Source organism: Alphaproteobacteria bacterium (assembly GCA_016124955.1).
Classification (GTDB): domain Bacteria; phylum Pseudomonadota; class Alphaproteobacteria; order UBA9219; family RFNS01; genus RI-461.
Map to the genome: position 1 here is coordinate 1 of WGMR01000005.1, position 56,477 is coordinate 56,477.

54 protein-coding genes, 1 tRNA gene and 1 pseudogene (1 of these 56 running past the window's edge) are annotated in these 56,477 nt (G+C 60.2%); 35 read left to right on the forward strand and 21 right to left on the reverse strand.

Translation table 11 applies throughout. The features are described from left to right. Positions 1-200, reverse strand: a 200-nt coding sequence (locus GC131_02980; GenBank protein ID MBI1273033.1) for a hypothetical protein, incomplete at its 3' end; no start/stop codon positions are given. 22 nt (positions 201-222) lie between these two features. Here GC131_02980 and rpoB point away from each other — a divergent pair. The 3 genes and pseudogenes from rpoB (at position 223) to GC131_02995 (ending at position 7,404) form a co-directional block, all read left to right on the forward strand. Beyond that, positions 223-2,247, forward strand: a pseudogene (gene rpoB, locus GC131_02985) (DNA-directed RNA polymerase subunit beta). A gap of 48 nt (positions 2,248-2,295) precedes the next feature. Further along, complete coding sequence (rpoC, locus tag GC131_02990) at positions 2,296-6,462, forward strand: DNA-directed RNA polymerase subunit beta' (protein MBI1273034.1); 4,167 nt, start codon at positions 2,296-2,298, stop codon at positions 6,460-6,462. 57 nt (positions 6,463-6,519) lie between these two features. After that, positions 6,520-7,404 (forward strand): 4-hydroxybenzoate octaprenyltransferase, encoded by an 885-nt coding sequence (locus GC131_02995; GenBank protein MBI1273035.1) that lies wholly within the window; start codon positions 6,520-6,522, stop codon positions 7,402-7,404. Between the two features lie 117 nt (positions 7,405-7,521). On the opposite strand, the gene GC131_03000 is transcribed toward GC131_02995, so the two are convergent. Beyond that, positions 7,522-7,824, reverse strand: a complete 303-nt coding sequence (locus tag GC131_03000) for a DUF1153 domain-containing protein (GenBank protein ID MBI1273036.1) — start codon at positions 7,822-7,824, stop codon at positions 7,522-7,524. Positions 7,825-8,114: 290 nt separating this feature from the next. On the opposite strand from GC131_03000, the gene GC131_03005 reads away from it, so the two are divergent. Beyond that, the gene (locus GC131_03005; protein MBI1273037.1) at positions 8,115-8,657 is read left to right on the forward strand and encodes a hypothetical protein; all 543 of its coding nucleotides are present in this window, start codon (positions 8,115-8,117) and stop codon (positions 8,655-8,657) included. Here the strand turns inward: GC131_03005 and GC131_03010 are convergent. Beyond that, the gene (locus GC131_03010) at positions 8,654-9,346 is read right to left on the reverse strand and encodes a CPBP family intramembrane metalloprotease (GenBank protein ID MBI1273038.1); all 693 of its coding nucleotides are present in this window, start codon (positions 9,344-9,346) and stop codon (positions 8,654-8,656) included. The genes GC131_03005 and GC131_03010 overlap by 4 nt on opposite strands. 283 nt (positions 9,347-9,629) lie before the next feature. Here GC131_03010 and GC131_03015 point away from each other — a divergent pair, with 283 nt between their 5' ends. The 4 genes from GC131_03015 to GC131_03030 all read left to right on the forward strand — a co-directional run bounded on the left by GC131_03015 (position 9,630) and on the right by GC131_03030 (position 13,130). Next, positions 9,630-9,842 carry a cold-shock protein gene (locus GC131_03015; GenBank protein ID MBI1273039.1) on the forward strand — a complete coding sequence of 71 codons (213 nt, stop codon included), beginning with the start codon at positions 9,630-9,632 and terminating at the stop codon, positions 9,840-9,842. Between the two features lie 65 nt (positions 9,843-9,907). Further along, positions 9,908-11,140 carry a DEAD/DEAH box helicase gene (locus GC131_03020; protein MBI1273040.1) on the forward strand — a complete coding sequence of 411 codons (1,233 nt, stop codon included), beginning with the start codon at positions 9,908-9,910 and terminating at the stop codon, positions 11,138-11,140. 185 nt (positions 11,141-11,325) lie between these two features. Then, the gene (locus GC131_03025; protein MBI1273041.1) at positions 11,326-12,312 is read left to right on the forward strand and encodes a flagellar motor protein MotA; all 987 of its coding nucleotides are present in this window, start codon (positions 11,326-11,328) and stop codon (positions 12,310-12,312) included. Then, the gene (locus tag GC131_03030; protein MBI1273042.1) at positions 12,309-13,130 is read left to right on the forward strand and encodes an OmpA family protein; all 822 of its coding nucleotides are present in this window, start codon (positions 12,309-12,311) and stop codon (positions 13,128-13,130) included. Before GC131_03025 ends, GC131_03030 begins: the two co-directional genes overlap by 4 nt. Before the next feature lies 1 nt (position 13,131). Here GC131_03030 and GC131_03035 read toward each other — a convergent pair whose 3' ends face one another. After that, positions 13,132-15,027 carry an ATP-binding cassette domain-containing protein gene (locus GC131_03035; protein ID MBI1273043.1) on the reverse strand — a complete coding sequence of 632 codons (1,896 nt, stop codon included), beginning with the start codon at positions 15,025-15,027 and terminating at the stop codon, positions 13,132-13,134. A gap of 119 nt (positions 15,028-15,146) precedes the next feature. Continuing rightward, a tRNA-Gln gene (locus GC131_03040) sits at positions 15,147-15,221 on the reverse strand. Between the two features lie 205 nt (positions 15,222-15,426). Between GC131_03040 and GC131_03045 the strand changes: the two genes are divergently transcribed. After that, positions 15,427-15,885 carry a DUF1465 family protein gene (locus GC131_03045; GenBank protein MBI1273044.1) on the forward strand — a complete coding sequence of 153 codons (459 nt, stop codon included), beginning with the start codon at positions 15,427-15,429 and terminating at the stop codon, positions 15,883-15,885. Here GC131_03045 and GC131_03050 read toward each other — a convergent pair. Together GC131_03050 and GC131_03055 are read right to left on the reverse strand one after the other, a co-directional pair. Beyond that, the gene (locus tag GC131_03050; GenBank protein ID MBI1273045.1) at positions 15,882-16,286 is read right to left on the reverse strand and encodes a hypothetical protein; all 405 of its coding nucleotides are present in this window, start codon (positions 16,284-16,286) and stop codon (positions 15,882-15,884) included. The genes GC131_03045 and GC131_03050 overlap by 4 nt on opposite strands. Before the next feature lie 102 nt (positions 16,287-16,388). Beyond that, positions 16,389-16,697: a 50S ribosomal protein L31 gene (locus GC131_03055; protein MBI1273046.1), complete on the reverse strand. Its 309-nt coding sequence runs from the start codon at positions 16,695-16,697 to the stop codon at positions 16,389-16,391. Positions 16,698-16,993: 296 nt separating this feature from the next. Here GC131_03055 and GC131_03060 point away from each other — a divergent pair, with 296 nt between their 5' ends. The 12 genes from GC131_03060 to GC131_03115 are packed head-to-tail and all read left to right on the forward strand — an operon-like array spanning position 16,994 to position 26,938. Beyond that, complete coding sequence (locus GC131_03060; protein ID MBI1273047.1) at positions 16,994-18,370, forward strand: signal recognition particle protein; 1,377 nt, start codon at positions 16,994-16,996, stop codon at positions 18,368-18,370. Between the two features lie 16 nt (positions 18,371-18,386). Further along, entirely contained in the window at positions 18,387-18,896 is a 510-nt protein-coding gene (rpsP, locus tag GC131_03065; protein ID MBI1273048.1) for a 30S ribosomal protein S16, read from the forward strand. Positions 18,897-18,918: 22 nt separating this feature from the next. Then, the gene (gene rimM, locus GC131_03070; GenBank protein ID MBI1273049.1) at positions 18,919-19,509 is read left to right on the forward strand and encodes a 16S rRNA processing protein RimM; all 591 of its coding nucleotides are present in this window, start codon (positions 18,919-18,921) and stop codon (positions 19,507-19,509) included. After that, positions 19,506-20,258 (forward strand): tRNA (guanosine(37)-N1)-methyltransferase TrmD, encoded by a 753-nt coding sequence (gene trmD, locus GC131_03075; protein ID MBI1273050.1) that lies wholly within the window; start codon positions 19,506-19,508, stop codon positions 20,256-20,258. The genes rimM and trmD overlap by 4 nt, the downstream gene beginning before the upstream one ends. Continuing rightward, entirely contained in the window at positions 20,255-20,737 is a 483-nt protein-coding gene (locus GC131_03080) for a 50S ribosomal protein L19 (GenBank protein MBI1273051.1), read from the forward strand. The genes trmD and GC131_03080 overlap by 4 nt, the downstream gene beginning before the upstream one ends. Before the next feature lie 14 nt (positions 20,738-20,751). Further along, entirely contained in the window at positions 20,752-22,173 is a 1,422-nt protein-coding gene (leuC, locus tag GC131_03085) for a 3-isopropylmalate dehydratase large subunit (protein ID MBI1273052.1), read from the forward strand. After that, on the forward strand, positions 22,170-22,382 hold the full coding sequence (locus tag GC131_03090; GenBank protein ID MBI1273053.1) for a DUF4177 domain-containing protein: 213 nt from the start codon (positions 22,170-22,172) through the stop codon (positions 22,380-22,382). Before leuC ends, GC131_03090 begins: the two co-directional genes overlap by 4 nt. 12 nt (positions 22,383-22,394) lie before the next feature. Continuing rightward, on the forward strand, positions 22,395-22,613 hold the full coding sequence (locus tag GC131_03095) for a hypothetical protein (protein MBI1273054.1): 219 nt from the start codon (positions 22,395-22,397) through the stop codon (positions 22,611-22,613). Next, a complete protein-coding gene (leuD, locus tag GC131_03100) occupies positions 22,613-23,236 on the forward strand; it encodes a 3-isopropylmalate dehydratase small subunit (protein MBI1273055.1) in 624 nt (207 codons plus the stop codon). The genes GC131_03095 and leuD overlap by 1 nt, the downstream gene beginning before the upstream one ends. Positions 23,237-23,249: 13 nt before the next feature. Further along, positions 23,250-24,356: a 3-isopropylmalate dehydrogenase gene (leuB, locus tag GC131_03105; protein ID MBI1273056.1), complete on the forward strand. Its 1,107-nt coding sequence runs from the start codon at positions 23,250-23,252 to the stop codon at positions 24,354-24,356. Between the two features lie 5 nt (positions 24,357-24,361). Next, positions 24,362-26,167 carry an elongation factor 4 gene (lepA, locus tag GC131_03110; GenBank protein ID MBI1273057.1) on the forward strand — a complete coding sequence of 602 codons (1,806 nt, stop codon included), beginning with the start codon at positions 24,362-24,364 and terminating at the stop codon, positions 26,165-26,167. 9 nt (positions 26,168-26,176) lie between these two features. Continuing rightward, complete coding sequence (locus tag GC131_03115; protein MBI1273058.1) at positions 26,177-26,938, forward strand: methyltransferase domain-containing protein; 762 nt, start codon at positions 26,177-26,179, stop codon at positions 26,936-26,938. Positions 26,939-26,943: 5 nt separating this feature from the next. On the opposite strand, the gene GC131_03120 is transcribed toward GC131_03115, so the two are convergent. Then, positions 26,944-27,588 (reverse strand): rhamnosyl O-methyltransferase, encoded by a 645-nt coding sequence (locus tag GC131_03120; protein ID MBI1273059.1) that lies wholly within the window; start codon positions 27,586-27,588, stop codon positions 26,944-26,946. Further along, positions 27,585-28,463 (reverse strand): SDR family NAD(P)-dependent oxidoreductase, encoded by an 879-nt coding sequence (locus tag GC131_03125; protein MBI1273060.1) that lies wholly within the window; start codon positions 28,461-28,463, stop codon positions 27,585-27,587. Before GC131_03125 ends, GC131_03120 begins: the two co-directional genes overlap by 4 nt. Before the next feature lie 18 nt (positions 28,464-28,481). Between GC131_03125 and GC131_03130 the strand changes: the two genes are divergently transcribed. Continuing rightward, positions 28,482-29,150, forward strand: a complete 669-nt coding sequence (locus GC131_03130; protein MBI1273061.1) for a hypothetical protein — start codon at positions 28,482-28,484, stop codon at positions 29,148-29,150. Then, positions 29,147-30,004 carry a tRNA glutamyl-Q(34) synthetase GluQRS gene (locus GC131_03135; protein MBI1273062.1) on the forward strand — a complete coding sequence of 286 codons (858 nt, stop codon included), beginning with the start codon at positions 29,147-29,149 and terminating at the stop codon, positions 30,002-30,004. The genes GC131_03130 and GC131_03135 overlap by 4 nt, the downstream gene beginning before the upstream one ends. Here GC131_03135 and GC131_03140 read toward each other — a convergent pair. From GC131_03140 to sdhC, 5 genes are read right to left on the reverse strand one after another with little or no spacing between them, the layout of a single operon-like run. Continuing rightward, a complete protein-coding gene (locus GC131_03140; GenBank protein MBI1273063.1) occupies positions 29,959-30,852 on the reverse strand; it encodes a DUF4743 domain-containing protein in 894 nt (297 codons plus the stop codon). The genes GC131_03135 and GC131_03140 overlap by 46 nt on opposite strands. 4 nt (positions 30,853-30,856) lie before the next feature. Further along, positions 30,857-31,639: a succinate dehydrogenase iron-sulfur subunit gene (gene sdhB / locus GC131_03145; GenBank protein ID MBI1273064.1), complete on the reverse strand. Its 783-nt coding sequence runs from the start codon at positions 31,637-31,639 to the stop codon at positions 30,857-30,859. 10 nt (positions 31,640-31,649) lie between these two features. After that, a complete protein-coding gene (locus tag GC131_03150; protein MBI1273065.1) occupies positions 31,650-33,443 on the reverse strand; it encodes a succinate dehydrogenase flavoprotein subunit in 1,794 nt (597 codons plus the stop codon). Positions 33,444-33,446: 3 nt separating this feature from the next. Further along, positions 33,447-33,848 (reverse strand): succinate dehydrogenase, hydrophobic membrane anchor protein, encoded by a 402-nt coding sequence (gene sdhD, locus GC131_03155; protein ID MBI1273066.1) that lies wholly within the window; start codon positions 33,846-33,848, stop codon positions 33,447-33,449. Beyond that, positions 33,845-34,249, reverse strand: a complete 405-nt coding sequence (gene sdhC, locus GC131_03160; GenBank protein MBI1273067.1) for a succinate dehydrogenase, cytochrome b556 subunit — start codon at positions 34,247-34,249, stop codon at positions 33,845-33,847. The genes sdhD and sdhC overlap by 4 nt, the downstream gene beginning before the upstream one ends. A 168-nt stretch (positions 34,250-34,417) precedes the next feature. Between sdhC and GC131_03165 the strand changes: the two genes are divergently transcribed. The 4 genes from GC131_03165 (at position 34,418) to GC131_03180 (ending at position 37,501) form a co-directional block, all read left to right on the forward strand. Beyond that, positions 34,418-34,999 carry a methyltransferase gene (locus tag GC131_03165; GenBank protein ID MBI1273068.1) on the forward strand — a complete coding sequence of 194 codons (582 nt, stop codon included), beginning with the start codon at positions 34,418-34,420 and terminating at the stop codon, positions 34,997-34,999. Between the two features lie 9 nt (positions 35,000-35,008). Beyond that, complete coding sequence (dapD, locus tag GC131_03170) at positions 35,009-35,851, forward strand: 2,3,4,5-tetrahydropyridine-2,6-dicarboxylate N-succinyltransferase (GenBank protein MBI1273069.1); 843 nt, start codon at positions 35,009-35,011, stop codon at positions 35,849-35,851. A gap of 24 nt (positions 35,852-35,875) precedes the next feature. Beyond that, positions 35,876-36,493: a hypothetical protein gene (locus tag GC131_03175; GenBank protein MBI1273070.1), complete on the forward strand. Its 618-nt coding sequence runs from the start codon at positions 35,876-35,878 to the stop codon at positions 36,491-36,493. 84 nt (positions 36,494-36,577) lie between these two features. Continuing rightward, a complete protein-coding gene (locus GC131_03180; protein MBI1273071.1) occupies positions 36,578-37,501 on the forward strand; it encodes a 4-hydroxy-tetrahydrodipicolinate synthase in 924 nt (307 codons plus the stop codon). A gap of 15 nt (positions 37,502-37,516) precedes the next feature. On the opposite strand, the gene GC131_03185 is transcribed toward GC131_03180, so the two are convergent. Further along, on the reverse strand, positions 37,517-38,536 hold the full coding sequence (locus GC131_03185; GenBank protein ID MBI1273072.1) for an aspartate-semialdehyde dehydrogenase: 1,020 nt from the start codon (positions 38,534-38,536) through the stop codon (positions 37,517-37,519). A gap of 114 nt (positions 38,537-38,650) precedes the next feature. Here GC131_03185 and GC131_03190 point away from each other — a divergent pair, with 114 nt between their 5' ends. The 5 genes from GC131_03190 (at position 38,651) to GC131_03210 (ending at position 46,042) form a co-directional block, all read left to right on the forward strand. Next, positions 38,651-38,980: a DUF962 domain-containing protein gene (locus tag GC131_03190; GenBank protein ID MBI1273073.1), complete on the forward strand. Its 330-nt coding sequence runs from the start codon at positions 38,651-38,653 to the stop codon at positions 38,978-38,980. 114 nt (positions 38,981-39,094) lie between these two features. Continuing rightward, entirely contained in the window at positions 39,095-40,234 is a 1,140-nt protein-coding gene (locus GC131_03195; protein ID MBI1273074.1) for an acetyl-CoA C-acyltransferase, read from the forward strand. Between the two features lie 9 nt (positions 40,235-40,243). After that, a complete protein-coding gene (locus tag GC131_03200; GenBank protein MBI1273075.1) occupies positions 40,244-42,580 on the forward strand; it encodes a 3-hydroxyacyl-CoA dehydrogenase in 2,337 nt (778 codons plus the stop codon). A gap of 9 nt (positions 42,581-42,589) precedes the next feature. After that, a complete protein-coding gene (locus tag GC131_03205; GenBank protein ID MBI1273076.1) occupies positions 42,590-44,383 on the forward strand; it encodes an acyl-CoA dehydrogenase in 1,794 nt (597 codons plus the stop codon). Between the two features lie 9 nt (positions 44,384-44,392). Further along, entirely contained in the window at positions 44,393-46,042 is a 1,650-nt protein-coding gene (locus tag GC131_03210) for a tetratricopeptide repeat protein (protein ID MBI1273077.1), read from the forward strand. A 2-nt stretch (positions 46,043-46,044) separates the two neighbouring features. Here GC131_03210 and smc read toward each other — a convergent pair whose 3' ends face one another. The 3 genes from smc to GC131_03225 form a co-directional block, all read right to left on the reverse strand. Continuing rightward, a complete protein-coding gene (smc, locus tag GC131_03215) occupies positions 46,045-49,539 on the reverse strand; it encodes a chromosome segregation protein SMC (GenBank protein ID MBI1273078.1) in 3,495 nt (1,164 codons plus the stop codon). 33 nt (positions 49,540-49,572) lie between these two features. Next, positions 49,573-50,286, reverse strand: a complete 714-nt coding sequence (locus GC131_03220; protein ID MBI1273079.1) for a thioredoxin domain-containing protein — start codon at positions 50,284-50,286, stop codon at positions 49,573-49,575. 83 nt (positions 50,287-50,369) lie between these two features. Next, entirely contained in the window at positions 50,370-50,861 is a 492-nt protein-coding gene (locus tag GC131_03225; GenBank protein MBI1273080.1) for a DUF721 domain-containing protein, read from the reverse strand. A gap of 21 nt (positions 50,862-50,882) precedes the next feature. Between GC131_03225 and mutY the strand changes: the two genes are divergently transcribed. Then, entirely contained in the window at positions 50,883-52,019 is a 1,137-nt protein-coding gene (mutY, locus tag GC131_03230; protein ID MBI1273081.1) for an A/G-specific adenine glycosylase, read from the forward strand. After that, positions 51,997-52,785 (forward strand): DUF4852 domain-containing protein, encoded by a 789-nt coding sequence (locus tag GC131_03235; GenBank protein MBI1273082.1) that lies wholly within the window; start codon positions 51,997-51,999, stop codon positions 52,783-52,785. Before mutY ends, GC131_03235 begins: the two co-directional genes overlap by 23 nt. Positions 52,786-52,794: 9 nt before the next feature. Here the strand turns inward: GC131_03235 and GC131_03240 are convergent, their stop codons facing one another. The 3 genes from GC131_03240 to GC131_03250 form a co-directional block, all read right to left on the reverse strand. After that, positions 52,795-53,925, reverse strand: a complete 1,131-nt coding sequence (locus GC131_03240) for a site-specific DNA-methyltransferase (protein ID MBI1273083.1) — start codon at positions 53,923-53,925, stop codon at positions 52,795-52,797. Between the two features lie 78 nt (positions 53,926-54,003). Then, a complete protein-coding gene (locus GC131_03245) occupies positions 54,004-54,624 on the reverse strand; it encodes a ribonuclease HII (GenBank protein MBI1273084.1) in 621 nt (206 codons plus the stop codon). Then, a complete protein-coding gene (locus tag GC131_03250; protein MBI1273085.1) occupies positions 54,617-55,807 on the reverse strand; it encodes an enoyl-CoA hydratase/isomerase family protein in 1,191 nt (396 codons plus the stop codon). The genes GC131_03245 and GC131_03250 overlap by 8 nt, the downstream gene beginning before the upstream one ends. A gap of 18 nt (positions 55,808-55,825) precedes the next feature. On the opposite strand from GC131_03250, the gene hemB reads away from it, so the two are divergent. Beyond that, positions 55,826-56,477, forward strand: the 5' portion of a protein-coding gene (gene hemB, locus GC131_03255; protein ID MBI1273086.1) for a porphobilinogen synthase. 398 nt of this gene lie beyond the right edge of the window; the window shows 652 of its 1,050 coding nt (coding positions 1-652); its start codon is at positions 55,826-55,828; the stop codon falls past the right edge of the window.

The window sequence follows — 56,477 nt, forward strand, 5'->3', positions numbered from 1 at the left end:
TCGTCGTTCTCCAGGAACGGGATCAGCGCCGCCGCGACCGAGACCAGCTGCTTCGGCGAGACGTCGATATAGTCGATCTGGTCCGGCTTCAGCATCTGGAAGTCGCCGTTGATGCGGCAGCTCACCAGTTCGCTGGTGAAGCGGGCGTCATCGTCCAGCTCGGCATTGGCCTGGGCGATGGTGTATTTGCCCTCTTCCATCGCGGTCAGATAGAACACTTCCTCGGTCGCGCGCGATTCAGGCGCCGTGATCGTGGCGAAGCGCACAGGTGTTGTCGATCAGATCGATGCCACGCGCATCGTCGTTCGTGCCACCAAGAACACCGACCCGGCCGCGCCGGGCGTCGATATCTACAACATGCTGAAGTTCCAGCGCTCGAACCAGAACACCTGCATCACGCAGCGTCCGCTGGTGAAGGTGGGCGACAAGGTGCAGCAAGGCGATATCATTGCCGACGGCCCGTCAACCGAACTGGGCGAACTTGCGCTCGGCCGCAACGTGCTGTGCGCCTTCATGCCGTGGAACGGCTACAACTTCGAAGATTCGATCCTGATTTCGGAACGGATCGTGTCGGAAGACGTCTTCACCTCGATTCATATCGAGGAATTCGAAGTGATGGCGCGCGATACCAAGCTCGGGCAGGAAGAAATCACCCGCGATATACCGAACGTGGGCGAAGAAGCGCTCAAGAACCTCGATGAGGCCGGCATCGTCTATATCGGCGCCGAAGTGAACCCGGGCGACATCCTTGTCGGCAAGGTCACACCGAAGGGCGAAAGCCCGATGACGCCGGAAGAAAAGCTTCTGCGCGCCATCTTCGGTGAAAAGGCCGCCGATGTGCGCGATACGTCCCTGCGTTTGCCGCCGGGTGTGAATGGCACGATCGTTGAAGTGCGCGTCTTTTCCCGCCGCGGCGTGGAAAAGGACGAACGCGCGATGGCGATCGAGCGCGCGGAAATCGAAAAGCTCGCGAAGGACCGCGACGACGAACGCGCCATCCTTGAACGCAGCTTCTATGGCCGCTTGAAGGATCTGTTGATCGATCACAAGGCCGCCACGGGGCCCAAGAACTTCCCGACCGGCAAGCAGATCACCGAAGAGCTGCTGGCGGAATACACCCACGGCCAGTGGCGCCAGATCACCATCAAGGACGACAAGGTGATGGAACAGATCGAGGGTATCGGCAAGGTGTTCGACGATTCCATAACCGCGCTCAAGAAGCGCTTCGAAGACAAGGTTTCGAAGCTGCAGCGCGGCGACGAATTGCCGCCGGGCGTGATGAAGATGGTCAAGGTCTTTGTAGCCGTGAAGCGCAAGCTTCAGCCGGGCGACAAGATGGCCGGCCGTCACGGCAACAAGGGCGTGATCTCGCGCATCGTTCCGGCGGAAGACATGCCGTATCTTGAAGACGGTACCCCGGTTGATATCGTGCTGAACCCGCTTGGCGTGCCTTCGCGCATGAATGTGGGGCAGATTCTTGAAACGCATCTTGGCTGGGCATCCGCCAGCCTCGGCCGCCAGATCGGCGACGTGGTGCGTGCATGCCAGGGCCAGAACAAAAAGGCCGGGTTGCAGGATTTGAGGGGCAAGCTCAAGACCGTTTATGGCGAAGAAGGCTATAAGCAGGATATCGCCACTTTGTCGGACGATGAAACCGTTGAACTCGCGGGCAATCTTGCGCGCGGCGTGCCGATGGCGACGCCGGTGTTCGACGGCGCGCGCGAACCGGACATCAACGCGATGCTGGAACTGGCCGGGCTTAACACCTCGGGCCAGGTCACGCTGGTCGATGGCCGTACCGGCGAGCCGTTCGACCGCAAGGTAACGGTGGGCTACATCTATATGCTCAAGCTGCACCATTTGGTGGACGACAAGATCCACGCCCGTTCGATTGGGCCTTACTCGCTTGTGACCCAGCAACCGCTGGGCGGCAAGGCGCAGTTCGGCGGCCAACGCTTCGGCGAAATGGAAGTCTGGGCACTTGAAGCCTACGGTGCCGCCTACACGCTGCAGGAAATGTTGACCGTGAAATCGGACGACGTTTCGGGCCGCACCAAGGTGTACGAATCCATCGTGCGCGGCGAAGACAATTTCGAATCCGGCATCCCGGAATCCTTCAACGTGTTGGTCAAGGAATTGCGTTCGCTCGGCCTTAATGTCGAGCTGGCGCAAAAATCCCTGGCGGCCGAGCAGGATAACGAGGAACAGCCGGCCGAATTGCCGCCGACGGGTACGTCGCAAGGCTAGGCTTAACCGGTTTTCACGAACAAACGCGCAAAAGTGCGGGAGCAAGGTATGAACGACTTGATGAACATCTTCAACCAGCAGCAGAGCCAGACGCAGAACTTCGACCAGATCAGAATTTCGATCGCGTCGCCCGAGCGTATCCGCAGCTGGTCATTAGGCGAAATCAAAAAGCCGGAGACGATCAACTATCGTACCTTCAAGCCCGAACGCGACGGCCTGTTCTGTGCCCGCATCTTCGGCCCGATCAAGGATTACGAATGCTTGTGCGGCAAGTACAAGCGCATGAAGTATCGCGGCATCGTTTGCGAAAAGTGCGGCGTGGAAGTGACCTTGCAAAAGGTCCGCCGCGAACGCATGGGGCATATCGAACTGGCCGCGCCGGTCGCGCATATCTGGTTCATGAAGTCGCTGCCCAGCCGCATCGGCCTTTTGCTCGATACCACGCTGAAGGAAATCGAAAAGGTCCTGTATTTCGAAAGCTACATCGTGATCGAACCGGGCCTGACTCCGTTCAAGAACCGTCAGCTGCTTTCGGAAGAAGAATATCTGGACGCACAGGATCAGTACGGCGAAGACGCCTTCACGGCCCAGATCGGCGCCGAAGCGGTCAAGACCATGCTGGCCGCGATCGATCTGCATGAAGAAAAGGCCAAGATGCGGACCGAGCTGGTTGAAACCGGCTCCGAAGCGCGCCGCAAAAAGATTGTGAAGCGCCTGAAGATCATTGAAGCCTTCATCGAATCCGGCGCCCGTCCGGAATGGATGGTGCTGGAAGTCGTTCCGGTTATCCCGCCCGAACTGCGCCCGCTGGTTCCGCTTGATGGCGGCCGCTTCGCGACTTCGGATCTCAACGATCTGTATCGCCGCGTTATCAACCGCAACAACCGTTTGAAGCGGCTGATCGAGCTGCGCGCGCCCGATATCATCGTGCGTAACGAAAAGCGCATGCTGCAGGAATCCGTCGATGCGCTGTTCGACAACGGCCGCCGCGGCCGCGTGATTACCGGCGCCAACAAGCGCCCGCTCAAGTCTCTTTCCGACATGCTGAAAGGCAAGCAGGGCCGCTTCCGCCAGAACCTGCTTGGCAAGCGCGTCGATTATTCCGGTCGTTCCGTCATCGTCGTCGGCCCGGAACTCAAGCTGCATCAGTGCGGTTTGCCGAAGAAAATGGCGCTCGAACTCTTTAAGCCCTTTATCTACGCAAAGCTCGAACTGTACGGCATGGCCTCCACCATCAAGGCCGCCAAGCGCATGGTCGAAAAGGAACGTCCCGAAGTTTGGGATATCCTCGAAGAGGTTATCCGCGAGCATCCGGTGCTGCTGAACCGCGCGCCGACGCTTCACCGCCTCGGTATTCAGGCGTTCGAACCCGTTCTGGTCGAAGGCAAGGCGATCCAGCTTCACCCGCTGGTCTGCACCGCCTTCAACGCCGATTTCGACGGCGACCAGATGGCCGTCCACGTTCCGCTTTCCCTGGAATCGCAGCTGGAAGCGCGCGTGCTGATGATGTCCACCAACAACATCCTTAGCCCCGCAAACGGCAAGCCGATCATCGTGCCCAGCCAGGATATCGTGCTCGGGCTCTACTATATATCCCTGATGCGCGAAGGCGCGCCGGGCGAAGGCAAGGCGTTCGCCAATATCGGCGAAATTGAACAGGCGTTGGCCAGCCAGGTCATCACCATGCACAGCAAGATCTTCGCGCGCTACAAGGGCGTCGATGCAGACAACAAGCCCGTAACCATGCGCGTGGAAACCACCGCAGGCCGCATGATGTTGTCCGAAATCCTGCCGCGCCACCCGAAGGTGCCGTTTGAATTGGTCAACCGCGTGTTGACGAAGAAGGATGTCACCAACGTTATCGATATCGTGTACCGCCATTGCGGCCAGAAGGAGACGGTGATCTTCGCCGACCGCCTGATGGGCCTTGGCTACAGCAACGCCTGCCGCGCCGGCATTTCGTTCGGCAAGGACGATCTCGTGATCCCGGCCGCGAAGGAAAAGCTGATCGCGACCGCGAAGGGCGAGGTCAAGGAATACGAACAGCAATACCAGGACGGTCTGATCACCAAGGGCGAAAAGTACAACAAGGTGGTTGACGTGTGGTCGAGCTGCACCGAGCATGTCGCCGAGCAAATGATGAAAGGTATCACCGATACCGGCAGCGGCCAGCCCAACAGCGTCTATATGATGGCCCATTCCGGCGCCCGCGGTTCAGCCGCGCAGATCAAGCAGCTTGCCGGTATGCGCGGCCTTATGGCCAAGCCGTCGGGCGAGATCATCGAAACGCCGATCATCTCCAACTTCAAGGAAGGCCTCACGGTGCTCGAGTACTTCAACTCGACCCACGGCGCCCGCAAGGGGCTGGCCGATACTGCGCTGAAAACCGCGAATTCGGGCTACCTGACCCGCCGCCTCGTTGACGTCGCGCAGGACGCGATCATCACCGAGCTTGATTGCGGCACGCAGGAAGGTCTGACGGTCAAGGCCGTGATCGAAGGCGGCGAAGTCATTGCCCCGCTTTCCGAACGCATCCTCGGCCGCACCGCCGCGGTTGATGTGAAGGAAGCCAACGGCACGCTCGTGATCCCGGCCGGCCATCTGATCGAAGAGCCCGATCTTATCAAGATCGACAACGCCGGCGTCGATACGGTTCTGATCCGTTCGACCCTGACATGCCAATCCGGCAACGGCGTTTGCGGCAAGTGCTATGGCCGCGATCTGGCCCGCGGCACGCCCGTGAACGTTGGCGAAGCTGTCGGCGTCATCGCCGCGCAGTCGATCGGCGAACCCGGTACCCAGCTGACCATGCGTACCTTCCATATCGGTGGCGCGGCACAGCGCGGCGCCGAACAGAACGCGATCGAAGCGGCCTACGATGCCGTAATGCAGATCCGCAACCGCAACGTGGTCATGGCGGCCGATGGCCGCCCCGTGGTCATGGCGCGCAACAGCGAAGTCGTGCTGCTTGATGAAAAGGGCCGCGAAAAGGCCCGCCATCGTGTTCCGTACGGCGCCAAGATCCTCGTTGACGAAGGCAGCAAGGTTACCAAGGGCCAGAAGCTGGCCGAATGGGATCCCTACACGCTGCCGATCATCACGGAGCGCGAAGGCGTCGCGCACTATGCCGATTTGATCGAAGGTCTTTCGATCCGCGAAGTGATGGACGAAGCGACCGGCATTTCGTCGAAGAAGGTCATCGATTACCGCCAGCAGCCGCGCGGCGCCGATTTGCGCCCCCGCATCGTTTTGCATGACGACAAGGGCGAGGTGATCACGCTTTCGAGCGGCATGGAAGCCCGTTACTTCCTGCCGGTTGATGCGATCCTGAACGTCGATAACGGTTCCAAGGTCAAGGCCGGTACCGTGCTGGCCCGTATCCCGCGCGAAAGTTCGAAAACGCGCGATATCACGGGCGGTCTGCCGCGCGTGGCCGAGCTGTTCGAAGCCCGCCGCCCGAAGGATTTCGCGATTATCGCGGATGTCGAGGGCCGGGTGGAATTCGGCAAGGATTACAAATCCAAGCGCCGCATCATCGTGCGTCCGGCCGACGAAGCGGTCGAACCGCGCGAATATCTGATCCCGAAGGGCAAGCATGTCGCCGTTCAGGAAGGCGATATCGTCCAGAAGGGCGACCTTCTGATCGACGGCAACCCCGTTCCGCACGATATTCTGACGGCACTGGGCGTCGAGGCGCTTGCCAACTACCTGATCAACGAAATTCAGGAAGTGTATCGTTTGCAGGGCGTGAAGATCAACGACAAGCACATTGAAGTGATCGTTCGCCAGATGTTGCAGAAGGTCGAGATCACGGATGCGGGCGAAACCACCTTCCTTTCGGGTGAACAGGTCGATCGCTACGAGTTCGAGCAGGTCAATGAAAAGGCCGTGCTTGAAAGCCTGAAGCCCGCGCAGTGCATGCCGGTGCTGCAAGGTATCACCAAGGCCAGCCTGCAGACGCGTTCCTTCTTCTCGGCCGCGTCGTTCCAGGAAACCACCCGCGTGCTTACCGAAGCTGCGGTGGCCGGCAAGGTCGATACGCTTGAGGGGCTCAAGGAAAACATCATCGTCGGTCGCCTCATTCCGGCGGGTACCGGCAGCGTCGTCAACCGTCTGCGGCGCGTTGCCGCGGCGCGCGATGTCGAAGCCGAAAAGCTCGATCAGGAAAAGCGCGCAGCGGCCTTGGCCGATGGCGGCGAAAAAGACGTAGCCTGAGGGTAGGCCCATGGCCACGAACAACCGCCGGGCAGGAGGGTTGCAGTGGCCACGGACATGACCGATAACGCCTTCGTGCGCATGCTTCCCGCCGGGCTGCGGCCCTATGCGCTTTTGGCGCGGCTCGACCGGCCGATCGGCACATGGCTTTTGCTGCTGCCATGCCTTTGGTCGCTTGCGCTGGCTTATGACGGCCTTCCGCCTTCCGGTACCGTGCTTCTTTTTATCGTCGGCGCGATTGTCATGCGCGGCGCCGGCTGCACCTTAAACGACATCATGGATCGCGGCATCGATGCGCAGGTGGAGCGTACGCGCATGCGCCCGTTACCCAGCGGGCAGGTCAATGTGAAACAGGCCGCCGTTTTTCTTTTGATCCTTCTTCTGGCCGGTTTTGGCATCCTTATCTGCTTCAATCATCTCACGATCGTGCTTGGGGTCATCTCGCTGGCGCTGATCGCCGTTTATCCGTTGATGAAGCGCATTACATGGTGGCCGCAACTGTTCCTCGGCATCACCTTCAACTGGGGTGCGCTGATGGCATGGGCGGCGGCCAACGGCACGCTGGAAGCGCCGGGAGTGCTTTTGTATCTCGGGGGCGTGTTCTGGACGCTTGGCTACGATACCGTTTATGCAAGGCAGGATATGGAAGACGATGCGTTCGCGGGCGTGAAATCGACCGCGCTTTTGTTCGGCGATAATGTGCGCGATTTTATCATCGCTGCCTATTTCCTTGCCGCGCTTTTCATGGTGGCGGCGGGCTATGCCGCGGGGCTGCACTGGGCATTTTATATCGCCATGCTGGCCCCGGCGGCGCATTTGGGGTTCCAGATCAAGCGGCTGGATTTGAATGACCCCGCCAGCTGTCTGACGATTTTCCGCGCAAGCCGCGATTTCGGCATCCTGGCGCTGGCGGCCATTACGCTTGGTAATCTGCTGGGATAGAACGGGCAGGAGCCAGAAAAACTCACGGCCTTCACGGCGCCAATATCCAGGTGCCGGAAGGCCGTAAGATTCAAACAGGACTTAGAGTACGCTATAACTCAGGTTGAGACGCCTTGGTTATTCCGCGACGCTGGTCGCCCCGTTCAAATGATCGTCCGTACTACGGTATTCCTTGATGCGCGTGACCCGCAGCGCACGAACGCCATGGCTGTCGAGCAAACGGGCCCACGTCTTGAACTCTTCTTCCGAAATGCGATAACGCTGGCAAGCCTCTTCCATCGAAAGCAGGCCCTTGCGCACGCCGTTGACCACCTGGGCCTTGCGGCGCATCACCCAACGCTTGGTGTCGGGCGGGGGCAGTTTGTCTATTTCCTTCTGCCGGTCGGAAAGGCGGACTATCTTCGCCTGCTCCCCGTGCATGCCGAAACCGGGTTTATCGTTTTGCATAATACTTGCTCCCTCAAATGCCTTGTCGGTAAAAATCCGTACGCGCTATGATTTGACATTAGCGCGAGGCACTTAAAAAAAGTCTAATTATGCTTAAAATGCGGGTTACCATAACCCCAATAAACAAAGGGTTTTCTCTAACATCCTGCGCTTGCAGGCGTTCCTGCCGGTGCCGTGTTTTTGCCTAAAATTGTTTGCATCGAGTTTGTGCGATGATAACCTGCCCCTATGTGCCGCGCGGCGGGAGAATCAGGGTCTTTTTCATGGCTGTATCGAAAAATAAATTTGCAAATATGTATTCCGAAAATTGGGCCGGCATAGTCAGCTTTACGGGCTCGCTCATCCTTCTGCTCGCGAGCGATGTGCCTAGCTTATACGCCGTGGCGCTGTTTTTTGCGGCAGAGGCCATGCTGTTCCGCGCCGGTCACCGGGCTGGCGGCTATGCGCTTGCCTGCATTATGTTCGCGCTGGGCGATCTTTTGCTTATGTTCTCGCAGGCGACCGAAGGCAATATGGCGCTTAAGGCCGCGCTCGCGCTGCAGGCTGCGATCTGGTTGGTCGGGGTTTTGCGCGTGCCGTTTGAAGCGGTCGGGCGTGTGCAATGGTCGGCCAACCTGCAACATGGCGTGGGCTTGCTGAATATTGTGCAGCGCGTGCCGCTGATTCTGGCCGCCGTGGCGGGGGGAAGCTGGGTTATGCTGGTAGCGGCCATGTTCTGGGCCGCGTCTGATATTCTGGCCGGGCGTTTGCAATGGCTTGCGGCAGTTTCGGTCCGGCGCTGGTTTGGCAGCAATATGCTGGTTTAGGCGCGCACCCATGCCTTGCCGTAGAAATACCAACCCAGCCCCAGCGTAAAGACAAGGCAACCATAGAGCGCGTGCTCGAGACAGGCCAGCGCCAGCGATTTGTGACGGCGGTAGGTGTGCGCAAACATCAAGCCGCCCGCAGCGGAAAAGACAATCGCAATCCAGTTCAGGAACAGAATATGCGCATAGCCGAACAGAATGGCGGAAGCGATGGCGTAGGCTTGCGGGCCGGGAAATAACGATCCGTAACGCCAGGAAAGAAAGCTGCGGAACAACAGTTCTTGCGGCCATACCGAAAGCACGGGGTAGAGCAGCATAACGGCGGCCCACACCACCGGCCTTTCGCGCGGGAAGGAAAATAATCTTTCCGGGTCGTGCCATGCCGTGAATATAAGAAGGAAAAGCGACAGGATAATAAAGCGTGCCAAAACGGGCGCGATACCCGCCTTCACGCCCGCCAAATTCCACTCCCGGCGATGGTTGAAGCCTTGCAGTTTCTTCATGGCAACAACGGCGAAGGCCGCGCCGAGCCACAGCGCCACGAGCATAAGCCAGCGCTGCCCCGCCAGCATAATAAGCGGCGGTATGCCGATGAATATGACGGCGATTTCAAGCCAAAGGCGTAGCCTGCGTGTTTGGTCGGGCATGGTCCGGCAGCTCCGAAGGGTCGAAAAAGTGATTCCGAACATAAGGTTAGCGGGTTTCTGCCGATTTATCTTGCTTTCCTGCCGGTTAAATGTAGTATCCGCCCCGAGTTTAGATGTAACTCTCGCTTATGCATGGCCGGTCTTATAACCGGCACCACCCGTCGCTTCTTATGGCGGGTCTGAGAGCAAGGCTTTAGCAAAGCCCTTTCCCCGCGTTTGCCCAAGAGTTTGATCGATATGGCGCATGAAATTCATGTGCCGTGTTTTGCTATGCTCTATCGGCGTCATGATGAGGCCGGTATTCGTTTAATGTAAAGGAAAGACTATGGAAAACGGTAAAGTTAAGTGGTTCAACCCGACCAAGGGTTTCGGTTTCATCCAGCCCGATCAAGGCGGCTCCGATGTGTTTGTGCACATCAGCGCGCTTGAACAGGCGGGTCTGAACAGCCTTAACGAAGGCCAGTGCGTCAGCTACGAAATGACGACGCACAATGGCAAGACTTCGGCCACCAACCTTAAGCTGGCCAACGCAGCCTAATCACCCCATAAACAAACAGTGAGCGGATGGCGGCATGGCCGCCATCCGTTTGCAGCAAGATGGACATGACACAGGATTTTTCTCAATTCGGCCTTCCGGCCAAACTAATGCAGTCGCTGGTGCGGATGCAGTTCACCGCGCCCACGCCGGTTCAGGCGCAGGCGATCCCCATCGCCATGGCGGACAGGGACATTCTCGGTTCCGCCCAGACGGGCACGGGCAAGACGGCAGCCTTCGGTATTCCGCTGGTTGCCAAAATGATGGAAAGGCCCGAGGGCAACGCTCTCGTGCTCGCGCCAACGCGCGAGCTGGCCGCACAGGTGCAGGCGACGCTTTGCCAGCTGATCCCGGTGCAGGATATCAGAACCGCGCTGCTGATCGGCGGCGAACCGATGCCGCGGCAGTTCAGGCAGTTGCAAAACCGCCCGCGCATCATCGTCGGCACGCCCGGCCGCGTGAACGATCACCTTATGCGCGGCACGCTCAAGCTCGGGAGCACGCGCTTCCTCGTGCTCGATGAAATCGACCGTATCCTCGATATGGGTTTCGCCGCGCAGCTGGAAAAGATCATCAAGCAGGTGCCGGTCGAACGGCAAACGCTGATGTTCTCGGCCACGCTGCCCGACAAAATCGTGAAGCTGGCGGCGCGTTACCTGCGCGATCCCGAACGGATTGCGGTGGGTTCCACCACCACGCCTTCTGCGAAAATCGTTCAGGAGCAGATCCAGACGACGGACGGCGAGAAGTATAAAAGCCTTCTGACCCAGCTTGGCCAACGCAGCGGCTCGATCATCGTGTTCGTGCGTACCAAGCACGGTGCCGCACGCATGGCCGACAAGCTATGCCGCGATAAGCATCCGGCGAGCGCGATCCATGGCAATCTGAAGCAGAGCCAGCGTGATCGCGTGATCCAGGGCTTCCGTGACCGCAAGCACCGCATTCTGGTGGCGACAGACGTCGCCGCGCGCGGTCTGGATATTCCGCATATCGAGCATGTCATCAACTATGATCTGCCGCAGTGCCCGGAAGACTACATCCATCGTATCGGCCGTACGGCGCGGGCGGGGGCGGAAGGTGCCGCCGTCAACCTGATCACGCCGAGCGACGGTGAAAAGTGGCAAGCGATCAACTGGCTGATGAACCCGCATGAAAAACCTGCGAACCCCGGCCGTTCCGGTCCGCGCAACAAGCGCTTCCGCAAAAGGTTCAGGCATGGTGGCGGCAAGAACCATCGTGGCCGTGGCGGCGGCGGGCGTAATTCCGGTGCGCCGGGCACGCAACCCCGCGCCGCAGCCTAAGCATCACTGATTTGACGTTTTCGCCCCGCTCCGGGTTTGCCCCGGGGCGGGGTGATTTTTTTGCCTATGAGGGGATATATCTTCCCCGTCCCCGGCTGCTCGAGTCGGAAAAACACAATACATATCAGCATGATAAGCCGTAATTCTTTCGGCACGGTAATTGCTTTGAATATAGGTGGATACATATGCCCGCAATCTTGCGGCCAGACGGAGTTCGCCCCATGGACAAAGACGCCCTTGAAGCCCGTAAAATTTCATCCGATTTGCTGGTGAGCATGCTCGCGCAGGCGCGGCATCAAAGCGGCGCCCCGGCGGCACCCGCACGCGGCGGGCGGCCCGAACGCTATTCGCGCATCGCGGTCTGGAGCGCGGCGCTGACTTTTCTTCTCATACTCGGTGCGGTCGTGGCGGGTACGCACGATATGCTGGCCTTCTTTAACATCGAAGGGTTGCTGATTGTGGTTGGCGGTGCCATCGCCGTCGCGTTCATGAGCTTCCAGTCGAAGGATGTCATCAAGGCGTTGAAAGCGATCAAGCAGATATTCACGGAACAACCGCCCGCCGCGCGCAATCTGCAGCGCGATATCGCCAACATCATGGCATGGGCCCGTATCGTCAAGGCGAAGGGCATGCGCGGTCTGGAAGAAGAGGTGGGTTATATCCCCGATCCGTTCGTCCGCTACGGGCTGAACATGGTTGTCAGCAACTACACGCCCGAAGAAGTGCGGGCCATGATGGAAACGGCCGCCGAAGCTTATTACGAGCGCGATATCACGCCCGCAAACGTGCTGAGCGCCATGGCGGGCCACGCGCCCGCCTTCGGCATGATCGGCACGCTGGTTGGCATGGTGATCATGCTTTATAATTTTCAGGAAGATATGGCCGGGGTCGGCCCCGGTCTCGCGATCGCGTTTTTGTGCACGCTCTATGGCGTGATCTCTGCCCGCATGGTTTATATCCCCGCCGCATCGCGCCTGATGCAGCAGCAGGATGCCATTCGTTTCCGCAACCACCTGATCATCGAAGGTCTGGTCATGCTGGTCGGCAACAAATCCCCGAACTATATCCAGGACAGGTTGAACAGCTTCCTGCGGCTTGAAGAAATCCATGACAGCCTTGCGGCCGATATAGGATTGCGCCCGTCCTCGCCGCGGCTCAGGGCTATTCGATGAACCGCCCCGGCGTCTTTCCGCGCAAGAGCGTACGGCCCAATCATAGCGATGATTGGCTGATGACCTATGCCGATCTGATCACGCTTTTGCTTTGTTTCTTCGCGCTGTTTCTCTCCATTTCCATGCCGAAGATGTATGAAAAGGTGCATGAACCGGTCGGTAACAAACCGGCATTGCCGCAACTTGAACAGCCGCCGGTGCAACGGCAGGCGGTGCCGCTCATGCTGCTGCCGGACGATAATGCCGTTCCGCTCGGCACCGTGATCGCGCGCGTCGAGATTACGAAGGAAGAAACGCCGGTGGTTGCCGAAGCGCCCGCCGCGCCGCCTGAGCTGGAAGATCTCCCGCCCGTGCAGCAAACTGCGCCGGCCGAGGATGTTTTGCCGCCGCCAGAAGCTCCGCTTGTGGAGGGCGGCGACCGGCTGACCACGATTGAAATGAGCAGCGCGGCGGTTTTCGCACTCGGCTCCGCCACGCTCAGCCCGGAAGGCGGCGCGATGCTGGCCGATGTCGCGCGCCAGCTTAAAGCCGCTCAGTTCAGCGATTATATGGTCACGGTCGAAGGCCATACGGACGATAACCCGGTCGAAACGCCGCAATTCCCGTCCAACTGGGAACTTTCAACCGCACGTGCCGCCGCCGTCGTGCGCTATTTTCTTGAACAGGGCATAAATCCGCAAAAGCTGCGCGCCGCAGGCTATGCCGAAACCTTTCCAAAGCTTCCCAACCGCGATGCGGCGGGCAACGCGATCCCGGAAAACCAGGCCCAGAACCGGCGCGTTGTGATCAAGCTGGAAAAAGTGGAAAAGGCGGGTTAGCTCAATTCGCCTGCGCCGCGCCTGTGCGCATATCTTCAAGCTCAAGCCAGCGGCGCTCGGCACGGTCGAACCTTTGTTTCGCTTCTTCCAGCCGCTTGACTGTTTCGTGGAACGTGTCCGGCTCCTTTTCATAAAAAGTCGGATCGTGCAGCAACGCTTCGCAATCCGCTATTTCCTTTTCCAGCGCCTCGATTTTTGCGGGAAGCTTTTCCAGCTCGTGCACCAGTTTGTATGACATGCGCTGCGGTTCCTTGGCTGGCGCGGTTTCCTTCGGCGCCTCCACGGGTTGCGGTTTTATAACAACCGGGGCGGGCTTCGCGGCTACCGGTGCCGGTTTCGCGGCCGCCTTGTTCCTGCTGGCGAGGTAATCCTTGTAATCGCCGACGCAGGCTTCGATCTTGCCGTCACCTTCAAACACCAGGAGTTTCGTGACGGTCTGTTCGAGGAAATCGCGATCATGGCTGACGACGAAAAGCGTGCCGGTATAGCCCGCCAGCATGTCTTCGAGCATATCAAGCGTATCCATATCGAGATCGTTGGTGGGTTCATCGAGGATAAGCAGCCCGCCGGGGTTGGCCATGATCTTGGCCAGCATAAGCCGGTTTTTCTGCCCGCCCGAAAGTGTTTCCACCGCATTGGTCGCGAGCTGGGGATCGAACAGAAAATCCTTGAGATAGCCGCAAACATGACGTTGCTTGCCCATCACATCCACGTAATCGCCGCCCGTGGGGCATAGCGTGCGCCATAGCGAATGTTGCGGGTTCAGGTCCTTTCGTTTCTGATCGAAATAGGAAACCACGACCTCGCGCGAACGCTTCACCTTGCCGCGGTCCGGCGCCAGCTCGCCCACCAGAAGCTGTAAAAAGGTGGTTTTCCCGGAACCGTTCTTGCCGACGATGCCGATACGGTCGCCGCGCATCACGCGCAGGCTGAAGCCATCAAGGATGGTTTTCGGTTTTTCGCCGCTGGCGGGCGGGAAGGATTTTCCGACCCGGTACATTTCCGCCACCACCTGCGTGGTGGGGTCGTTGACGATAGGCGTCCATTCGATTTTCGCAAGCATGCGCGCGAGCGCGTTTTTGTCGGATTTCAGCCGCTTGCGCTCCTCCCGCATCAGATCGACGCGGCGCACGTTGCGTTTGCGCCTGCCGCTGACGCCGCGGTTGGCCCATTCCACCTCGCGATCGAGGATTTTCTGGCGGTTCTGCAGCTCGCGCTGCTCCTGTTCGATCAACATGGTGGCCCATTCCTCGAAATGCTCGAAGCCGCGCGGGCAAACCCTGAGCTTGCCGCGATCGAGCCAGAACACCTTGTCGGAAATGCCGTTCAGGAACGCGCGGTCGTGGCTGACGCAAACCACGGCGCCGCGATAGCTTTTCAGATAACCTTCCAGCCATTCGATCACATCAAGATCGAGATGGTTGGTGGGCTCGTCAAGCAAAAGAATATCCGGGTCTTCGACCAGCGCGCGCGCGAGCGCGGCCCGGCGCAGCTGCCCGCCTGAAAGCTTGTCCATATGGGCGTTGGCATCAAGCTCGAGCGGCGTGACGACGTAATCGACCTTATAGGTCTGCATCGCGGCATGCATTTCGGCATCTTCGGGCTTCGGCGCTTCTATGCCGGAAAACACGTAATCGTGCACCGTCTGCCCCGGCTGCGGGTGCACTTCCTGCTGCAAATATCCGATCTTGATGCCGGGCAGCAGCCAGCGTGTGCCGCCGTCCATCTCGCACTTGCCGGTAATAATGTTCATGAGCGTGGATTTGCCCGCGCCGTTGCGGCCTACAAGGCAGATTTTATTGCCGTCATGGATATTGAACGAAAGCCCGTCGAACAGAACTTTCTTGCCGAATGCGATTTGCGCATCCTGTACGCTTAGTAAAAGATTGGAAGCCAAGGGATATCCTCAAAAAATCCGTACCTGCCGCGCAGATGATGTGGTTGGGGCGGGAAAGATCGAGCCCCGGCGCGCACCGCGCGCAACATAAACAATGCGGAGGTTCGATCAAAGTGTTTTGGTTGGGGCGGGAGGGATCGAACCTCCGAATGGCGGAATCAAAATCCGCTGCCTTACCGCTTGGCTACGCCCCAACGGAGCGGGGAAGGGCCCCGCAAATCCGCCCGTTATGGTAAACAAACCCTTAACGCAGAGACGCAAATTAGCCTGCCGCAAGGGCTTAGGCAACATGCGAAAACGCCAGTGATTTATACATAATTTTAATCATTGGCTGCGAAGGTGGGTAGTGAAGCCGCCGCGGATTCGCGTGCCGGGCCAATAATAACAAGGATTACCGCGATGCCGCGCCATGAAAGCCTGATCGACAAAACCTTTGAAGAAGGCGTGGCGCTGACCGTCGAGGCGCGCAACTACATCGCCTATCACGAACAGGCCGATCGCCGCACGATCGATCTTCCCGGCTGTTTGCATGTCGGCTACCAGCATACCCGCGTTTCCGCCCGCCTGATCCAGTCCATGACATGGCTGCTTGCGATCAAGGCGCTGTTGCAGGGCGAGATTACGCGCGACCAGTTCGTTTCGCCCCAGTTCGCGCTCGGCGGCGGCGAGGAATGCACGGACCCTTCGGGCCCCGAAATGGCGGATCTGCCCACGGGCCTGCGCAGCCTTCTGGAACGCAGCCATCAGCTTTACATGCGCGTTCAGCGCCTTGATACGATGGTGCGGAGAAGGATCGAAAACGGCGAAACGCCGGAAGAGGTTCTGGGTACGGCGCAGCCGAAGCTGTACCTGGCCTAGCGCGGGATAAGTGCCATCAGATACATTGCTGACTGAAGAGCGGATGAATACAGCAATCCGTCCCTAAGGCCGTTGCTGATATGGCCGTGTTTTCCGAAAAGCTGTTTGTGCTGCATGAACTTGTATTGGAACGCTCGGTCGAGCGGTTGGTATCCCATTAACGTCATGTTGCGGCTTACGTCCCACATATAGCGCATGATTCGCGCTGATTTGAATAATATGCCGCTTGCCGCTGCGCCGGCCAAAATGATAGCGGCAACGTGTGGCAATACAAGGCTCGCCAGGGAATAAATGCCGTAAACGGCAAGGCCATTCACAGTAAGCGCCGTGGTGGCCTGTGTGATGCCATATGCAGTCGTGGCATAGCTTTTCAGCAATGCGTGAGGCGTATTGAAATCCATATCGGCCTCCCGTGCGACACAGGCGTTCGCCCGATCGTACGGCTAAAGAAATTTCCTACCTAATAAAATGACAGCAATAATATCCGGCTACAGCCGGTTGCCTTACTTCTTTTTCGCCGGGCCGGTGGTCAGCTTGATCTTCGGCGCGTCTGCGCCTTCGGTGCCGGTCGCCTGTGCGGGGGCGTCTTCGCCCTTCTTGCCAAGGCCGGAAAAGCGCTTGTTGAACTTCGCGAGCTGGCCGCCGCGGTCCAGCATGCGATGCTGGCCGGTCCATGCCGGGTGCGTCTTGGGGTCAACATCAAGGCGCATCGTGTCGCCCGCCTTGCCCCAGGTGCTGCGGGTCTTGAATTCCGAACCGTCTGTCATGATGACGGTGATTTCGTGGTAATCGGGATGGCCTTGCGTTTTCATGTCTTCCTGCCGGTATATAAGCTTGATTGCCGAGGGGGCTTTGTAAGGCAAAAGCGCCCCGGAAAGCAAGGGTTAAGGGTTTTTTCGGCGCATTAAGGATTTGTAGCCGCATCCACCTGATTTTATTGCCCTATTTCGGGCGAGCTTTCGGTTGACGTTCGGGGCCTTAAACCGCTACAAAACCGCCATCCCTAACCACTTGTGGTTTAAGGGTTGCTGCCTTGGCAGCGATCTCGGCCAGTCCCCGCGTTGCGGGCACTGGCCTGCACCTGCTTTGTGCTGGTTTTTGGAGCCCTATGTTCGAGACGCTTGGTAACAGACTGAACGGCATTTTCGACCGCCTCACCGGTCGCGGCCATCTTTCCGAAGATGACGTGAACGAAGCGCTGCGCGATGTGCGTATCGCGCTGCTCGAAGCCGATGTCGCGCTGCCGGTCGCCAAGGATTTCATCGATGGCATAAGGGCAAAGGCGGTTGGCGAAGCCGTCCTGCGCTCGGTTACGCCGGGCCAGCAGGTGGTCAAGATCGTCCATGACGGCATTGTCGATCTTCTGGGCCGCGAAAGCGTGCCGCTCGATCTCAATGTCAACCCGCCTGCCGTGATCCTCATGCTCGGTCTGCAGGGTTCGGGCAAAACAACCACTTCGGCCAAGCTGGCGCGGCGCTTGAAGGAAGAAGACAAGAAAAAGGTTTTGCTCGCTTCGCTCGATACGCAGCGCCCCGCGGCGCAGGAACAGCTTGCGGTGCTGGCCGGCCAAATAGGCGCCGGCATCCTGCCTGTCGTGGCGGGCGAAAACCCGGAAAAGATCACGAAGCGCGCGCTCGAAGTTGCGCGGCTGGAAGGTTATGATGTTCTCGTGCTCGATACCGCCGGCAGGCTTTCGATCGATGCCGCGTTGATGGCCGAAGCCGCCGCAGTGAGCAAGCTGGCGCAGCCTTCGGAAAAGCTTTTGGTCGTCGATGCGATGACGGGGCAGGACGCCGTGAACACGGCGCGCAATTTCCACGAACAGATCGGCGTTACCGGCATTGTGCTGACGCGGATCGATGGCGATACGCGCGGCGGCGCCGCGCTTTCCATGCGCGCGGTGACGCAACAGCCGATCAAGTTCTTCGGCACCGGCGAAAAGACCGGCGCGCTCGAAGTGTTTCACCCCGACCGGCTCGCGGGCCGTATTCTGGGCATGGGCGATGTTGTGACGCTGGTTGAGAAAGCGGCCGCTTCGATCGATCAGGAAAGCGCGGCCAAGACAGTCGAGAGAATGCAAAAAGGCCAGTTCGATTTCGAAGATTTGGCGGACCAGTTCCGTCAGATGCAGCGCATGGGCGGGATCGGCGGCCTGATGGGCATGCTGCCCGGCGTGGGCAAGCTGAAGGAACAGATTGCGGGCGCCAATATCGACGACAAGATGGTCAAGCGGCAGGAAGCGATTATTTTGTCGATGACGAGGGCGGAGCGCCGCGATGTCGGGCTTTTAAACGGTTCGCGCCGCCGCCGGATCGCGAACGGAGCCGGGGTTGATGTCGCCGACGTCAACCGGCTCGTGAAACAGTATCTGTCGATGCGCGACATGATGCGCAAGGTCGGCAAGATGAACAAGAAGGGTCTTTTAGGAAATCTCGGCAAGAATTTGCCGGGTATGTTGTCACAATCAACTCACAAGTCTAACTGAAGAAGGAGTACCGAGTATGCTGGTAATGCGTATGTCAAGGCGCGGAACGAAGAAGCGCCCGTTCTATCACATCGTCGTGGCCGACAGCCGTTTTCCGCGCGATGGCCGTTACATTGAAAAGATCGGCACCTACAACCCGATGCTGACCAACGACAACCCGCAGCGTCTGACGCTGAATGCGGAACGTGCGAAGCATTGGTTGTCGCAGGGCGCGCAGCCGTCCGATCGCGTCGGCCGTTTCCTTCATCTGAAGGAACTGGGCCCGAAGCCGACCTGGAACGAAACGCCGCAGAAATCGGCGCCCAAGGCCAAGGCGCAAGAGCGCATGAAGGCCGAGGAAGAAGCCAAGCTGGCCGCCGCCGAAGCCGCCAAGCAGGCTGCGGAAGACGCCAAGAAGGCCGCCGAAGCGCCGGCAGAGGCTCCGGCTGAAGCCGCCGCCGAACCCGCCGCTGAAGCAGCGCCGGTCGCCGAAGAAGTGCCGGTTGAGGCGCCTGCAGAAGCTCCGGCTGAAGAAAAGCAGGCCTGAGGCGGAAGCGGGAAAGGCAGCCATGGCGACGGACCGTAAAATCTGCATCGCACAAATCACCGGCGCGCACGGCGTGCGCGGTCAGGTGCGCGTGCGCGCGTTTACGGAAAAGCCCCGCTCGGTTGCCGCCTATGGCCCGCTTTGCGATGCGGAAGGCGTGCGTACCTTCACGCTTGCCGTCAAGGGCAGTGCCCCGGGCGGCCAGATCATCGCAACGCTTTCGGGTGTCGATAACCGCAACGCAGCTGAAGCGCTCAAGGGCGTGCGGCTGTTCGCCAGCCGCGCGCGTTTGCCGAAACCCGGCAAGCGCGAATATTACCATGCCGATCTGATCGGCATGGCTGCGGTTACGGCTGGCGGTCGCAAGATCGGCAAGGTAAGCGCGTTGCACGATTTTGGCGCCGGACCGGTGCTGGAGATCGAGCGTGCGGGCAGCGCAAGCATCATGCTGCCCTTCACCGATGCCGTTGTGCCCGAAGTGGATGTGGCGGCGGCGCGCATGGTGGTCGATGTGCCCAAGGGTTGGCTCGATGGGGCCGAAAAGCCCGCCCGCAAGCAGGCGGGCAAATCTTCCGGCAAGCGTGCAACGCAGCCGCAGGAGGACAGGCCATGACCGCAAGGCTGCGTTTCGATGTGCTGACCCTGTTCCCGGAAATGTTTCCGGGGCCGCTTGGGCAAAGTTTGCCCGGCAAGGCGCTGGCGCAGGACATATGGGCGCTGAACGTGATGGATGTGCGCGACGCGGCGCAAGACAAGCATCGCACGGTCGATGATACGCCCTATGGCGGCGGCGCAGGCATGGTGATGCGGCCCGATGTGGCCGCGGCCGCGCTGGCGTTGGCAACCGAACGTTTCGGCGGGGCCTCGCGCCGCATTTATCTTTCGCCGCGCGGCAGGAAGATCGATCAGGCGCTGGTGCAGGACCTGGCGGGTGCCGGTTCCGTATTGCTGATGTGCGGGCGCTACGAAGGCATCGATGAACGCGCGATTGAAGCCGGCGGCCTTGAAGAAGTCAGCCTCGGGGATTTTGTCCTTGCGGGCGGCGAGTTGGCCGCCATGGCGCTGATTGAGGCGTGCACGCGGTTGCTGCCGGGCGTGCTTGGTAACGAAGAAGCGGTGAAAGAGGAAAGCTTCGCCGCAGGGTTGCTTGAATATCCGCATTACACCCGCCCGGCCGTCTGGGAAGGCCGCGCGGTGCCGGAAGTGCTGATTTCCGGGCATCACGAGAAAGTTCAGGCCTGGCGCAGGGCCGAAGCCGAACGCATCACCCGCGAACGCCGCCCCGATTTATGGCAGCGTGCGGCTGGTCAAAAGGTCATAACAGGTTTATCAACTGGTTTAACAAAGGAGAAAGTATCATGAACTTGCTGCAGAAGATCGAAGCCCGTCAGATGGCGAAGCTTCAGGAAAAGGCCCGTCTGGCCGATTTCGGGCCCGGCGATACCGTGCGCGTGAACGTCAAGGTGGTTGAAGGTACGCGTGAACGTATTCAGGCCTATGAAGGCGTATGCATCGCCCGTAAGAACGCGGGGCTGAACTCGTCTTTCACTGTCCGTAAAATCTCGCACGGCGAAGGTGTGGAACGCGTGTTCCCGCTCTACAGCCCGCGCGTGGATTCGGTCGAGCTGGTGCGCACCGGCGATGTTCGCGGCTCGAAGCTTTATTACCTGCGCGGCCGTCAGGGCAAGTCCGCCCGTATCGCCGAGCGTTCCGACAACCAGGAAGCGCTCGCGGCCGCCGCAGTGGCGACCGAGCAGGTCGTTGAACCCAAGGCCAAGAAGGCCAAGGCAGAGGGTGCACCCGAAGCCGCCGAGGCCAAGGAAGAAGCCAAGAGCGCCTGAGCGCGGAGCAGTCGATGACCAATCCGCGTACCCTGTTCGACAAGATCTGGGACAGCCACATCGTCACCCGGCAGGAAGACGGCACCTGCGTGCTGTATATCGACCGGCATCTGGTGCACGAAGTCACGAGCCCGCAGGCCTTCGAAGGCCTGCGGCTCGCGAAGCGCCGCGTGCGCCGTCCGGATGCCACGCTTGCGGTGGCCGACCATAACGTGCCCACCAGCCATGACCGGCTGCAGGGCATCCGCGAAAAGGATTCGCGCGTGCAGGTCGAAACGCTCGAACAGAATGTGCGCGATTTCGGCATCGAATATTATGCCATGAGCGACGCGCGGCAGGGCATCGTGCATGTGGTGGGGCCGGAACAGGGCTTCACGCTGCCGGGGGCCACCATCGTATGCGGCGACAGCCATACCTCCACCCACGGCGCGTTTGGCGCGCTTGCATTCGGCATCGGTACTTCGGAAGTCGAACATGTGCTGGCGACACAAACACTCCTGATGCGTCCGGCCAAGAACATGCGCGTGCTGGTCGATGGCGATTTGCCACTCGGTATCACATCGAAAGACATGATCCTCGCGATCATCGGCAAAATCGGCACGGCGGGCGGCACCGGTCACGTTATCGAATATTGCGGCAAAGCGGTGCAGGCGCTTTCTATGGAAGGCCGCATGACCGTGTGCAACATGTCGATCGAAGGCGGCGCCCGCGCGGGCCTGATCGCGCCCGACGAAACCACTTTCGCCTATCTGAAGGGCCGCGACCGCGCGCCGCAGGGCAAGGCGTGGGACGATGCCGTGGCGTGGTGGAAGACGCTGCCTTCCGACAGTGGCGCCCGCTATGACAAGGATATAACGCTGGCGGCGGGCGATATCGCGCCGCAAGTCACGTGGGGCACTTCGCCCGAAGACGTGCTGCCCGTCACCGCTTCGGTGCCGGATCCGGCAAGCGCGTCCGACCCCGGCAAAAAGGCGGCGATGGAACGCGCGCTTGCCTATATGGGGTTGAAGCCCGGCATGAAGCTGGCTGATGTGAAGGTGGATAAGGTTTTCATCGGTTCCTGTACCAACGGCCGGATTGAGGATTTGCGCGCGGTCGCCAAGCTGGCCGAGGGGCGTAAGGTGGCCGAAAATGTTTATGCAATGATCGTGCCCGGCTCCGGGCTGGTGAAGCAGCAGGCGGAAGAAGAAGGCCTGCACAGGATATTCATCGAAGCCGGGTTTGATTGGCGCGAGCCGGGCTGCTCGATGTGCCTTGCGATGAACGAAGACCGGTTGAGCCCGGAAGAACGCTGCGCCTCCACCTCGAACCGCAATTTTGAAGGCCGGCAAGGCCGCGGCGGGCGCACCCATTTGATGAGCCCGGCGATGGCCGCCGCCGCCGCCGTAACCGGCCGGCTGACCGACATCCGCGAATTTGGCAAGGAGGCGTCATGAAGGAATATAAGGTCATCATCTACCGCGAACCGCTGCTTGGTTCGATCCTGCTTGGCGGCGCCAAGGTGAACCCCGAACGCTACACGCAATTTCTGAACGAAAACGCCGAACAGGGCTGGCGCGTTATCACGATGGAGCGCGAAAGCCGCCGCGAATTGCTGTTCTTCAAGCGCGAAGCGTTCCTGACGATCCTTGAACGCGATAAATAGGGAGGCCAAGTCATGAACCGTTCAACCCTTATGCGTGCCCTGATGGGCGTTATCGTGGTGGCGGGTGCGCTCGGCATCCTCGATATCTGGTTCGATATTTTCTCGCGCGAAGTGTTCGGTAAATTCCTGCTTACCTGCATCATCGTTGCGGGCGTTATCGCGGCCGTGCTCGCGATCCGCAACGATATCGACGACGAAGACCGCAAGAAAAAAGACGGGTACCTGAACTGATGAAACCTTTCACCGTATTGACCGGGGTTGCCGCGCCGATGGCGCTGATGAATGTCGATACCGACATGATCATCCCCAAGCAATTCCTGAAAACCATCAAGCGCACGGGGTTGGGCAAGTTTCTGTTCAACGACATGCGCTTCACGCCGGACGGCAAGGAAGTGCCGGATTTCGTGCTCAACAAGCCTGCCTACCGCAAGGCCGAGATATTGGTGGCGGGCGCGAATTTCGGGTGCGGTTCAAGCCGCGAACATGCGCCGTGGGCTTTGCTCGATTTCGGCATCCGCTGCGTGATCGCGCCGTCTTTCGCCGATATTTTCTACAATAACTGCTTCAAGAACGGTATTTTGCCGATCGTGCTGCCGCAGGCGGATATCGACAAGCTGATGGACGATGCTTCGCGCGGCGCCAATGCGGCCGTGACGATCGATCTGGAAAAGCTGGAAATCCGCGGCCCCGATGGCGGCTGCATCAAGTTCGAGGTGGATGCCTTCCGCCGCGATTGCCTGCTAAGGGGGCTTGACGATATCGGCCTGACGGAAAAGCACGTAAGCGAGATTGAATCCTTTGAAAACCGGCAGCGGCAGGAACGCCCCTGGTTCTGGAACAAGAAAGCGTCCTGAGGTAGCGAAAAGCATGAGCGCGAAGAAAATCCTTCTTCTTCCCGGTGACGGGATCGGCCCCGAAGCCATGGGTGTGACCCGTAAGGTTATCGAATGGTTTGGCGCAAAACGCGGGTTGAAGTTTGAAATTTCCGAACGTCCCGTCGGCGGCGCTTCGATCGATGCGCATGGCGAGCCGGTGACGGATGCTGCGCTGGCCGAAGCGAAAGCGGCTGATGCCGTGCTGCTGGGCGCCGTAGGCGGCCCGAAATGGGACAAGGTCGATTACAAAATCCGGCCCGAAGCCGGCCTGCTGCGCTTGCGCAAGGAGCTGGATTTGTTCGCCAACCTGCGTCCCGCGCTGGTGTTCGATGCGTTGCTCGATGCCTCGACCCTGAAGCCGGAAATCGTGCGCGGGCTTGATATCATGATCGTGCGCGAATTGACGGGCGGCGTTTATTTCGGCGAACCGCGCGGCATCACCGATCTTGGCAGCGGCAACCGCCGCGGCGTGAATACACAAGTTTATACAACCCCGGAAATCCACCGCGTCGCGCGCGTGGCGTTCGAACTGGCGCGCAAGCGCGGCAACCGCGTCTGTTCGTGCGAAAAGGGCAATGTGATGGAATCGGGCCGCTTGTGGCGCGAAGACGTTACGGCGCTGCATGCGGCCGAATATAAGGATGTGGAATTGACGCATATGTACGCCGATAACGCGGCGATGCAGCTTTTGCGCAATCCGCGCCAGTTCGATGTGATCGTCACCGATAATCTGTTCGGCGATATTTTGTCGGACGAAGCCGCGATGCTTACGGGTTCGCTCGGCATGCTGCCTTCCGCCTCGCTCGGCGCAGCGCATGCGAACGGCAAGCGCCTCGCCATGTACGAGCCGGTGCACGGTTCCGCGCCCGATATCGCGGGGCAGGATAAGGCCAACCCGCTGGCCACGATTCTCAGCTTCGGCATGATGTTGCGTTATTCGTTCGATCTGGGCAGCGAGGCCGATTTGCTTGAAGGCGCGGTCAAAAAGCTGTTGGATGAAGGCGTGCGCACCGGCGATATCGCTGCTCCCGGTACAAAGCCCGTCGGCACGCAGGCGATGGGCGCGGCATTGCTTAAGATGCTGGAAAAGCTTATCTAGTATCCATGTTTCCCAAAGAACGCATCCGCAACTTCGCCATCATCGCCCATATCGATCATGGCAAATCCACGCTGGCCGACCGGCTGATCGAGCGTTGCGGCGGCTTGGAAACGCGCGAGATGCGCGAACAGATCCTCGATAGCATGGATATCGAGCGCGAGCGCGGCATCACCATCAAGGCGCAAACTGTCCGTCTCGGCTACAAAGCAAAAGATGGCGAGCTCTATCAGCTCAATCTGATGGACACGCCGGGCCATGTCGATTTCGCCTACGAAGTCAGCCGCAGCCTCGCGGCTTGCGAAGGTTCCATCCTTGTGGTCGATGCCTCGCAGGGCGTTGAGGCGCAAACGCTGGCGAACGTCTATCAGGCGCTCGATAACCACCATGAAATCGTGCCGGTTCTGAACAAGATCGATCTGCCCGCGGCGGAGCCGGAGCGCGTGAAAAGCCAGATTGAGGATGTGATCGGTATTGATGCATCCGATGCCGTGCCGATCTCGGCCAAAACCGGGCAGGGTATCGATGAAGTGCTCGAAGCCATTGTTACCCGGCTGCCGCCGCCCAAGGGCGATCCGGCCACGCCGCTCAAGGCGCTGCTGGTCGATAGCTGGTATGACAGCTATCTCGGGGTCGTCGTGCTGGTGCGCGTGATCGATGGTGTTTTGAAAAAAGGGCTGAAGGCCCGCTTCATGGCCACGGGGGCGGCGCGGGAAATCGACCGCGTCGGCGTCTTTGCGCCCAAGAAGCTTGAGGTGGACGAACTTGGACCCGGCGAAGTCGGCTTCATTACCGCCGGTATCAAGCAAATTGCCGATACCAAGGTGGGCGACACCATCACGGAAGACCGCCGCCCGGCTGATAAGCCGCTGGCCGGCTTTAAGCCTTCTGTCCCCGTCGTGTTCTGCGGTCTGTTCCCGACCGATTCATCGCAGTTCGAGCATTTGCGTGAATCGCTCGGTAAGCTCGCGCTGAACGACGCCAGTTTTCAATACGAGGCGGAAACCTCGGCCGCGCTGGGTTACGGGTTCCGCTGCGGATTCCTCGGGTTGCTGCATCTCGAAATTATCCAGGAGCGGCTTGAGCGCGAATTCAACCTCGATCTCATTACCACCGCGCCTTCGGTCATTTATCATATGCATCTTACGAACGGGGATTTGCTGCAATTACACAACCCTGCCGATATGCCGGACCCCGTGAAGATTGACCGTATCGAGGAACCCTGGATCAAAGCCACGGTATTCACGCCCGATGAACATCTCGGCAGCATTCTTGCGCTCTGCAACGATCGCCGCGGCGAGCAAATTGATCTGACATATGTCGGTAGCCGTGCAATGCTTGTGTATCGCTTGCCGCTTAATGAAGTGGTATTCGATTTCTACGACCGGCTGAAATCCATCAGCCGGGGCTATGCCAGTTTCGATTATGTGATCGACGAATACCGCGAAGGCGATCTTGTGAAGATGGGTATTCTTGTGAACGGCGAGGCGGTGGATGCGCTTTCCTCGGTCGTGCATCGCGGCACGGCGGAAAAGCGCGGGCGCCAGCTGTGCGAACGGCTGAAAACATTGATACCGCGGCAATTGTTCAAAATCGCGATTCAGGCCGCGATCGGCGACAAGATCATCGCGCGCGAAGACGTTTCCGCGATCCGCAAGGACGTGACGGCGAAATGCTACGGCGGCGACGTTTCGCGCAAGCGCAAATTGCTGGACAAGCAGAAAGAAGGCAAGAAGCGCATGAAGCAGTTCGGGCAGGTCGAAATCCCGCAATCCGCCTTCATCGCCGCGCTGCGCATGGACGATAATAAATAAGAGGCTTTCATGGACCGCTTTGCCGAAGCTGCTTTCTATTACAAGTATCGTCCGGCATGGCCTGAAGATCTGATTGCCGAGCTGGCGCGTGTCGTGAATACGTCACGGAATGAAGGTATTTGCTGGGATATCGGTGCCGGCACGGGGTCGCTTACTATCCCGCTTTCCCGCCATTTCCGCGTTGTGCATGCGGTCGAGCCTTCCGTTCCCATGTTAGCCGAACTTGAAAAAGATGCTGCGGCGGGTGAGGGCAAGATCGTCATTCACCGCCTGTCGGACAAGGATTTGCCCGCCAATCTGCCATCGTTTAACCTGGCGGTGTTTGGGCGTTCATTTCACTGGATGGATCGCAATCGCCTTCTCGATGTCATGTACGATATGACTTTGCCCGGCGGCGCTGTCGCCATTCTCAGCGATGCATCTTATGATCAGGATTCCGAGCCGTGGCAAAGCGCAACGCGTGATGTTATGAAACGTTATGTCGGGGAAATTGGTTGGGACAAACCGCAAGACTGGCTGCCGCATAAAGAGCTTCTGGCAAGCAGGAATGATTGGCGCATGACCGACATAAGCCGTACCGTGCGACGGCATGCAACGGTCGAGGAAATCGTAAACCGGTGCCTGTCCTATTCTTGGTGTGCGCCCTCCGCGCTTGGCGAAAAATGTGAAGAGTTTGTTGAAACAATGCGTTCCGAGTTATCAGGCCATGCACAAGAAGGCCTGTTGCACGAAAACGCTGAAATCACGGCATTGCTGCTAAGACCGGTTTAACGCGTCTACGCCACCCGGTAATATCCCTTCATCGCGACGCTGGAGCCGAATTTTTCGGCGCGCGCTTGGTCGTAAACCAGCCGCCCGGGGTTTTGCTTTACATAAGCGTCGATCGCCTCCATCGGGCCGGGGCCGTGTTCGGGCCGCACAAGGTGGCCGTTGACGATGGTATCTTCCACGATCAGGTAATCGCCGCTGCGCAGGAACGGAACGTGCGCCGCAAGCTCGCGCGCCACATGCTGCGCGCTGTGGTCGGCATCGAGGATCAGGAAAAGCGGCCCGCGCGGCTCGGGGATCTGGCGGTAAACGCTGGCGGCCACGTCGGTCGCGCCGCTGTCGGCCTTGAGCCATACGAGGTTTGGCACGGCGGTATGATCGAGCTGCCATTCGGCCATCGGGTCAATGGTGAAAACCTTTCCCTTGCGGCCGAGATTGGTGAACAGATCGGCAAAAAACAGCGCCGAGCCGCCGTGGCGCGTGCCGGTTTCCACAATCCATTCGATTTTATGTTCGCAGATGATTTCCTGGTAATTCCACATGTCCGGCGGGTATTTCAGCGTGCGCACGCCGCGATAGCTCATGTGCTTCCATACGTTGGTTTCGTGGAACCAACGCAGGTAGTCCCATGCCGGGCCGGTCGGTTGTGTCATGCGCTTTTCTCCGGTGCCAGTGCCTGCAGTCCTTCACGGTAGGTAGGGTATTTCAGCTTTATGTGCAACGCCTGTTTGATGCGGTCGTTCCGCACCTTCCGGCTTTCGGCGTAAAACCCGCGCGCCATGGGGGACATGGCGGCCTCGGCTTCCGCCAGCGGCACCAGCGGCGGCGGCTCCATGCCCAGAAGTTCGGCGGCGTATGCCACCATCTCATGCCCCGGCGCGGGCTGGTCGTCGGCGAGGTTATAGATCGCGCCCGGCTCGGGCCGGTTCATCGAAGCGCACAACACCTGCACGATATCTTCAACATGGATGCGGTTGAAGATATGTCCCGGTTTGTCGATGCGCGTGGCCGTGCCGCGTTGCAGGTTTTCAAGTGCGTTGCGGCCGGGCCCATAAATTCCGGCAATGCGGAATGTGTGCACGGGCACGCCGTATTCCTGCAACCCGCGCCAGCGGTTTTCGGCTTCCAGCCGCGCGCGGCCGTTTTCGCCGCCGGGCGCAGGGGGCGTTTGCTCGTCAACCCAGCCGCCTTGCCGGTCGCCATATATGCCGGTGCTGGAAAGATAGCCGAACCATTTCATTTGCGGCGCGTGGCCGACGATATCGCAATCATGGATATCGAAAACCGGGTCGCCGAACCTGTCGGGCGGGATGCTGTGCAGGATGTAATCCGCCCCCGCCAGCGTGGCGGGCAGCGCCCTGATGCCCTGGCCGCGGTCGAACAGATAGCCTTCGATACCGAGCCGCTCAAGGTCGCGCAGCTTGCTTTCGCGCCGCGTTGTGCCGGCCACATCCCAGCCGTAACTTCTTAGCTGACCGGCCAGCGCCAGTGCGGTATAACCAAGGCCGAAGATGAAAATGCGTGCCATGACGGAGCCACTCTAGGCATGAAAACACCCGCGCTCAAGCATATACATGGCCTTTCTGCGCTGTGCCTTATCGCCGCCTTTACGGCGCCGGCGCTTGCCGCGCCGCCGTCGCAACAGCTGCAGGATTGCCTGAAGCGCAGCGAAGAAGCGCCGGACGAAGCCTATGCCGCCGCCCTTGTGTGGGAAAAACAGGGCAAGGGCGGGCGCGAAGCGTCCACCTGCCTCGCGATGGCGGAATTCAATCGCGGCAACTTTGCCGAAGCTGCGCCGCGCCTTGCCGCGCTGGCGGCGGGGGAGAAGGATGCGGCAAAGGCTGCCGCGATCTTTAACCGCGCAGGCTGGGCGTGGGTGCGCGCGGGCATGGCCGAAAAAGCGGAAGCGCAATTTTCCAGCGCGATCGAAAAGGCGCCGGACGATCCGGTCAACTGGACCGATCGCGCCGTCGCCGCGATGGACGGCGAGCGTTACTGGGATGCGCTTGATGATCTGAAACAGGCCATCAAGCTCGATAAAACCTCGGCCGACGCCTATGCGTGGCGCGCCAGCGTGTGGGACAAGCTCGGCAACGGCACCAATGCCCGGCTTGATGCCGAAGCGGCCCTTGGCCGCGACCCGAAGCAGGCGCTCGCGCGGCAATTGTATGAAAAGTATCCGCGCAAAAAGGCGCAGGAAGCGGCGGCGGAATGACAACCGTAACCCGTTTCGCACCCAGCCCCACGGGGCATCTGCATCTCGGTCACGCCTATTCGGCGCTCTATGCCGCGCAAGCGGCGCAGCAGGCGGGCGGAAAGTTCTTGCTGCGCATTGAAGATATTGACCCGACCCGTTGCCGCCCGAACTACACCGAAGATCTGCTCGAAGATCTCGCCTGGCTCGGGCTGGTATGGGAATACCCGGTGCGCAATCAATCGAAACATATGGCGGATTACGAAGCCGCGCTGAACCGGCTGCGCGGCATGGGGCTTATCTATCCATGCTTTTGCACCCGCAGGGAGATAGAGGCCGAAGTTGCCGCCGCTGGCCACGCGCCGCACCTGCCATCCCGTGGGGGGCCCGACGGGGCCGTCTATCCCGGCATTTGCCGCGGCATGGATGCAGCGGAAGCCGATATACGCATCAAAAGCGGGGACGGGCACAGCTTCCGGCTCGATATGGAAAAGGCCGCCGCCATGACCGGGCCGCTTGTTTGGCAGGATCGCGAACGCGATACCGTAACCGCGCAGCCGCAGGATTTCGGCGATATCGTGCTGGCGCGCAAGGAAACGCCAACCTCATACCACCTTAGCGTTACGGTTGATGACGCGTTGCAGGGCGTTACGCTGGTGACGCGCGGGGAAGATTTGCTGCGCGCGACCGATATCCACCGTTTGCTGCAGGCGCTTCTTGGCTACGAAACGCCGGCCTATGACCATCACAAGATGCTTTCAAACCGGGAGGGGGAGCGTCTTTCGAAACGCGATGGCGCGCTTACGCTGCGCCAGTTGCGTGCCGCCGGTCATTCGGCGGCGGAAGTGCGCGCCATGGCTGGTTTTGGCGGCTGACGGTTTAGTCCGATCGCAAGTGCCTCATATTCCGGTTCGTCGCGTGCGATGATGCCGTGGCGCATCAGAAAATCTATTTGCACCAGATTGACGTTGAATTTGAATTTATCGGTATCGCGCACAATTGCCATCACTTCGGGCGCGGGCAAAAGATGGAAGGCGGCCACTTCGCCGTCACGGTTTTGCGGCACGAAGCTTTCCGGCAATTCAAGGTCATAGATAAACAGCGTGTCTTGCCGCAGGCCCTCGGCCTGTTCGTACAAATAGCTGATATCGCCTGCGGCAATGGCTTTGCCGGCCATTTCCGGGCTCATGCCGGCTTCTTCGGCCGCTTCCTTGCGCAAATTTTCCTCGGTCGTCAGGCCAAAGGGCTGCCCGCCGCCGATGATGTTATCGAACTTGCCGGGCGCCACAAACCTGTCGGCGGCGCGTTCGCCCAGCCAAATATGCAATGCACCGTGCTTGCGCACGAAGCCGTTCACATGCACGCCCCAGCTATGGGTGCCGAACCATGGTACGGCAGCGCGATCGAGCACGGCGAGCGGCTCGGCTTCATAGGCGGTTGTTACAGGGTAATATTCGCCGCGCATTTGCGGTGGCGGCGTTTGGCGCGCGGCGATCAGCGCGGCGGCTTCGGCCAGCGCGGCAGTGCGTTCCTTGAAGTTGTCGAGCTTTTCCGAAAGCGCGATGCCGTTGCCGGAAGCCGTAAAATTTTGTCCGCTTGATGCAAGCATGTCTGCCAGCGTTTCACGCATCCAGCCGACTTGTGCGCCCGCCACTATAAAGGGGCGGTATGGCTTCAGATCATGCTTGTTGCAGGCGGAAATGTGGCGGAGAAAACCGGGCATAATCTCAGGATTGCCGCTCCGCCATCATTTGCTTCATTTCCCCGATCGCCTTCGCGGGGTTCAGCCCCTTGGGGCAGGTGTTGGTGCAATTCATGATCGTGTGGCAGCGATAGAGCCGGAACGGATCTTCAAGCTCGTCAAGCCGCTCGCCCGCCATTTCGTCGCGCGTGTCGATCACCCAGCGATAGGCCTGCAAAAGCACGGCGGGGCCGAGATAGCGGTCGCTGTTCCACCAATAGCTCGGGCAGCTGGTCGAACAACAGAAGCACAGAATGCATTCATATGCGCCATCGAGCTTCGCGCGTTCTTCGGGCGATTGCAGCCGCTCGCGGTCCGGCGGCGGCGGGGTCTGGCTTTGCAGCCACGGCTTGATCGAAGCGTACTGCGCGTAAATTTGCGTCAGATCGGGCACCAGGTCTTTCACAACCGGCATATGCGGCAGCGGATAGACCTTGGCGGTGCCGCTGATTTCGTCGATGTGTTTCAGGCAAGCAAGCGTGTTGGTGCCGTCCACATTCATGGCGCAGCTGCCGCAAATGCCTTCGCGGCAGGAACGGCGGAAGGTCAGCGTGCTGTCGATATCGTTTTTGATATGGATTAGCGCGTCCAGCACCATCGGCCCGCATTTATCGAGATCGATCGTGTAGTCATCGACGCGCGGGTTTTCGCTGTCGTCGGGGCTCCAGCGGTAGATGCTGAAGGTCTTGGTGCGCGTCGCGCCTTCGGGCGCGGGGTAGCTTTTGCCTTTCTTGACCTTGGAATTTTTAGGCAATGTGAATTCAACCATGGCGGCCCCCTTAGTAAACGCGCGCTTTGGGCGGGATGGGTTTCACCTCGTCCGTCAGCGTGTTCATGTGTACCGGGCGGTAATCGATCTTCGTTTTGCCCTTTTCGTCGATCCATATGACCGTATGCTTCATCCATTCCTTGTCGTTGCGGTCCGGGAAATCTTCGCGCGCGTGCGCGCCGCGGCTTTCCTTGCGATTGGCGGCGGCATCGATCGCGGTCACGGCCTGTGCCATAAGGTTATCAAGCTCGATGGTCTCCATGAGATCCGAATTCCATACGAGCGTGCGGTCGCCGACCCCAAGCTTCTCCCGTTTGGCCCACGCGCCCTGTATTTTCTTGCGCCCTTCTTCCAGCGCATCGCCGGTGCGGAACACGGGGCAATAGGTCTGCATGGTTTTCTGCATCTCGAGCCGCAGATCGGCGGTGCGCACATCGCCCTTGGCGTTGCGCAGCCGGTCGAGCCGCTCAATGGCAAAATCACCGGCATCCGCGGGCAATTCCTTATGCCCCTGTCCGGGCTTGATCACGTCGGCGGCGCGGTTGGCGGCGGCGCGGCCGAACACCACGAGATCGAGCAGCGAGTTGGAGCCGAGCCGGTTCGCGCCATGCACCGAAACGCAGGCGGCCTCGCCGATCGCCATCAGCCCCGGCACAACGGCGTCCGGGTTGTCTTTTACCGGGCGCACCACTTCGGTCTGGTGGTTGGTGGGGATACCGCCCATGTTGTAATGCACGGTCGGCAGAACGGGGATGGGTTCCTTCGTTACATCCACGCCCGCGAAGATGCGCGCGGTTTCGGCGATGCCGGGCAAGCGCTGATGGATCACGGCGGGATCGAGATGTTCGAGATGCAGGTGGATATGGTCCTGTTCCTTCCCGCAGCCCCGGCCTTCACGGATTTCGATGGTCATGGAGCGGCTGACGACGTCGCGGCTGGCAAGGTCCTTGGCGCTTGGCGCATAGCGTTCCATGAAACGCTCGCCGCTCGCATTGGTGACATAGCCGCCTTCGCCGCGCACGCCTTCGGTGATCAGGCAGCCGGCGCCGTAAATGCCGGTCGGGTGGAACTGGATGAATTCCATGTCCTGCAGCGGCAACCCGGCGCGCAACACCATGGCGTTGCCGTCGCCCGTGCAGGTGTGGGCGGACGTGCATGAAAAGTATGTACGGCCATAACCGCCGGTCGCGAGCACGACCGTGTGCGCGCGGAAACGGTGGATCGTGCCGTCATCAAGGTTCCAGGCGACAACGCCGCGGCATGCGCCTTCTTCGTCCATAATGAGATCGAGCGCGAAATATTCGATGAAGAATTCGGCATCGTGCTTCAGCGATTGCTGATAGAGCGTGTGCAAAATGGCGTGGCCGGTGCGGTCGGCGGCGGCGCAGGTGCGGTGCGCGGCGGGACCGGTGCCGAATTTCGTAGTCATGCCGCCGAACGGGCGCTGGTAGATCTTGCCCGCTTCGGTGCGGCTGAAGGGCACGCCGTAATGTTCAAGTTCGATCACGGCGGGAATGGCCTCGCGGCACATATATTCAATTGCATCCTGGTCGCCGAGCCAGTCGGAGCCCTTCACGGTATCGTACATATGCCAGCGCCAGTCATCCTCGCCCATATTGCCAAGGGCTGCCGAAATTCCGCCCTGCGCCGCCACGGTGTGGCTGCGGGTCGGGAATACTTTGGTGATGCAGGCGGTTTTAAGACCCTTGAGCGCCATGCCGAAGGTCGCGCGCAAACCCGCGCCGCCGGCGCCGACGACAACGACATCATAGGTGTGGTCGATATATTCGTATGCTTTCGGCATCAATTACGCTCCGGCCCCCAGAAAAATTTTCAACACCGCCAGCACGCCCGCAAGCGCCAGCGCCACGGCGCCAAGCTTGATCGCGACAAAACTGGCGGTTTTTGTAACTTCGCAATGCACGTAATCTTCGATCACTTCCTTGATCCCCGCCGCGCCGTGGTGGAACCCGGCGGCAAGCAGCAAGATCATAAGCCCGGCGCTGACCGGGTTGTGCAGCCATTCGGTCACGGCAGCGCGGTCGCCCGCTTGTACGCACCAAACAAGGCTGCCTGCAAACCAGAGGCTAAGCGGAATGAGCGCGAGCGCGCTCAGGCGCATCGCCATCCATGCCCTTGCGCCGCTTTTGGCGGAACCGATCCCGCGCACGCGGGCCAGCGGGGTGCGCATGCTGTTCTTGTTCTTCATGGCGCAAACCCCCAAAGCGGTGCCCAGGCGAGCAACGTAAGGGCGGCGGACACAATCAGTGCGAGATAGCCGGTCGTATAGACTTGCTTGATTTCAAGAAAGAGCCCGGCGTCCCAGAACAGATGGCGTATGCCGGAACACAGATGATAGAAAAACGCCCACACCCATCCCGAAAGCAGCGCAAGCCCGATGCTTGAGGAAAATGCGGCGCTGATCTGCGCGAAGCATTCGGCGCTGAACGCGGCTGCCCACAGCCACGCGACCAGCACAGGCAGCCCGAGCAACAGGCCGACACCCGTCATGCGGTGGAAAATCGACATGCCCGAGGTCAGTTGCGGGCGGTAAACCTGAAGATGCGGTGAAAGCGGGCGCGGGGTTTTGGCTGGCTGCTGAGCTGGCATTGCGAACCTTGGCGAATAATTCCGGGCGGGATGATTCTATAACGCCAAGCATCCTAGGCGCTGGAGCCGGAAACCGCAATATCCTTGTGGAACAGGGGGTTAGTGATACCGGTTCTTATCTGATATGCCGGTATGGTTGGAACGCCGTAAATTGCCCCCGGGCCGCAAATGATCGACCATATTTATGTAGCCTTTGCCTGCTTGTTCGTTACAGTTTTGTGTCTTGGCCTGTATTACGAAAAAAAGGCCAAGATAGGCGCTGTTCCCACATTGTCGCCCGCTGCAAAAAAAATGCTTGCGCTGGCCGTCGCACACGGTAATGCCGCGCGGCCATTGCGCATTGCCGACTTGGGTTGTGGTTGGGGCGGGCTGCTTATGCGCTTTGCCCGGCATTACAGAGATGCGGATATAACCGGCTATGAGGTTTTTCCGTTCGCTTTTCTGGTTTCAAAGATGCGTGCGTTTTTATCGCGGCGTAACCGCGGCAGCATAACAGTGCTGAACCGTGATTTCATGCAAGACGATCTTGGCGCGTATGATCTCGTATTATGCTACCTGTCGCCGCGCCTGATGGAGGCGCTTGAGCAAAAATTCGTGCAGGAACTGAAGCCCGGAGCATGCGTCATATCCAACGCGTTTGCGTTGCCCGGCATACGTCCGCTGGAAACCGCGGAGGTGACAATTTTGGGCCTCGGGATACCGGTTTATCTGTATCGTCAGCCACTTGCCAAAAACGGCGCGGGGTCGTAACAAAAACATATGCAAACAGAACAGCTTCAAACCATTATCGACAAGGCGTGGGAAGACCGCGCCGCCGTCACCTCCGCCACGAAGGGGGAGGTGCGGGATGCCGTGGAAACCGCTTTGTCCGGGCTCGATAGCGGCGCGTTCCGCGTGGCGGAAAAGGCGGGCGATGCGTGGCGGGTCAATCAATGGCTGAAGAAGGCGGTTTTGCTGTTCTTCCGGCTCGAAGACATGGCAATGATCTCCGGCGGCCCCGGCGGCGCACACTGGTGGGATAAGGTCCCGTCCAAGTTCGATGGCTGGGGGCCGGAACAATTCAAGGCCGCCGGCTTCCGCGCCGTGCCGGGCAGCATCGTGCGCCGCTCGGCCTATATCGCGCCCGGCGTGGTGCTGATGCCTTCTTTCGTCAATCTTGGCGCCTATGTCGGCGAAGGCACCATGGTCGATACGTGGGTTACCGTCGGTTCCTGCGCGCAGGTCGGCAAAAACTGTCATATCTCGGGCGGCGTCGGGATCGGCGGCGTGCTGGAACCGTTGCAGGCAGGCCCGGTGATTATCGAAGACGATTGTTTCATCGGCGCGCGCAGCGAAGTTGTGGAAGGTGTGGTCGTGGGGCGCGGCTCCGTGCTTTCGATGGGCGTTTTCATCAGCTCGACCAGCCGGATCGTCGATCGCGCGACGGGCGAAGTGTTCGTCGGCCGCGTGCCGCCTTATTCGGTAGTTGTGCCGGGCGCCATGCCGGGCAAGCCGTTGCCGGACGGCAGCGCGGGCCCGAGCCTCGCTTGCGCCGTGATCGTGAAACGGGTCGATGAAAAGACCCGCGCCAAAACATCGATCAATGAACTGCTGCGCGACTAGCGCCGCGCATAAGGGGTACCCACGGTGCATATCACGCTGATCGGCATGTCGAACATCGGCAAAAGCCACTGGGCCCGCCGCTTGGCCGCAGAGCGCGGCTTCGAGTATGTCGATTGCGACCTTCTGGTCGAGCGCAGCCTTGGCCCCGAGATGGCGGAATTCGGCGAAGGCCTCGCGAACGTCGCAAAATGGCTGGGCCAGCCATACGACACGCGCTACGCATCGGCCAGCCGGCAGTATATTGAACACGAAACGCAGATTATGCGCGATGTATTGGAGCAGATTCGTGCCCATCCGGACGATGCCCCGCTGGTAGCCGACACCACGGGCAGCGTGATTTATGTGGACGGTAAAATTCTTGCAGAATTGCAGGCGCTGACGCGCGTGATCTATCTCGAAGCCTCGCCCGAACATACCGCGCATCTGTTCGAAACCTACATCGCCACCCCAAAGCCGGTGATATGGGGCGATGCCTTTGTCCCGCAGCCGGGCGAAGCGCCGGGCGATGCGCTGAAGCGCTGCTACCCGGCCTTGCTTGAAGCGCGCGCGAAGCGCTACCGCGAACTCGCGCACGTCACCATACCGTTCGAACAGCACCGGCAGCCGTCCGGCGGGCTCGATTTACTGGTCGGGAAGGCCTGAAAACCCCTTTAAACGGCAATAAGCTGATTGAATTAACCATGGCGGGCGGCTATTATATTGTCATCGAAACAAGGAAGGTCGGTCATGGCACAGAAGGCTACGCAAACGGAATTTTACGGCTCCATTACAGCCCTTATCACCCCGTTCCGGGATGGCAAGGTCGATGCCGCGCAATTCCAGAAGTTCGTGCAATGGCAGATCGATGAAGGCACCCACGGTCTTGTGCCCTGCGGCACCACGGGCGAAAGCCCGACGCTAAGCCACGAAGAACACCATCAGGTGATCGAACTGTGCATCGAAGCCGCGAAGGGCAAAGTGCCCGTGATCGCCGGGTGCGGTTCCAATGCGACGGCCGAAGCCATTAGCCTGACGCAGCACGCCGAAAAGGCGGGCGCGGATGCCGCGCTGCAGGTCACGCCTTATTATAACAAGCCCACGCAGGAAGGCCTCTATCAGCACTTCAAGGCCATCCATGATAACAGCGGCCTGCCCATCATCATCTATAACATTCCCGGCCGCAGCGTCGTGAATATGTCGGTCGAAACCATGGCGCGTCTGGCCGAATTGCCGCGCATCGTGGGCGTGAAGGACGCCACGGCGGATCTGCAGCGCCCGGCGCTGCAGCGCGTCGCGTGCGGCGATGATTTCTGCCAGCTTTCGGGCGAAGATGGCACGGCGCTCGCGTTTCTCGCGCAGGGCGGCGTGGGGTGCATCTCGGTCGCTTCCAACATCGCGCCGCGCCTGTGCAGCGAAATGCAGGTGGCCTGGCGTGCGGGCGATATCGCCAACGCCACGCGCATCAATGTCCTGCTGACGCCGTTGTTCCAGGCTTTGTTCGTGGAATCTTCCCCCGCGCCGGTGAAGTTCGGCGCTTCACTGCTGGGCCTGTGCCGCAACGAGCTGCGCCTGCCGCTCGTGGCCGCAAGCAAGGCAACGGAAAAGCTGATGCAGGATGTGATGCAGAAAGCGGGCCTGCTGCCGGCCAACCTTAAGGCATTCGGCGGCTGATAGCCGCGCGCAGCGCTATTTCAGATAATCTTTTGCCAGCAGTTCCGCTATCTGGATGGCGTTAAGCGCCGCGCCCTTGCGCAGATTGTCGGCCACGACCCAGATAGTCAGCCCGTTTTCCACGGTCATATCCTCGCGGATACGGCTGACAAAAACCGCATCTTCGCCCGCGCATTCGACCGGCGTCACGAAGCCTTCCTCGTTATGCTGGTCAATCACGGTGATGCCCGCGGCCTTTTTCAGCGCGGCGCGCGCTTCGGTCGCGCTCACCGGGTTCCCGAATTCTATATTCGCGCTCACGGCGTGGCCGATGAACACCGGCGCACGCACGCATGTGGCGGTAAGCTTGATCTTGGGATCAAGGATTTTCTTGGTCTCCACCATCATTTTCCATTCTTCCTTGGTGGAGCCGTCCTCCATGAACACATCGATCTGCGGAATGACGTTGAAGGCGATCTGCTTGGTGAACTGTTCTTTCTTGATCTGGTCGTTCACGTAAACCGCGCGCGTCTGGCTGAACAGTTCGTCCATCGCTTCCCGCCCCGCGCCGGAAACCGATTGATAGGTCGCGACCACGACGCGGTTTATTTTCGCAAGGTCGTGCAGCGGCTTCAGCGCCACGACAAGCTGGATGGTCGAACAGTTGGGGTTGGCGATGATGTTTTTCTTGGCATAACCGGCGATCGCCTGCGGGTTCACTTCCGGCACCACCAGCGGCACATCCGGGTCCATGCGGAAATGCGACGTGTTGTCGATCACGATGCAACCGGCGGCGCCCGCGCGCGGCGCAAATTCGGCCGATATTTTCGCGCCGGCGGAAGAAAGGCAGATATCCACGCCGCGGAAATCGAATTTCGCGAGGTCCTGCACCTTCAGCGTTTCGTCTTCGCCGAAGCTGGCCGTGCCGCCGGCCGAGCGCGCGGAGGCAAGCGCATACACTTCCGAGACCGGAAATTTGCGCTCCGCCAGCGTCTTGAGCATTTCCTGACCCACGGCGCCAGTGGCCCCGACAACCGCTACCTTGTACTTCCCCATATCTTTCCGCCGTTCAAAATCGTTTGTGCAGCGCAACATCGCGCGCCATTGATATAACCAGAGCGGCGGATTTTATGCTATAATTATTTAGCGTTTTTGAGGCGGGAGGCGGCAATGACAAAGGCCTATACCACCTACGAAGACTTCTGGCCCTTTTATCTGTCGCAGCATGCGCGGCGCGGCACGCGGGCGCTGCATCTGTTCGGCACCGGGGTCGCTATCCTATATATCGGCAAGGCGGTTTTCAGCTTCAACCCCTTCTGGCTGCTTGGCGCCGCTTTCATGGGCTATTTCTTCGCCTGGATCGGGCATTTTTTCATCGAAAAGAACCGGCCCGCCACCTTCAGCTACCCGTTATGGTCGCTGCGCGGGGATTTTCACATGTTCTATCTGTGGGCCACGGGGCGGCTGGGCGACGAGCTACGCAAGCATGGCCTTGGGTGACGCCCACATGCGGCTGCACGGCGTAACCATTTCTTAATCCTTGTTTCACCAATATGAATTGTTTGGCCTATACTACTGCAGCAGCCCGCCCGAAGGCCATGCCCGAGGTTTGCAATGAAGCCAGTCGTCATCGCCGGTTACGCCCGTTCACCCTTCTGCTTCGCCGCCAAGGGTGAGCTTGCCAAGGTGCGGCCGGATGATATCGCCGCCGCCGTTGTGCGCGGCCTGCTTGAACGCACGAAGGTCGATCCGAACGCGATCGAGGATCTGATCGTCGGTTGCGCTTTCCCGGAAGGGGAGCAGGGTTTGAACGTGGCGCGGCTGATCGGTTTTATCGCCGGGCTGCCGCAATCGGTCGCGGGCGTAACGGTCAACCGTTTTTGCGGCTCTTCCATGCAAAGCATTCACATGGCCGCCGGCGCGATCCAGATGGGCGCGGGCGATGCCTTTATATGCGCAGGCATTGAAAGCATGACGCGCATTCCAATGGGCGGCTACAACACGCTGCCCAACCCCGCCTTGTATGAAACGCTGCCTGCCGCCTATATGGGCATGGGCGAAACGGCGGAAAATGTCGCGCGCAAATACAAGATATCGCGCAAGGAGCAGGAAGAATTCGCGGTTGTGTCGCACGCCCGCGCAAGCGCGGCGCAGGAAGGCGGCAGACTGACGGCCGAAATTGTGCCGGTACAGGCGCCCGAAGGCATGGTGGAAAAAGACGGCTGCATCAGGCCCGGCACCACCGCGGAAAAGCTCGCGACGCTTAAACTTGCGTTCGATGAAAGTGGCTCCGTTACGGCGGGCACATCTTCGCCGCTGACCGATGGCGCGGCGGCCACGCTGGTCACGAGCGAGGAATTCGCACGCACGCACAGGCTCCCCATTCTGGCGCGGATCAGGTCTGTCGCCGTTGCCGGATGCGCGCCCGAAATCATGGGTATCGGCCCGGTGGCCGCCACGCGCAAGGCGCTGGCGCGCGCGGGGCTTGAAGCCAAGGATATGGATGTGATCGAACTGAACGAAGCGTTTGCTTCACAGTCCATCGCTTGCATCCGCGATCTCGGGCTCGATCAAAGCAAGATCAATATTGATGGCGGCGCGATCGCGCTCGGCCATCCGCTGGGCGCCACCGGCGCCCGTATCACCGGCAAGGCGGCGCAAATCATGCAGCGGGAAGGCAAGCGCTATGCGCTGGCCACGCAATGCATCGGCGGCGGGCAGGGGATCGCCACCATCCTTGAAGCGGCGGAGTAAGCGGCGGCAATGGCGAACGAGATCAAGCAGGTTGCGGTTATCGGTTCGGGCGTGATGGGCAGCCAGATCGCGGCGCATGTCGCCAATGCGGGCATTCCCGTGTTGCTGCTCGATATCGTGCCGAAAGGCGCGGAAGACCGCAGCCAGCTCGCGAAGGGTGCGATCGAAAAGCTGCTGAAGATGGACCCGGCGCCCTTCATGCACAAGAAGAACGCCCGTCTCGTCACCCCCGGCAATATCGAAGACGATTTGCCCAAGCTGAAGGATGTCGATTGGGTGGTCGAAGCGGTGCTGGAAAATCCGCAAATCAAATCCGACCTGTATAAAAAGGTCGATGCAGTGCGCAAGCCGGGTTCAATCGTATCGTCCAACACCTCCACCATTCCGCTTGAAGTGCTGATAAAGGACCAGTCAGCCGCCTTCGCGCGCGATTTCCTGATCACGCATTTCTTCAACCCGCCACGCTACCTGCATCTGCTTGAACTGGTTGTCGGCCAGAAAACCCGCGATGACGCAATTTCCACCATCAGCGCGTTCGTCGATATCCAGCTGGGCAAGGGCGTCGTGCGCTGCAAGGATACGCCCGGTTTCATCGCCAACCGGCTCGGCACCTTTTTCATGCAGACCGCGATCAATGCCACGCTCGATCTCGGCCTTTCGGTGCAGGAAGCGGATGCGGTGTGCAGCCGCCCCATGGGCGTCCCGAAAACCGGCGTGTTCGGTTTGATCGATCTTGTCGGGCTCGATCTCATGCCCTTGATCGCCAAAAGCTTCATGGGCACGCTGCCCGCGGATGACGAATACCGCAAGATTTACCGCGAGCCGGAACTGTTCGGAAAAATGATCGCCGATGGTTATACCGGCCGCAAGGGCAAGGGCGGGTTCTATCGCCTGAACCGCGAGGGCGGTAAAAAGGTCAAGGAAGCGATCGATCTGAAAACCGGCCAATACAGCGAAGCGGGCAAGCCCAAAATCGCCGCGCTGCAGAATGCGGGCAAGGATCTGCGCAAACTTTGCGAAACCGATGACGAACACGGCAAGCTCGCTTGGGCCGTGCTCGGGCAAACGCTTTCCTATGCCGCCTCGCTGGCCGGGCAAATTGCCGACGATATCGTTTCCATCGATAACGCCATGCGCTGGGGTTACAACTGGAAGTTCGGCCCGTTCGAGCTGATCGATCAGCTCGGCACAGCTTGGTTCACCGAACGCCTGAAGAAGGAAGGCCGCCCGGTGCCGCCGCTGCTTGAAGCCGCGAAGGGCCGCCCGTTCTACCGTATCGAAGGCAGGGCGTGCGAATACCTGACGTTGCAGGGCACTTACGCACCCGTTACGCGGCCCGAAGGCGTGCTGCTGCTGGCCGATATCAAGCGCGGCGCGAAGCCGGTATTGAAGAACGGTTCCGCCAGCCTTTGGGATATCGGTGATGGCGTCGCCTGTTTTGAAATCCACACCAAGATGAATTCGTTCGACCCCGATGTGCTCGGGCTCGTGCTCAAATCGGTCGATCTGATTGCGTCCGACCGTTTGCGCTGGAAGGGCATGGTCGTCCATAACGAAGGCGATAATTTCTCCGCCGGCGCCAATCTCGGGCTCGCGTTGTTCGCGCTCAATATCGGCTTGTATCCGGCGATCGATAGTCTTGTTGAACAGGGCCAAAAGGCTTTCCGCGCGTTGCGCTTCGCGCCGTTCCCCAGTGTGGGCGCGCCGTTCAACCTCGCGCTCGGCGGCGGGTGCGAAGTTAATCTCGGCTGCAGCGCCGTGCAGGCGCATGCCGAACTTTACATGGGCCTTGTCGAGGTCGGCGTCGGTATCGTTCCCGGCTGGGGCGGCTGCGCGCAAATGCTGATGCGCGCCTTCAGCAGCAAGAAGCGTTTCGGCGGCCCGATGCCGCCGCTGGCGCAGGTGTTTGAAACCGTCGGCACGGCCAAGGTTTCGCGCTCCGCCGCCGAAGCGAAGGATTTGATGTATCTGCGCAAATCCGATGGCATTACCATGAACCGTGATAGGCTTTTGTTCGATGCCAAGCAAAAGGTTTTGGCGCTGGCGCCGGGCTACAAGCCGCCGGAAGAAATGAAATTCAGGTTGCCGGGCAAGGCCGGGCGCGCCGCGCTTTCGCTCGTGCTACAAGGCATGCGGCTTGCGGGCAAGGTGACGCCGCACGATATGGTTGTCAGCTCTGCGCTCGGCAATGTGCTCACGGGCGGCGATACCGATATCACGGCAGAATTGACCGAAGCCGATATCCTCGCGCTTGAGCGCAGCGAATTCATGAAACTGGTGAAAACGCCCGGCACGCTGGCGCGGATCGAGCATATGCTCGGCACCGGCAAGCCGCTAAGGAATTAGGGGGAAGCGATGCCGATATACAAAGCCCCGCACGCGGATATCAATTTCGTCCTGAACGATCTGTTGGGTATCGAAGGCCTTTCGAAGCTCCCGGGGTATGAGGAAGCGACGCCGGAGATGTTCGAAACCGTGCTCGAAGCCGCGGGGCAGGTGTGCGAAGAAGTATTGCAGCCGCTGAACCAGAGCGGCGATCTGGAAGGCTGCGTCTATGAAAACGGCGTGGTGCGCACGCCCAAGGGCTTTCCCGAAGCCTATAAGACGTTCTGCGAAAGCGGCTGGCCCGGCCTTTCCTGCGATCCGGCTTATGGCGGGCAAGGCTTGCCTTTGCTGCTTAACTTCGTGATCGATGAAATGGTTTGTTCGGCCAACATGTCGTTCGGCATGTATCCAGGCCTCAGCCACGGCGCATATAATGCGATCCACACGCATGGCGGTGACGAACTGAAACAGCGCTATCTGCCGAAAATGGTCACGGGCGAATGGACCGGCACGATGTGTCTGACCGAACCGCATTGCGGCACCGATCTTGGCCTTATTCGCACTAAGGCGGAACCGAATACCGATGGCAGTTTCAAGATCAGCGGCACCAAGATATTCATTTCAGCGGGTGAGCACGATCTGGCCGATAACATCATCCATCTCGTGCTCGCCAAGCTGCCCGATGCCTTGCCGGGCATCAAGGGCATCAGCCTGTTTCTTGTGCCGAAATTCCTCCCCAAAGAAGATGGCACGGCCGGCCCGCGTAACGGCGTTGCATGCGGGCGGATCGAACACAAAATGGGCATCAAGGCTTCATCCACCTGCGTCATGAATTTCGAAAACGCGACCGGCTGGCTGGTCGGTAAGCCTAACAGCGGCATGAAGGCCATGTTCACGATGATGAACGAAGCGCGCCTTGCGGTCGGGCTTCAGGGTCTTGGCCTTGCCGAGGTCAGCTACCAGAACGCCGTGCAATACGCGCATGACAGATTGCAGGGCCGCGGGCTCAAAGGCCCCGTGTACCCGGATAAACCGGCGGACCCGTTGATCGTGCACCCGGATATCCGCAAAAACCTTTTGACCATGCGCGCCTATGTTGAAGGTTGCCGCGCGCTGGCCTACTGGATCGGCTATCAGCTCGATATCGCCGCCAAGCACGGCGATGCGCAAGCCCGGCAGGATGCCGAAGATCTGGTGGCGCTGCTGACGCCGATTATCAAATCCTTTCTCACCGATGTTGGTTTCGATGTCGCCAATATCGGCGTGCAAATCTATGGCGGCCATGGCTATTGCCACGATTTTGGCATGGAACAATTCGTGCGCGATGCGCGTATCACGCAAATCTATGAAGGCGCCAACGGCATTCAGGCACTCGATCTCGTCGGCCGCAAGATGGGCGATAATTACGGCCGCCTGATGCGCCGTTTCTTCCACCCCGTTTTGGCCTTCATCGAAGCGGAAAAAGAAAACCCGGCGCTGGCCGAATTGCTGCCCCTGTTCATGAGCGGCTTTGGCAAGTTGCAGATGTCTTCGCTCACGGTTGCCACGCGCGGCTTCGTGAACCCGGAGGAAGCGGGCGCGGCTGCCAGCGATTACCTGAAGCTGTTCGCGCTCGTGGCGGTCGGGTACATGTGGCTCAAGATGGCGGCGGTGGCGGCGGCAAAGCTGCCGCAGGCGGAAGGCGCGCAAAAGGCGTTTTATGAAACCAAAATCAAGACCGCGCGCTATTATGTTCTGAAACTGATGCCGCAGGTCAATGCGCTTAACCTCGCTATTATGTCTGGCGCGAAACCGATTATGGACGTGCCGGCCGAGGCGTTCTAGTCTTTGGCCATGGCAAAGCCCCGGCAACAGCAGCCCAAGCAACCTGTGCGCGATCTCGGCCTCGATGGCATGGCGGCGCATCAGCGCGGCGATCTGGCGAAGGCCGAAGAATTTTATATCAAGGCCCTGACGCTTAACCCCCGCACGCTGACGGCGCTGAACGGGCTCGGCGTTCTGCGCGCAAGCGAAAAGAAATTTTCCGAAGCGGCCGATTTGTTCCGCCGTGCGCACGCGGTCGATGCCAACGTGCCGGAATTCCGCCAAAACCTCGGCAGCGCATGCTTCGAACATGCCCGCCTGTGCGAACGCGAGGAAAAGAAGGAAGAGGCGATAAAATATTACTGGGAGGCGCTTGCGCATATGCAAGGCCATGTCGAAAGCCTGACCAATCTTGGCGAACTTTTGCGCGACAAGCGCGAATTGCCGGAAGCGGAAAAGTTGCTCGAAGAAGCCTTGCGGCAAAGGCCGGATCATTACGGCGTGGTCAACAACATGGGCATGTTGCGGCAAACGCAAAACCGCTTGCCCGAAGCGGCCGATTTGTTTCGCCGCGTTGCCGCTCTCAATCCCGGTTTCGTGAAGGGGCACGGCAACCTTGGTGTCGTGCTTCAGGATATGGAAGATTTTGAAGGCGCGATCGCGGCCTATGATGCCGCGCTCAAGCTTGATCCCGGCGATCTGCTCACGCTCTATAACCGCGCCCTGTGCTTGCTAACATTCGGCAGGCTGGCGGAAGGGTGGGATACCTGGATCGCGCGCCACAAGCTGAAGAACAAGCGCAACTTCCCGCAACCCTTGTGGGATGGAACGCCGCTCAAGGGCAAGCGGGTCGTGCTGTGGGGCGATCAGGGTATCGGCGAGGATATTATTACCTTCAGCACGATCGACGATCTGCTCGCGCAGGGCGCGCAGGTGATGGCGGAAATGTCCGAACGGCTTATTCCCATATGCAAACGCAGCTATCCGCAGGTCGATTGCGTGGTCAAACCGCCGATGCCGGACCCGGAGCATATCCGCGACGATCTGACAGATAAGCGCGCGCTCGATCCCGCGATCGATTTTCAGTGCCCGACCTTCTGGCCCGCGATCCACCTGCGCCGCAGCTTCGATGCGTTTCCCGTATCGCGCCGCGCGTTCCTGAAGGCGGATGCGGAAAAAACAGCTTCCATCCGCGCACGTTATGAAGCCTTGGGCAAAAAGCGCATCATTGGCATCGCGTGGCGTTCGGGGGCAAAGCTGGGCAAATACAAAAGCAGCCCGCTGGCCGAATGGCTGCCGCTTTTGCAAACGCCGGATACCGCCTTTATCGATCTGCAATACGGCGATACGGCGGCCGAGCGCGCAGCCTTCGCCGCCGCCCATTCCGGCATCACCCTGTTTCACGATGATGCGGTTGATCAGGCAAGGAACCTCGATGATTTTGCGGCGCAGATCATGGCATGCGATTGCATCGTTTCCATCAGCAACACGACTGTGCATATGGCCGGCGCGCTGGGGAAGGAATGCCACCTGATGCTGCCGCGCGGGCTTGGATCGCTATGGTACTGGTTCCGCGACCGCGCCGATAACCCGTGGTACCCATGCATCAAAATTTATCGCCAATCGGCGGTGGGGAATTGGGGTGATGTGGTTGCGGACGTGGCGAAGGCGCTGGGCTAGCTTTATTCCGCCGCGACCAGATCGTCGATATTTTCCGGCACTTCGCCGTCCCTGATCGCCTCGGCCTGGCTGAGATTGACGGACACGAGCTGCGAAACACCCTTTTCCATCATCGTCACGCCGAACAGGCGGTCCATCCGCGCCATAGTCAGGCGTTGATGGGTGATGATGAGGAAGCGGGTTTTGGTTTCGGTCGCGACCTCGCGCACCAGTTTGCAGAACCGGTCCACGTTGCTTTCATCCAGCGCGGCTTCGGCTTCGTCGAGCACGCAGATGGGCGAAGGGTTGGTCTGGAACACCGCGAACAGCAACGCGAGCGCAGTCAGCGTGCGTTCGCCGCCCGAAAGCAGGGATAGCACCTGCACCTTTTTGCCCGGCGGCGCGGCAAAAATTTCAAGCCCCGCATTCAGCGGGTCTTCATCGTCGATCAGCTCCAGATGCGCCCGCCCGCCCGCGAACAGGCGCTGGAACAGGGCCTGGAACTTCTCGTTCACGGAAACGAACGCATTTTGCAGCCGTTCGCGCGCTTCCTTGTTGAGCTGGCTGATGCCCTGCCGCAGCTTGGCGATAGCGGCCACCAGATCGTCCTTTTCCGCCTGCAGGCGGTCAATTTCGCCCTGCACGGTGTCCGATTCCACCTCGGCGCGCAGGTTCACGGGGCCCATATTGTCGCGTTCGCGCAAATGGCGTGCCAGCTTGTCTTCCAGATCGCGCATATCCGGCGCGGTTTCGCCTTCCGCCAGCTCGGCTACCTGCAAAAGCTGGTCTGCCGTGCAATCCAGCTTTTCGGTGATGCGTTCCTGCAGGTCCTTCAGATGTTCTTCGGCTGCCTGCACGCCGGCTTCATAGCGCACGCGGTTTTCACGCGCGCCCGCCAAGGCGGCTTCGTCGCGCTTCAGCTTCTGTTCCACCTCGGCCAGCGCGGTTTCCGCCGTCATCAGCTTTTCCGCCGCCGCGCCGCGCAGTGTTTCGGCTTCGCCCAGCTGATCGAGCAAGGCGCTGCGTTCGCTTGCGATTGCCGCCGGGCGCTGGCGCAACCCGATAAGGCTTTCTTCAAGTTCCATGATGCGCGTCGCCAGCTCATCCAGCTTCGCGAACGCTGTTTGCGAACGCTGCTGCCACGATGCGGTCTCGCTTGTTACGGTCTCTGCACGTTCGCGCAAGGCGGTCAGTTCGTGCGTGATGCGGTCGAGCTCGCTGCGGCTGATGGTTTGCCTGGCGCGTTTTTCCGTCAGCGCTGCGCGCTGCCTGTCGATCTCGGGGCGGCGGGTTTCAACCGCGCGGGCAATTTCAAGCTCGCGCGCCGCGCCTTCCATACGCTCCGTGACATGACCGAGATCGTGGTTGGCGTGCAAAAGCGCATCTTCCAGCGCGGCCAGCTTTGAATTGGCGGCTGCGGCGGCTTCGGCCTTTTCGCTATAGTTGCGGCGGGCATCATTCAACGCGGCAAAAGACTGCTGCATCGCTTGCCGGGTGGTTTCGACTTCGCGCCGGTATTCGCCAAGCGTGCTTTCCGCCATTTCAAGCGCTTCGCGCGCGCCGCTCGCGGCGGCCTCGGCTTCGGCGATGTCGCCTTCCAGCGCCGCCAGCCGGTTGCGCTGCTTCAGGCGCACGGCGTATGCGGTGGGGGTTTCGGGGGTGACGGTGTAACCATCCCAGCGCCAGGCCCAGCCTTCGCGGCTAACCAGAATTTGCCCCGGCTTCAGCTGCGCCGCGAGCGCATCGCCCTGTTCGGTGCCGTTCACGAGCCCGATTTGCGACAGACTGCGCGCCAGCGCTTCCGGCGCGGTGATCTGGGCCGCAAGCGGAGCTGCGCCCGCCGGCAGCGGCTGCGGGTTGTCATAGGCAGGAAGATCGCGCCAGTGCGCCGCCTTGTGCGCGCCAACGGGCGCCGTCAACGCTTCGCCAAGTGCGCTGGCCAGCGCGGCTTCGAAGCCGGGCGCAACGTTAATGACATCGATCAGCTTCTCGCCGTCCTGGTCGGTATCGGCCAAAAGGGTTTTGATCGCGCCCGCCTCGGCCTGCAGCTTGGTGATGTGGGCATCGGCCGCCCGCGCGCCTTGCTGTGCCGTTTCAAGCGTTTGTTCCGCCTGTTTGCGGAAAGTTTCGGCCCTTTCGTTCGCCGCCTGCCGCTTGGTGAAATCGGCCTCGGTCGCTGCCAGCATGGATTGCGCCAGCGCCAGTTCGGGCCGCGCGCCGCTTTCGGCCGCGAGCACGTCGCGCTGCTGTTCCAGTTCGGTGCGGCGTTGTTGCAAGGTCTTTTGCTGGCCGGTCAGCTGTTCGATTTCGCGTGTCAGCGTGGTGCGGCGCGCCTCGGCGTTCGCAACTTCCTCGGTCAGCCGGTCGAGCGCGTCCTGAAGCGCCGCAACCTCGCCGTCAATCGTTTCCAGCGAAGCCGCGAGCGAAGGCTGCAGCGCCGTCAGCGTGCCCAGTTTCTTTTCAAGCTGCTCGCCCTCCCGCTGCAGCCGCTCGGTCGCGGCATCGGCATCGCTGCGCAATCCCTGTTCACGGGCGTGGTCCTGCTGCGCCTCGGTCAGGCGCTGTTCCTGCGTCGCGGTATCGTCGGCAAGGCGCTTGGCCTCGCTTTCAAGCTGTTCGCGCTTCAGCGTCAGCCGCTGCACGACGGCGGCGGCGGCGGCTTCGGCCTGCCGCAAACCCGGCAGCCCGGCGGCGGCTTCGGTGCGGTCCGTATTGCCGCGCGTCACGACGGCAAGGAATTCGTTGGCGGCCTGCTCGGCCTGCTGCAGCGCGGCGCGGTTTTGTTCAAGCTGTTCTTGCCCGGCGGTCCAACGCAGATGCATCAAGGCCGCTTCGGTGCGGCGGATATGTTCGGCAAGGTTGCGGTAGCGCGAAGCCTGCCGCACCTGTTGCTTCAGCCCGCGCAACTGGGTATCGAGCGCGGCAAGCACGTCATCGACGCGCGTAAGGTTTTGTTCGGCGCCCTTGAGCTTCAATTCGGCTTCGTGCCTGCGGGCCTGCAACCCGGCGGTGCCCGAAGCTTCTTCAAGAATCTGGCGGCGGTCCTGGGGTTTGGCGCGGATCAGCGCATCGATCTGGCCCTGTCCGACAAGGCTGGTGGAATGCGCGCCCGTCGCCTGATCGGCGAACAGAAGCTGAATGTCGCGCTGCCGCACCGGGCGGCCATTGACGCGGTATTCCGAACCCGCTTCGCGTTCGATCTTGCGGGTGACCACAAGCTCGTCCGTATCGTTGAATTCGGCGGTCGCGCTGCGCTGCGTGTTGTCGAGGCTGAGCGAAACTTCACCAAGGTTGCGCGCCGGGCGCGTGGCCGTACCGCCGAAGATTACATCATCCATGCCGCTGCCGCGCATGCGCTTGGGGGATGTTTCGCCCATGACCCAGCGCAAAGCTTCGACAAGGTTGGATTTGCCGCAGCCGTTGGGGCCGACGATTCCGGTCAACCCGTTGTCGATCAGCAGATCGGTCGGCTCGACGAAGGATTTGAAGCCGTGCAGATGGAGTTTTGAAAAATGCAGCGCCATGACAATAACCTTTGTTTCCCTGTTATGTTACTTGGTCAATTTGTTGATTTCTTCGGCAAATGCCTCGATCGGCATCGCGCCCTGAACACGCCCGGTGCCGTCGTTTAAAATGAAGGTCGGCGTGGCGGTTACTTCGAATTCCTGCTGGGCTTTAAGCCGGATGTTGCTGATACCTTCCTGCAGCGCCGCATCGTTGGCGCAGGCGCGCGCCGATTCCTCGCTCAGCCCGCCAAGCTTCGCATAACGCACAATGCTGTCAAGCGGGTCGGGCAGGGTGCTCCATTGCTCCTGTCCCTTCATCAAGATGCTGATGAAGGCATAGAACCGTTCCGGCGGCATGCAACGCGCGACCGCGGAAGCCTGCAACGAGGTGCCATCCAGCGGAAAATCGCGGAAGATGAACTTGACCTTGCCGGTATCGATGTAATCTTCCTTCAGCTTGTCGAAAATTTCCTTATGGAAATGCGAACAATGGCTGCAGGTCAGCGAAGCGTATTCGATGATCGTCACCGGCGCATCGGCGCTGCCAAGTATGCGGTCAGCCAGGCGCGCGTCGCCGCTCGTTTCGGCGGTCGTGGTTTCCGGCGCGGTTTCTGCGGGCGCGGCGGTGTCGGCGGCTACGGCTTCGCCGGCCGTTTTTCCGTCTTCCTGTGCCTGCGTGCTGCCGGTGAAGTAAAAAGCCCCGCCTACGGCCAAAGCCAGTGCTACCAGCGCACCTATAACCCATTGATGCATATTCATTTATCCATTTTGATTCGCAGAATCACAGTTTATCTGAAAGCAGCGCGCGGCCACAAGCGCCGCGTGCGATAAAAATTCCGGCGTTAACCTTGTTTTTTTGCCTGCATTGCAACGGCTTGGCCAAATGCTGCGGCGGCTTCGCGCAGCGCCGGGTCGGCTATGGCAGCGGCGGCCTGTTCGATCCGCTCTATTTCCTGCGCATCCAATGCTGCTTCCGGCTGTGCTTGTTCCGGCGGTTTTGCCGGCTTGTTGTCGTGCTCCAGCACAATGCGGGTGATGGCGTCATAGCCGAAAAAGCCGTTCACGCGCGCCTGCACCTGATGCAGCTTGTATTGCATTTCCATAGCCAGCCCGCGCGGCAACTTTATATGCAGCGTGCCGTTTTCGCGCTTGTTGCGCGGCCCCGGCGTTCCGCCTGCCAGCACGATTTTCACGGGCATGGTGTGCGCCGCCAGCTCCTGCCCGACGATATCGCGCCAGTTATCGAGCAAGGTGGCGTAAAGCGACCAATCCCGGCCGATCACCTGTCCGGCGACCTGGTTGACGGCGTTCTTGAGCTGGCGTGGCTGCGACATCGCGCTATACTAAGGCATTCCATGCCCAAAAAGCAGCAAAATAAAGCCAAGCCCGCCCGTGCCCGCCCCGTTCATGCCGGGCCTGCGGCATCTTTGCTGCTTGCCTGGTATGATCGGCACCGGCGGGTGTTGCCGTGGCGTGCGCTGCCGGGGCAAAGGCCGGATCCCTATCGTGTATGGCTGGCTGAAATTATGCTCCAGCAAACCACCGTCGCGGCTGTCGGGCCCTATTACGAAAAATTCCTGCAGCGCTGGCCTACGGTGGGCGCGCTTGCGCGCGCGAAGCTGGACGATGTGATGCATGCGTGGGCCGGGCTCGGTTATTACCGCCGCGCGCGGCTGCTGCATGCCTGTGCCCGCGCTGTCGTTGCCGATCATGGCGGGCAATTCCCGTCCGATGAAGCGGCGCTGCGCGCGCTGCCGGGCATCGGCGCTTATACGGCGGCGGCGGTGACCGCAATCGCGTTCGGCCGGCGCGCCAATGTGGTCGATGGCAATGTCGAGCGCGTGATGGCCCGTTTGTTCGCCGTAAAAAAACCGCTGACGGAATCCAAACGGCTCTTGCGCGCGCATGCGGAAAAACTTTTGCCCGCGTCGCGCTTCGGCGATTATGCGCAGGCGCTGATGGATCTGGGCGCGACGGTGTGCACGCCGGGCAAGCCGCGTTGCTATCTTTGCCCGCTGCAAGGCGCTTGCGTTGCCTTTGCGCGCGGCATCGCCGCCGCATTGCCTGCGCGCGCCGTGAAAAAGGCCAAGCCGCTGCGGCAAACCACGGCTTACTGGCTGGTCAATCAGCGCGGCGAAGTGTTGTTGCGCCGCCGTCCGCCCGAAGGCTTGCTCGGCGGCATGGTCGAGGTGCCGTCGGCGCCGTGGCGAGAACGCGGCGAAAAGCAGCCGGTTCGGTTAAAAAAGAATAAAGACGGGGCAGAAAAAACCCATGCGCCCGCACGTACGCGCTGGAAAATGCTTGCGGGCGACGTGCGCCACAGTTTTACCCATTTTGACCTTCATATTAGGGTTGCGGTAGGTAAGATAAGGTCAAGCCGTGCCGGCGGTTCCATACAAGGCTTCTGGGTCAAGCGCGGCGCGGTGGAAGATCAGGGCCTGCCAAGCGTGATGCGCAAAATCGCGCGCCATGCCCTGGCGGCATCGGGTTAATCGGTCGGGACAACCAAGCGGGGACATCACATCCGTGCAAGCCATGCGTCAATGCCTCTCCGGTTTTATGCTCTGGCTGCTTGCGGCGTGTATAGCGTTGCCCGCACAGGCGAGCGATGAATACGCCCCCGCGACGCCCACCACCATCATGCAGGTGCTGATCCGCTTCGGCGCGCTTAACCCCGCCGACGACCGCGTGATCGACGAATACGGCAAGTTCAAGGAATGCGAACTCTATCAGGCTTTCCACGACAACGATTTTAAGTGGGAAAAGATCCGCAGCGGCTTGCGCAAGGAAATTGAAAAAAACCTTGCCCGCTTTCCGACCGGCTTTTTTGTGCGCGGCCGCCTCTATCTCGATCGCTACGATTTCGACCGCAAGATGTATAAGCTGGGGATCGATACCGGCATCCAGAACGTCAATATTCTCAATCTCGCGCGCGTGGAATTCAACGATTGCGGCGATCCGGCATCGCGCTTCGTGCCGCGCGCGTTTCAGGCCGCGCTCGACCGGCCCGTGACGGTCGAGGGGCTATATATCCCCGAAGAGGAAGCCAAGGCCCTTCTGGCCCGCATGACGGAAGCGGGCAACCTGACGCGGGAAATTTGGGTCAGGTTCAACATGCATGTCACGTTCGTCGAACAGCTCAACATGGATGACAAAATGCTGCAAAAGAACCTGTCGCGCATGGATGCGCGGCTCGAGAATATCGAATTTTATGAAGACAAGGATATGACGAAGCTTATCTATACTTTTGAGCCCTGATCGCCCTGATCAGTTGGTGCCGTACAGCTCGGCGCGTATGCGTTGGCGCAGAATGTCGATGGGAACAAGCTTCCCTTGCTGGCTGAAATACCAGAAGGTCCAGCCGTTGCAGGCGGGCAATCCCTGCACCTCGGCGCCCACGCGGTGGATCGAACCGCGATGGTTGCCGTTGCGGCTCGATGCCACCAGCGTTGCATCGGCCTTTACATGCGCCTGATGGCGGCGGCGGTTGTCGAACAATTTGTCGCCCGGTTTCAAAAGCCCGCGTTCCAGCACGGTGCCGAAGGGGACGCGGGGTTCTTCGCGCTTCGAAGGCGTAATCAGCAATTCCGGCTTTTCTACCGGCGTAATGCCGCGCAAGCGCGCTTCGGCGTGGCGGATATAGGTTTTATCCTGTTCGCAGCCGATGAAATGGCGGCCGAGCAGCTTGGCGACCGCGCCCGTTGTGCCGGTGCCGAAAAACGGATCGAGGATCACGTCGCCCGGCTTGGTGGATGAAAGAATCACGCGATAAAGCAACGCTTCGGGCTTCTGGGTCGGGTGCGCCTTGGCGCCGTCCGCGCCCTTCAGCCGCTCGCCGCCGCTGCAAATCGGCAAAAGCCAGTCGCTGCGCATCTGGGTTTCGTCGTTCAGGTTTTTCATCGCTTCGTAATTGAAGGTCGGCTTGCTTTCCTGGCTGCGCGCGGCCCAGATCAGCGTTTCGTGGGCGTTGGTGAAGCGCTTGCCGCGGAAGTTGGGCATCGGGTTGGTTTTGCGCCAGACGATATCGTTCAGCATCCAGAAGCCAAGGTCTTGCAAAATGCTGCCGACGCGGAAAATATTGTGATAGCTGCCGATCACCCAAAGCGCGCCGTCGGGCTTCAGCACGCGGCGGGCGGCGGTCAGCCATGCGCGGGTGAATTCGTCATAGGCGGTCAGATCGGCGAACTTGTCCCACGCATCGTCAACGCCATCGACCAGCGTGTTGTTGGGGCGGTGCAGATCGCCCGCAAGCTGCAGGTTATAGGGCGGGTCGGCGAAAACGGCATCGACCGAGCCTTCGGGCAGGCTGTTCATATGCGCAATGCAATCGCCCGTCAGAATCTTGTCGATCGGCAGGGCGGCGGGCGCGGTTCGGGCGGCTTTGGCTTTTTTGCTCATGAGAATACCTTGTTGAACTTCCAAGTTATCCACAGGAGCGTAATTTACAAGCTAAATCTTTAAAAAGAGTCTTATGAATCAGCCTCTTGCTTTAATTAGTTCATAGACTGGTGCAAAAGAGTCACGATGCCAGGGGGTGGGGCCCAATCGTTGCAATGCCGCAATATGTTCCGTGGTGCCATAGCCGGCATTGCGTTCCCAGCCATAGCCCGGGTGTTTTTGGGCCAATTTCGTCATGAACCGGTCGCGGCTGACCTTGGCGATGATCGATGCGGCGGCGATGGAAAGGCTTTTGCCGTCCCCCTTAACGATTGCCTGCGCAGGGCAGGGAAGCTTGGGGCAGCGGTTGCCGTCAATCAGTGCCATGGCGGGCGGGCGGGCCAGCGCGGCCACGGCACGCTGCATCGCCAGCATGCTGGCCCACAGGATGTTCAGCTCCGCTATCTCCGCCACGCTGGCCTCCGCCACCGCATGGGTGCAATGGCTGGTTAGTTCATCGAAGATCGCTTCGCGCTGCCGTGCGGTCATCTTTTTGCTGTCCGTGATTTTTGCGGCCAGCGCGGGTGGAAAATCGCCCGGCAAGATAGCCGCCGCCGCCAGCACCGGCCCGGCCAGCGGCCCGCGCCCGACTTCGTCCACGCCGCAAACAATCTTTCCGGCATCGCGCCCCGCCGCAATCTCGAAGGAAAAGTCAGGCATGGTCAAGCTCCGCCGGCAATTCCAGCGCGCCGTTCGGCGTATCCCATCGCGGGTCGAAATGGCGGTCAACGATATCCTGCGTCACGTCAGGCACGGTGGCGGGTTGCCATTTCGGCTTGCGGTCCTTATCGACCAGCACGGCGCGCACGCCTTCGAAGAAATCATGGTCCGCCAGCCGCGCCTGTCCCAACCTGTATTCACGTTTCAGGCAATCGTTGAAGGAAAGCGCCTTCGCTTCGTTGATCTGGCGCAGCACAACTTTCAGGCTGGCGGGCGACATGCGCGCGAGCAGCGCAAGCTGTTCCTGTCCCCATGCGCCGTGGCGGGCAAGCCGTTCCATAATGGCTTCCACCGTCGGCTGGCTGAAGGCATCATCGACCATCGCGCGCACGGCCTCATACGGCGCAAGGCCCGGCGGCGCGCCGTAGGTACGCAAAAGCGTATCGATCGTACCCGGCGCGTCTTTATACAGGTCGGCCGCCGCAAGGTCTGCGATCAGCGCGGCTTTTTGCGCAGCGGGCACAATGTGTGACGCGATCCCGAGTTGTGCGCAATCGCCCGCTCCAAGGCGCGCGCCTGTCAACGCAAGCCAGATACCTGCGTGGCCGGGCAGGCGGGAAAGCACATAGCTTGCGCCGATATCAGGCACGAAGCCGATTGCGGTTTCCGGCATCGCCCATTGCGTATTTTCAGTGGCGACGCAGAAGCTGCTATGGACCGAAATGCCGACACCGCCGCCGAACGTCATGCCATCGATAATCGCGACCACGGGCTTGGGGTAGAAGCGTATTTTGTGGTTGAGCTGGTATTCGGTCCGGAAATAGGTGGCGGTGTAATAATCGTTGGTGTCGCGGTTTTCGGGGTATTGCGTGCGCAGCTCCCACAGCGCGCGCACATCGCCCCCCGCACAATAGGCGCGGCCTTCCTTGTGATGGATCACAACCGCGCATACTTCGTCATGCATGCGCCATGCGTCCAGCGCCGATGTGATCTGTTCGATCATCACGGTATCCAGTGCGTTGAGCGCGCCGGGCCGGTTGAGCGTGATGAGGCCAATCCGGCCCTTGATTTCGCTGATGATGGGAAGGGGGTTGGTCATGCCTGCGCCGCTTGTTGCGCCGCCCATTGTGCCGATAATCTGCCTGCTTGCAACTGCCTGGCGGCGGGTGCATTTTGTCTGCATTGCCGCCGGGGCGTGGATATGGGGTCGCCTATGAACAAGGCCATTGTGAAACCAGTTATCAAACAAAACGAACAACAGGCGCCGGGTTTTCCGCGCACGCGCATGCGCCGCAACCGCACCGATGCGTGGGTGCGCCGGCTGGTCGCGGAAAACAGCCTTTCCGCCGCCGATCTTGTCTGGCCGGTTTTTGTGATCGAAGGGAAGGGCGAAAAGCGCCCGATCGCTTCCATGCCCGGGGTCGAACGCTATACGGTCGATTTGCTGGGCGCGCAAATAAAGCGCGCGGCCGATCTGGGCATCGGCGCGGTCGCGCTTTTCCCGGCGCTCGATGAAGACCGCAAGGATGCGGAAGGGCGCGAAGCGCTCAACCCGGAAAATGTCGTGTGCCGTGCGATCCGCGCCGCGAAGGAAGCCGTGCCGGATATGGGCGTGTTCTGCGACGTCGCGCTCGATCCCTTCACGACCCACGCGCATGACGGTTTATTGGTGGATGGCAGGGTGCCGAACGACGAAACGGTCGAAATACTGTGCAGGCAAGCGGTCGTGCAGGCGCAGGCGGGCTGCGATATCATCGCGCCGTCCGATATGATGGACGGGCGCATCGGCGCGGTGCGCGATGCGCTTGATGCGTCGGGTTTCGGAGACGTAAAAATTTCATCCTACGCTGCCA

Bases quoted from the DNA above. Each gene is read 5' to 3' on its own strand.
- rpoC (MBI1273034.1), top strand. From the start codon at position 2,296: ATGAACGACTTGATGAACATCTTCAACCAGCAGCAGAGCCAGACGCAG.
- GC131_02995 (MBI1273035.1), top strand. From the start codon at position 6,520: ATGACCGATAACGCCTTCGTGCGCATGCTTCCCGCCGGGCTGCGGCCC.
- GC131_03000 (MBI1273036.1), bottom strand. From the start codon at position 7,824: ATGCACGGGGAGCAGGCGAAGATAGTCCGCCTTTCCGACCGGCAGAAG.
- GC131_03005 (MBI1273037.1), top strand. From the start codon at position 8,115: ATGGCTGTATCGAAAAATAAATTTGCAAATATGTATTCCGAAAATTGG.
- GC131_03010 (MBI1273038.1), bottom strand. From the start codon at position 9,346: ATGTTCGGAATCACTTTTTCGACCCTTCGGAGCTGCCGGACCATGCCC.
- GC131_03015 (MBI1273039.1), top strand. From the start codon at position 9,630: ATGGAAAACGGTAAAGTTAAGTGGTTCAACCCGACCAAGGGTTTCGGT.
- GC131_03020 (MBI1273040.1), top strand. From the start codon at position 9,908: ATGACACAGGATTTTTCTCAATTCGGCCTTCCGGCCAAACTAATGCAG.
- GC131_03025 (MBI1273041.1), top strand. From the start codon at position 11,326: ATGCCCGCAATCTTGCGGCCAGACGGAGTTCGCCCCATGGACAAAGAC.
- GC131_03030 (MBI1273042.1), top strand. From the start codon at position 12,309: ATGAACCGCCCCGGCGTCTTTCCGCGCAAGAGCGTACGGCCCAATCAT.
- GC131_03045 (MBI1273044.1), top strand. From the start codon at position 15,427: ATGCCGCGCCATGAAAGCCTGATCGACAAAACCTTTGAAGAAGGCGTG.
- GC131_03050 (MBI1273045.1), bottom strand. From the start codon at position 16,286: ATGGATTTCAATACGCCTCACGCATTGCTGAAAAGCTATGCCACGACT.
- GC131_03055 (MBI1273046.1), bottom strand. From the start codon at position 16,697: ATGAAAACGCAAGGCCATCCCGATTACCACGAAATCACCGTCATCATG.
- GC131_03060 (MBI1273047.1), top strand. From the start codon at position 16,994: ATGTTCGAGACGCTTGGTAACAGACTGAACGGCATTTTCGACCGCCTC.
- rpsP (MBI1273048.1), top strand. From the start codon at position 18,387: ATGCTGGTAATGCGTATGTCAAGGCGCGGAACGAAGAAGCGCCCGTTC.
- rimM (MBI1273049.1), top strand. From the start codon at position 18,919: ATGGCGACGGACCGTAAAATCTGCATCGCACAAATCACCGGCGCGCAC.
- trmD (MBI1273050.1), top strand. From the start codon at position 19,506: ATGACCGCAAGGCTGCGTTTCGATGTGCTGACCCTGTTCCCGGAAATG.
- GC131_03080 (MBI1273051.1), top strand. From the start codon at position 20,255: ATGAACTTGCTGCAGAAGATCGAAGCCCGTCAGATGGCGAAGCTTCAG.
- leuC (MBI1273052.1), top strand. From the start codon at position 20,752: ATGACCAATCCGCGTACCCTGTTCGACAAGATCTGGGACAGCCACATC.
- GC131_03090 (MBI1273053.1), top strand. From the start codon at position 22,170: ATGAAGGAATATAAGGTCATCATCTACCGCGAACCGCTGCTTGGTTCG.
- GC131_03095 (MBI1273054.1), top strand. From the start codon at position 22,395: ATGAACCGTTCAACCCTTATGCGTGCCCTGATGGGCGTTATCGTGGTG.
- leuD (MBI1273055.1), top strand. From the start codon at position 22,613: ATGAAACCTTTCACCGTATTGACCGGGGTTGCCGCGCCGATGGCGCTG.
- leuB (MBI1273056.1), top strand. From the start codon at position 23,250: ATGAGCGCGAAGAAAATCCTTCTTCTTCCCGGTGACGGGATCGGCCCC.
- lepA (MBI1273057.1), top strand. From the start codon at position 24,362: ATGTTTCCCAAAGAACGCATCCGCAACTTCGCCATCATCGCCCATATC.
- GC131_03115 (MBI1273058.1), top strand. From the start codon at position 26,177: ATGGACCGCTTTGCCGAAGCTGCTTTCTATTACAAGTATCGTCCGGCA.
- GC131_03120 (MBI1273059.1), bottom strand. From the start codon at position 27,588: ATGACACAACCGACCGGCCCGGCATGGGACTACCTGCGTTGGTTCCAC.
- GC131_03125 (MBI1273060.1), bottom strand. From the start codon at position 28,463: ATGGCACGCATTTTCATCTTCGGCCTTGGTTATACCGCACTGGCGCTG.
- GC131_03130 (MBI1273061.1), top strand. From the start codon at position 28,482: ATGAAAACACCCGCGCTCAAGCATATACATGGCCTTTCTGCGCTGTGC.
- GC131_03135 (MBI1273062.1), top strand. From the start codon at position 29,147: ATGACAACCGTAACCCGTTTCGCACCCAGCCCCACGGGGCATCTGCAT.
- GC131_03140 (MBI1273063.1), bottom strand. From the start codon at position 30,852: ATGCCCGGTTTTCTCCGCCACATTTCCGCCTGCAACAAGCATGATCTG.
- sdhB (MBI1273064.1), bottom strand. From the start codon at position 31,639: ATGGTTGAATTCACATTGCCTAAAAATTCCAAGGTCAAGAAAGGCAAA.
- GC131_03150 (MBI1273065.1), bottom strand. From the start codon at position 33,443: ATGCCGAAAGCATACGAATATATCGACCACACCTATGATGTCGTTGTC.
- sdhD (MBI1273066.1), bottom strand. From the start codon at position 33,848: ATGAAGAACAAGAACAGCATGCGCACCCCGCTGGCCCGCGTGCGCGGG.
- sdhC (MBI1273067.1), bottom strand. From the start codon at position 34,249: ATGCCAGCTCAGCAGCCAGCCAAAACCCCGCGCCCGCTTTCACCGCAT.
- GC131_03165 (MBI1273068.1), top strand. From the start codon at position 34,418: ATGATCGACCATATTTATGTAGCCTTTGCCTGCTTGTTCGTTACAGTT.
- dapD (MBI1273069.1), top strand. From the start codon at position 35,009: ATGCAAACAGAACAGCTTCAAACCATTATCGACAAGGCGTGGGAAGAC.
- GC131_03180 (MBI1273071.1), top strand. From the start codon at position 36,578: ATGGCACAGAAGGCTACGCAAACGGAATTTTACGGCTCCATTACAGCC.
- GC131_03185 (MBI1273072.1), bottom strand. From the start codon at position 38,536: ATGGGGAAGTACAAGGTAGCGGTTGTCGGGGCCACTGGCGCCGTGGGT.
- GC131_03190 (MBI1273073.1), top strand. From the start codon at position 38,651: ATGACAAAGGCCTATACCACCTACGAAGACTTCTGGCCCTTTTATCTG.
- GC131_03195 (MBI1273074.1), top strand. From the start codon at position 39,095: ATGAAGCCAGTCGTCATCGCCGGTTACGCCCGTTCACCCTTCTGCTTC.
- GC131_03200 (MBI1273075.1), top strand. From the start codon at position 40,244: ATGGCGAACGAGATCAAGCAGGTTGCGGTTATCGGTTCGGGCGTGATG.
- GC131_03205 (MBI1273076.1), top strand. From the start codon at position 42,590: ATGCCGATATACAAAGCCCCGCACGCGGATATCAATTTCGTCCTGAAC.
- GC131_03210 (MBI1273077.1), top strand. From the start codon at position 44,393: ATGGCAAAGCCCCGGCAACAGCAGCCCAAGCAACCTGTGCGCGATCTC.
- GC131_03220 (MBI1273079.1), bottom strand. From the start codon at position 50,286: ATGAATATGCATCAATGGGTTATAGGTGCGCTGGTAGCACTGGCTTTG.
- GC131_03225 (MBI1273080.1), bottom strand. From the start codon at position 50,861: ATGTCGCAGCCACGCCAGCTCAAGAACGCCGTCAACCAGGTCGCCGGA.
- mutY (MBI1273081.1), top strand. From the start codon at position 50,883: ATGCCCAAAAAGCAGCAAAATAAAGCCAAGCCCGCCCGTGCCCGCCCC.
- GC131_03235 (MBI1273082.1), top strand. From the start codon at position 51,997: ATGCCCTGGCGGCATCGGGTTAATCGGTCGGGACAACCAAGCGGGGAC.
- GC131_03240 (MBI1273083.1), bottom strand. From the start codon at position 53,925: ATGAGCAAAAAAGCCAAAGCCGCCCGAACCGCGCCCGCCGCCCTGCCG.
- GC131_03245 (MBI1273084.1), bottom strand. From the start codon at position 54,624: ATGCCTGACTTTTCCTTCGAGATTGCGGCGGGGCGCGATGCCGGAAAG.
- GC131_03250 (MBI1273085.1), bottom strand. From the start codon at position 55,807: ATGCAGACAAAATGCACCCGCCGCCAGGCAGTTGCAAGCAGGCAGATT.